The sequence below is a fragment of the Pseudomonas sp. ArH3a genome (genome assembly GCF_022648765.1).
Classification (GTDB): domain Bacteria; phylum Pseudomonadota; class Gammaproteobacteria; order Pseudomonadales; family Pseudomonadaceae; genus Aquipseudomonas.
Genome location: NZ_CP080330.1, coordinates 3,895,444 through 3,953,114, shown reverse-complemented (window position 1 = coordinate 3,953,114; position 57,671 = coordinate 3,895,444). Strand labels below are relative to the sequence as shown.

41 protein-coding genes and 3 pseudogenes (1 of these 44 running past the window's edge) are annotated in these 57,671 nt (G+C 60.8%); 16 read left to right on the top strand and 28 right to left on the bottom strand.

The annotated features are described in order from the left end of the window. The 10 genes from K0P33_RS18085 to K0P33_RS18040 form a co-directional block, all read right to left on the bottom strand. On the bottom strand, positions 1 to 2,444 hold the 5' portion of the coding sequence (locus K0P33_RS18085) for an AAA family ATPase (RefSeq protein WP_242150233.1). The gene continues 1,195 nt to the left of window position 1, outside the view; 2,444 of the gene's 3,639 nt are visible here — the first part of the coding sequence; its start codon is at positions 2,442 to 2,444; its stop codon lies beyond the left edge, outside the window. Beyond that, on the bottom strand, positions 2,441 to 3,682 hold the full coding sequence (locus K0P33_RS18080) for an exonuclease SbcCD subunit D C-terminal domain-containing protein (RefSeq protein WP_094953439.1): 1,242 nt from the start codon (positions 3,680 to 3,682) through the stop codon (positions 2,441 to 2,443). The genes K0P33_RS18085 and K0P33_RS18080 overlap by 4 nt, the downstream gene beginning before the upstream one ends. Positions 3,683 to 3,796: 114 nt before the next feature. Then, positions 3,797 to 4,096 (bottom strand): hypothetical protein, encoded by a 300-nt coding sequence (locus tag K0P33_RS18075; RefSeq protein ID WP_242150229.1) that lies wholly within the window; start codon positions 4,094 to 4,096, stop codon positions 3,797 to 3,799. 896 nt (positions 4,097 to 4,992) lie between these two features. After that, positions 4,993 to 6,633 (bottom strand): BatD family protein, encoded by a 1,641-nt coding sequence (locus K0P33_RS18070; protein WP_242150226.1) that lies wholly within the window; start codon positions 6,631 to 6,633, stop codon positions 4,993 to 4,995. Then, on the bottom strand, positions 6,630 to 8,369 hold the full coding sequence (locus tag K0P33_RS18065; protein ID WP_094952758.1) for a tetratricopeptide repeat protein: 1,740 nt from the start codon (positions 8,367 to 8,369) through the stop codon (positions 6,630 to 6,632). The genes K0P33_RS18070 and K0P33_RS18065 overlap by 4 nt, the downstream gene beginning before the upstream one ends. Further along, entirely contained in the window at positions 8,366 to 9,454 is a 1,089-nt protein-coding gene (locus K0P33_RS18060; RefSeq protein ID WP_094952757.1) for a VWA domain-containing protein, read from the bottom strand. Before K0P33_RS18060 ends, K0P33_RS18065 begins: the two co-directional genes overlap by 4 nt. Beyond that, the gene (locus K0P33_RS18055) at positions 9,447 to 9,941 is read right to left on the bottom strand and encodes a DUF4381 domain-containing protein (RefSeq protein WP_094952756.1); all 495 of its coding nucleotides are present in this window, start codon (positions 9,939 to 9,941) and stop codon (positions 9,447 to 9,449) included. The genes K0P33_RS18060 and K0P33_RS18055 overlap by 8 nt, the downstream gene beginning before the upstream one ends. Continuing rightward, a complete protein-coding gene (locus tag K0P33_RS18050) occupies positions 9,938 to 10,870 on the bottom strand; it encodes a DUF58 domain-containing protein (RefSeq protein ID WP_094952755.1) in 933 nt (310 codons plus the stop codon). Before K0P33_RS18050 ends, K0P33_RS18055 begins: the two co-directional genes overlap by 4 nt. Positions 10,871 to 10,875: 5 nt before the next feature. Continuing rightward, positions 10,876 to 11,835, bottom strand: a complete 960-nt coding sequence (locus K0P33_RS18045; RefSeq protein ID WP_017739127.1) for a MoxR family ATPase — start codon at positions 11,833 to 11,835, stop codon at positions 10,876 to 10,878. Between the two features lie 213 nt (positions 11,836 to 12,048). After that, complete coding sequence (locus K0P33_RS18040) at positions 12,049 to 12,402, bottom strand: hypothetical protein (protein WP_242150206.1); 354 nt, start codon at positions 12,400 to 12,402, stop codon at positions 12,049 to 12,051. 492 nt (positions 12,403 to 12,894) lie between these two features. Here K0P33_RS18040 and K0P33_RS18035 point away from each other — a divergent pair, with 492 nt between their 5' ends. Continuing rightward, positions 12,895 to 17,763, top strand: coding sequence for an NAD-glutamate dehydrogenase (locus K0P33_RS18035; RefSeq protein ID WP_094952753.1), 4,869 nt, complete (start codon positions 12,895 to 12,897; stop codon positions 17,761 to 17,763). Positions 17,764 to 17,890: 127 nt separating this feature from the next. On the opposite strand, the gene K0P33_RS18030 is transcribed toward K0P33_RS18035, so the two are convergent. Continuing rightward, positions 17,891 to 18,715, bottom strand: coding sequence for a hypothetical protein (locus K0P33_RS18030; RefSeq protein ID WP_242150202.1), 825 nt, complete (start codon positions 18,713 to 18,715; stop codon positions 17,891 to 17,893). 21 nt (positions 18,716 to 18,736) lie between these two features. Between K0P33_RS18030 and K0P33_RS18025 the strand changes: the two genes are divergently transcribed. After that, on the top strand, positions 18,737 to 19,315 hold the full coding sequence (locus K0P33_RS18025) for a TIGR00730 family Rossman fold protein (protein WP_242150199.1): 579 nt from the start codon (positions 18,737 to 18,739) through the stop codon (positions 19,313 to 19,315). Between the two features lie 31 nt (positions 19,316 to 19,346). On the opposite strand, the gene K0P33_RS18020 is transcribed toward K0P33_RS18025, so the two are convergent. The 3 genes from K0P33_RS18020 to K0P33_RS18010 all read right to left on the bottom strand — a co-directional run bounded on the left by K0P33_RS18020 (position 19,347) and on the right by K0P33_RS18010 (position 22,247). Further along, positions 19,347 to 20,033 (bottom strand): GntR family transcriptional regulator, encoded by a 687-nt coding sequence (locus tag K0P33_RS18020; RefSeq protein WP_242150196.1) that lies wholly within the window; start codon positions 20,031 to 20,033, stop codon positions 19,347 to 19,349. Between the two features lie 17 nt (positions 20,034 to 20,050). Further along, the gene (locus K0P33_RS18015; RefSeq protein WP_094952749.1) at positions 20,051 to 20,752 is read right to left on the bottom strand and encodes a FadR/GntR family transcriptional regulator; all 702 of its coding nucleotides are present in this window, start codon (positions 20,750 to 20,752) and stop codon (positions 20,051 to 20,053) included. Positions 20,753 to 20,921: 169 nt separating this feature from the next. Then, a complete protein-coding gene (locus K0P33_RS18010; protein WP_176462990.1) occupies positions 20,922 to 22,247 on the bottom strand; it encodes a C4-dicarboxylate transporter DctA in 1,326 nt (441 codons plus the stop codon). A gap of 217 nt (positions 22,248 to 22,464) precedes the next feature. On the opposite strand from K0P33_RS18010, the gene K0P33_RS18005 reads away from it, so the two are divergent. After that, positions 22,465 to 23,091: a DNA-3-methyladenine glycosylase I gene (locus K0P33_RS18005; protein WP_242150193.1), complete on the top strand. Its 627-nt coding sequence runs from the start codon at positions 22,465 to 22,467 to the stop codon at positions 23,089 to 23,091. 412 nt (positions 23,092 to 23,503) lie between these two features. Here the strand turns inward: K0P33_RS18005 and K0P33_RS18000 are convergent, their stop codons facing one another. The 6 genes and pseudogenes from K0P33_RS18000 to K0P33_RS17975 all read right to left on the bottom strand — a co-directional run. After that, entirely contained in the window at positions 23,504 to 24,271 is a 768-nt protein-coding gene (locus K0P33_RS18000) for an SDR family oxidoreductase (protein WP_094952746.1), read from the bottom strand. 37 nt (positions 24,272 to 24,308) lie between these two features. Beyond that, the gene (locus K0P33_RS17995) at positions 24,309 to 25,376 is read right to left on the bottom strand and encodes a phosphotransferase family protein (RefSeq protein WP_242150191.1); all 1,068 of its coding nucleotides are present in this window, start codon (positions 25,374 to 25,376) and stop codon (positions 24,309 to 24,311) included. Positions 25,377 to 25,506: 130 nt separating this feature from the next. Further along, the gene (locus K0P33_RS17990) at positions 25,507 to 27,399 is read right to left on the bottom strand and encodes a pilus assembly protein TadG-related protein (protein WP_242150189.1); all 1,893 of its coding nucleotides are present in this window, start codon (positions 27,397 to 27,399) and stop codon (positions 25,507 to 25,509) included. 88 nt (positions 27,400 to 27,487) lie between these two features. Then, positions 27,488 to 28,441: a 2-hydroxyacid dehydrogenase gene (locus K0P33_RS17985; protein WP_094952743.1), complete on the bottom strand. Its 954-nt coding sequence runs from the start codon at positions 28,439 to 28,441 to the stop codon at positions 27,488 to 27,490. Positions 28,442 to 28,539: 98 nt separating this feature from the next. Then, a complete protein-coding gene (locus K0P33_RS17980) occupies positions 28,540 to 29,064 on the bottom strand; it encodes a cysteine hydrolase family protein (RefSeq protein WP_242150187.1) in 525 nt (174 codons plus the stop codon). Positions 29,065 to 29,364: 300 nt separating this feature from the next. Next, a pseudogene (locus K0P33_RS17975) lies at positions 29,365 to 29,559 on the bottom strand (hypothetical protein); the annotation flags it as partial. A 784-nt stretch (positions 29,560 to 30,343) separates the two neighbouring features. Between K0P33_RS17975 and K0P33_RS31345 the strand changes: the two are divergent. The 4 genes from K0P33_RS31345 (at position 30,344) to K0P33_RS17955 (ending at position 36,171) form a co-directional block, all read left to right on the top strand. Beyond that, positions 30,344 to 32,089 carry a methyl-accepting chemotaxis protein gene (locus tag K0P33_RS31345; protein ID WP_083358639.1) on the top strand — a complete coding sequence of 582 codons (1,746 nt, stop codon included), beginning with the start codon at positions 30,344 to 30,346 and terminating at the stop codon, positions 32,087 to 32,089. 349 nt (positions 32,090 to 32,438) lie between these two features. Further along, positions 32,439 to 33,716: a serine/threonine transporter gene (locus K0P33_RS17965; RefSeq protein ID WP_242150185.1), complete on the top strand. Its 1,278-nt coding sequence runs from the start codon at positions 32,439 to 32,441 to the stop codon at positions 33,714 to 33,716. 201 nt (positions 33,717 to 33,917) lie between these two features. Continuing rightward, positions 33,918 to 34,535: a ParB-like protein gene (locus tag K0P33_RS17960; RefSeq protein WP_242150182.1), complete on the top strand. Its 618-nt coding sequence runs from the start codon at positions 33,918 to 33,920 to the stop codon at positions 34,533 to 34,535. After that, positions 34,525 to 36,171, top strand: a complete 1,647-nt coding sequence (locus tag K0P33_RS17955) for a SulP family inorganic anion transporter (protein WP_242150179.1) — start codon at positions 34,525 to 34,527, stop codon at positions 36,169 to 36,171. The genes K0P33_RS17960 and K0P33_RS17955 overlap by 11 nt, the downstream gene beginning before the upstream one ends. A gap of 150 nt (positions 36,172 to 36,321) precedes the next feature. Here the strand turns inward: K0P33_RS17955 and acnB are convergent, their stop codons facing one another. Then, positions 36,322 to 38,931 (bottom strand): bifunctional aconitate hydratase 2/2-methylisocitrate dehydratase, encoded by a 2,610-nt coding sequence (gene acnB, locus K0P33_RS17950; RefSeq protein ID WP_094953657.1) that lies wholly within the window; start codon positions 38,929 to 38,931, stop codon positions 36,322 to 36,324. 396 nt (positions 38,932 to 39,327) lie between these two features. On the opposite strand from acnB, the gene K0P33_RS17945 reads away from it, so the two are divergent. Further along, on the top strand, positions 39,328 to 39,798 hold the full coding sequence (locus K0P33_RS17945) for a DUF1289 domain-containing protein (RefSeq protein WP_242150176.1): 471 nt from the start codon (positions 39,328 to 39,330) through the stop codon (positions 39,796 to 39,798). Between the two features lie 1,124 nt (positions 39,799 to 40,922). On the opposite strand, the gene K0P33_RS17940 is transcribed toward K0P33_RS17945, so the two are convergent. After that, complete coding sequence (locus K0P33_RS17940) at positions 40,923 to 41,786, bottom strand: universal stress protein (protein ID WP_094953184.1); 864 nt, start codon at positions 41,784 to 41,786, stop codon at positions 40,923 to 40,925. 156 nt (positions 41,787 to 41,942) lie between these two features. Here K0P33_RS17940 and miaE point away from each other — a divergent pair, with 156 nt between their 5' ends. Further along, positions 41,943 to 42,545: a tRNA isopentenyl-2-thiomethyl-A-37 hydroxylase MiaE gene (gene miaE, locus K0P33_RS17935; RefSeq protein ID WP_083358633.1), complete on the top strand. Its 603-nt coding sequence runs from the start codon at positions 41,943 to 41,945 to the stop codon at positions 42,543 to 42,545. Here the strand turns inward: miaE and K0P33_RS17930 are convergent. After that, on the bottom strand, positions 42,501 to 43,700 hold the full coding sequence (locus K0P33_RS17930) for an MFS transporter (RefSeq protein ID WP_242150173.1): 1,200 nt from the start codon (positions 43,698 to 43,700) through the stop codon (positions 42,501 to 42,503). The genes miaE and K0P33_RS17930 overlap by 45 nt on opposite strands. A gap of 157 nt (positions 43,701 to 43,857) precedes the next feature. Between K0P33_RS17930 and K0P33_RS17925 the strand changes: the two genes are divergently transcribed. Both K0P33_RS17925 and K0P33_RS17920 read left to right on the top strand, forming a co-directional pair. Then, the gene (locus tag K0P33_RS17925) at positions 43,858 to 44,565 is read left to right on the top strand and encodes a winged helix-turn-helix domain-containing protein (protein ID WP_094953181.1); all 708 of its coding nucleotides are present in this window, start codon (positions 43,858 to 43,860) and stop codon (positions 44,563 to 44,565) included. Next, positions 44,566 to 45,843, top strand: a complete 1,278-nt coding sequence (locus K0P33_RS17920) for an ATP-binding protein (RefSeq protein ID WP_094953179.1) — start codon at positions 44,566 to 44,568, stop codon at positions 45,841 to 45,843. Between the two features lie 414 nt (positions 45,844 to 46,257). Here the strand turns inward: K0P33_RS17920 and K0P33_RS17915 are convergent, their stop codons facing one another. The 3 genes from K0P33_RS17915 to K0P33_RS17905 form a co-directional block, all read right to left on the bottom strand. Then, positions 46,258 to 47,049 carry a MipA/OmpV family protein gene (locus K0P33_RS17915; RefSeq protein ID WP_242156069.1) on the bottom strand — a complete coding sequence of 264 codons (792 nt, stop codon included), beginning with the start codon at positions 47,047 to 47,049 and terminating at the stop codon, positions 46,258 to 46,260. Positions 47,050 to 47,065: 16 nt separating this feature from the next. After that, complete coding sequence (locus tag K0P33_RS17910) at positions 47,066 to 48,889, bottom strand: serine hydrolase domain-containing protein (protein ID WP_242150169.1); 1,824 nt, start codon at positions 48,887 to 48,889, stop codon at positions 47,066 to 47,068. Between the two features lie 94 nt (positions 48,890 to 48,983). Then, on the bottom strand, positions 48,984 to 49,472 hold the full coding sequence (locus K0P33_RS17905) for a GFA family protein (RefSeq protein WP_242150166.1): 489 nt from the start codon (positions 49,470 to 49,472) through the stop codon (positions 48,984 to 48,986). Between the two features lie 91 nt (positions 49,473 to 49,563). Between K0P33_RS17905 and K0P33_RS17900 the strand changes: the two genes are divergently transcribed. The 4 genes from K0P33_RS17900 to K0P33_RS17885 are packed head-to-tail and all read left to right on the top strand — an operon-like array spanning position 49,564 to position 55,807. Continuing rightward, positions 49,564 to 50,685 carry an AAA family ATPase gene (locus K0P33_RS17900; RefSeq protein WP_242150163.1) on the top strand — a complete coding sequence of 374 codons (1,122 nt, stop codon included), beginning with the start codon at positions 49,564 to 49,566 and terminating at the stop codon, positions 50,683 to 50,685. Further along, positions 50,682 to 51,128 (top strand): hypothetical protein, encoded by a 447-nt coding sequence (locus K0P33_RS17895; RefSeq protein WP_094953171.1) that lies wholly within the window; start codon positions 50,682 to 50,684, stop codon positions 51,126 to 51,128. Before K0P33_RS17900 ends, K0P33_RS17895 begins: the two co-directional genes overlap by 4 nt. Continuing rightward, a complete protein-coding gene (locus tag K0P33_RS17890) occupies positions 51,115 to 52,920 on the top strand; it encodes a hypothetical protein (protein WP_242150159.1) in 1,806 nt (601 codons plus the stop codon). The genes K0P33_RS17895 and K0P33_RS17890 overlap by 14 nt, the downstream gene beginning before the upstream one ends. Then, entirely contained in the window at positions 52,913 to 55,807 is a 2,895-nt protein-coding gene (locus K0P33_RS17885; RefSeq protein WP_242150156.1) for a bpX6 domain-containing protein, read from the top strand. Before K0P33_RS17890 ends, K0P33_RS17885 begins: the two co-directional genes overlap by 8 nt. 6 nt (positions 55,808 to 55,813) lie before the next feature. Here the strand turns inward: K0P33_RS17885 and K0P33_RS17880 are convergent. After that, positions 55,814 to 55,963 (bottom strand): annotated as a pseudogene (locus K0P33_RS17880) (LysR family transcriptional regulator); the annotation flags it as partial. A 12-nt stretch (positions 55,964 to 55,975) separates the two neighbouring features. Between K0P33_RS17880 and K0P33_RS17875 the strand changes: the two are divergent. Next, positions 55,976 to 56,149: pseudogene (locus K0P33_RS17875) on the top strand (hypothetical protein); the annotation flags it as partial. Here K0P33_RS17875 and idi read toward each other — a convergent pair. Then, the gene (idi, locus tag K0P33_RS17870; protein ID WP_242150153.1) at positions 56,119 to 57,666 is read right to left on the bottom strand and encodes an isopentenyl-diphosphate Delta-isomerase; all 1,548 of its coding nucleotides are present in this window, start codon (positions 57,664 to 57,666) and stop codon (positions 56,119 to 56,121) included. The pseudogene K0P33_RS17875 and the gene idi overlap by 31 nt on opposite strands. Between the last annotated feature and the right edge of the window lie 5 nt (positions 57,667 to 57,671).

Here is a 57,671-nt window from a genome sequence, read left to right as displayed (position 1 = left end):
TCGGCCAGTTCATCGCGGTGGTGGCCAAGCTGCTCAAGACGCTGGCTGACGTGCTGGTCCAGCTGCATGAAGGTCGCTGCCGGTTCGCGGCGTAAACCGTCGAGGGTCTCGGCGGGCAGCAGGCCGGCGAAGGCCTTGAGTTCTTCGTCAAGGCGCTCACGGTCGTTGGACAGCTCGCGTTGCTGGTCCGCCAGTAACTGGCGGGCTTGCTGGCTGGCGTCCTGGGCGGCTTGCAGTTGTTGCTGCAAACGCCCGGCATTTTGTTGCAGGTTGAGCAGGGCGCCTTGGCGTTGTTCGTCCTGGGTGATGCTTTGCGTCAACTGCGCCAGTTGCTGGGCCAACCAAGTGCTGCGCTTGGCGGCGTCCTGATTGAACAGTGAGGCGGCCAGCGGGTGGGCATCCAGGCTCGGTTTCAGTGCTTGTTGCTGCGTCGCCAGTTGCTCCTGCTGTTGCAGGAACTCCTTTTGCTGGGCGATCAGGCCGCCCACTTCCCCACGTAACTCGGTGAGTTTTTCCTTGAGGATATCGACGGCTTTCTGCGCCGTGGCTTCTTCGTTTTCGTCATGTCGGCCGAGGCTTTGCAGCAGCGCTTCAGGCTGGTGATACGGATGTTCATGGCTGCCGCACACCGGGCACGGCTGGTCATCCTGCAACTGCTCGCGCAGTTCTTCGACACTGGCACTGCGCGCCAGGCGCTGGCGTTCCAGCAGTTGCTTGGTCACCGTCAGGGTTTGCTCGGCGATGGTCAGCTCGGCCTTGGTTCGCAGGCCGCTCTGGTTCAGTTGTTCGCGCTGCTGCTGCGCGTCCGCGAGTCTTTGTGTGAGGTTGGCGCTCTGTTGATCCAGCTGCTGCTGGCTGTCCCACAGGCGCGTAAGGTCTTCAAACGCGCGCTGCTGTTTGCGGTTGTCCTGCAACAGGCTGGCGAGTAACTGGATCTGCTCGGCGACGGCGTGTGGCTCGGCGCCGGCTTCCTGATACAGCAGGTCCAACGCGTCGCGTTGCTGGGTGAACTGCTCGGCGGCGGTGGTGGCGCGCTGTTCCAGCTGCGGCAATTCAGCCTGGCCCTTATTCAGGCGATTGCCGACCAGCATCAACTGTTGCAGACGATCGCGGTAAGCGCTCCAGGCGTCGCTCAGCGGGGCGAGAGTGGCGCTGCGCTCAAGCTCAGCGGCCAGGCGTTGCAGGCCCTCGGCGACTTGGCTGTGTTTGTCCTGCAACGCTTTGAGTAACGTGTGGCCTTCGGTACAGGCGCTGGTGTGTTGCTGTTTATCCTCGGTGCGTTTGGCCAAGTCCTTGGTCAGGTGGGCGAGGGTGCTTTGTTCCTCAAACGCTTGACGCAGCAATGGCACGGCGTCGGCCTGGGTTTTCAGCGCGTCGGCCAATGTTGCCTGGGCGGCTGCTTGCTGCTGTTGCGCCTGCTCCTGACGTGTGTGCAGCACGGTTTGCTGCTCGATATGCTGCTGAATCTGCGCAGCGAGGGGCGTCAACAATGTGCCCAGTTCAGCTTGCCGAGCAAACTGATGGCGCTGCGGCGCCAAATGCTCCAGGCGGCTCAAGTCCTGGCGTTGTGCGCCTTGGCCGTCCCAGTCCGTCTGAGCCCGTTGCAGTTGCTCCGTCGCACTGTGCTGGCGCTCCTGCCATTCGCGCAGTTCCTTGAGCCAGGTGTGTTGCAGCTCCAACTGCTTGAGCTGGGCCTGCTGGGTCTTGAGCTGTTGCTGGGCCTCGGCCAACTGTTGATCAAGTTCGGCGCGGGCTTCGGGAGCCAGGGGCACCACGCCGGTGGCTTGGTCTTGCAGCTGTTTATGCGCGTCCTTGGCATCCTTGGCCTTATCGAAGGCGCGGCGGCCAAGCTGGGTGTAGAGCGCGGTGTCGGTGAGCTTTTCCAGCAGTTCGCTACGCTCATTGTCGTTGGCCTTCAGAAACGCACTGAACTCGCTTTGCGCCAGCAACACCGCACGGGTGAACTGCTCGAAGTTCAAGCCCAGGGCCAGTTCCAGCTGGGTTTTGTATTCGGTCTTCTGGCTGGCCAGCAGTTGGTCACTGTCGAGGTCGATCAGGCTTTGTCGGCTGTTCTGCAACTTGCCGCTGGCCTTGTCGCGGGCACGGTTGGCTTCCCAGCGAGCGCGGTAGCGACGGCCACTGACGCCGACGAAATCCACCTCGGCATAACCGCCGCCGGTACCGCGACGCAGCAGGGTGCGCGGGTCGCCGATGGAAATATCGCTGTCGGCATCCGGCATCTTGGCCTGGCCGGTATCGCCCAGGCGCGGCACTGCGCCAAACAGCGCCAGGCACAACGCATCGAGCAGCGTACTTTTACCTGCGCCGGTCGGCCCGGTGATGGCGAACAACCCAGCGCTGGCCAGGGGCTCGGCGGTAAAGTCGATTTCAAACGGGCCTGCCAGGGAGGCGAGGTTTTTCAGGCGGATGGCGAGGATCTTCATGGCTGTTCGCCCTCCTGTTGTACTTCCTGGAGCAGCACGGCGAAATCCTTCAAGGTCTGTTCATCCACTTCACTGCCGTAGCTGTCCTGCCAGGCGCGGCTGAACAGCTCCTGGGGCGTGAGCTGGTCGAGTTCGATCAGGCGCTCGTCGTCCGTGTTGTCGCTGCCGCGTTGGCCGGCGTATTCAGCGGCGATGCGCACCAGGCGCACGGCTTTGCCTTGCAGGGCGGTTTCGATTTGCTGGCGCAGGTCCGGTTGCGGCTCGTCGAGGCGCACGCGCACTTCCAGCCACGGGTGGCGTTGGGTTTCGGCGAGCAGGTCGATGTCGGGCAGGTCGGCCAATACCTTGAGGATATCCGCCAGCGGCGCGGCTTCCAGGCGTTGCAGGTTGACCGAGCGCGGAATCAGGCGCGGCTCGACACTCACCAGGCGTTGGCCCTGAAAGGTCACATCGAGAATCTGATGTTTGTAGCCGATTTCGGAAAACGACAAGGGGATTGGCGAGCCACTGTAGCGAATCCTTTCTTCGCCATTCACTTGCTGTGGCTTGTGCAAATGGCCGAGGGCGACATAGGCCACGCTGGCATCGAACAGTTTGGCGGGCAGCGCCTCGGCATTGCCGATGATCAGGCTGCGCTCGGAGTCTTCCGACACCGAGCCACCCGCCATATGCGCATGGCTGATGGCAATCAGCGCCTGGCCTTTTTTGCGTTTGGCGTTGGCGGCGGCGATCAGCCACTCATGTACCTGGCCGATGCCGCGCAGGTAGTCGTCGCCCAAGTGCGCGCCGGTGACTTCCGCCGGGCGCAAAAATGGCAGCGCCAGGCACCAGGCGGCGATCTTGCCTTTGGCGTCAGGCAGCGGGATCAGCAAACGTTCGGCATCGAGTTGGCCGTCATCCAGCCACAGCACGCGGCCCAAGGCATGCGTGCGCAAGCGGCGCATCAGCGGCGCCGGCAATTCGATACGCGAGCCGGAGTCGTGGTTGCCGGCGATCATCACAATCGTGAGTTTCGGGTTTTGTTCATGGGCGCTGATGATGAAGTCATACAGACGCTCTTGGGCCTTGAGGGGCGGGTTGACCGTATCGAAGATATCGCCGGCGATCAGCAGCGCATCTGGCTGCTCGGCGTTTAATTGGCCCAGCAGCCACTCGAGAAAACAGGCGTGTTCGAAGTCGCGTTCCTGGCCATGCAGGTTTTGGCCGAGGTGCCAGTCGGAGGTGTGGAACAGACGCAAGGCGAACTCCGTGGAGAAGATGAAAAGGAGGGGAGTTTACCTGTAAAAGCCCACACAGTGCCTGCGGACGAGCCAGATCGAATGTGGGAGCCGGCAAGCCAGCTCCCACAGGGGTTATGCGGCGTGCAGGCAGTCCAGCGCGCGGTCGGCGAGGGTTCTGGCGCTGTTGATCAGGTGCTCGGTGGCGCCGGCCAGGTGGTGTTGGTCGGCGGACAGCCCTTGGGTGGAGGCCGCTGCGGTGGCGGCTGCGCAGCGCAACAGGTCGCAGAGTTGGGCGAGGGCGTCTTCGAAGCTGAGGTCGTGATGTGCGGAGAAAGCCGGCGGTGAGTCGGGTTGTAGGTAGTGGCTCAGGGCGCGCTCGAAGATTTCGCGGTCGGGGGTGAAGCGGGGTGGGTCTGGGACGATTTTGTTCATGAATGAAACTCCTGAAAGGTCTGGAGCCATTCTTTTGCCGATCTCACTCGTCAAAAGGTGGCAGCTATGTGCGGGGTGAGATTGCCGGTCAGGAGCACCCGGTCAGACCGAAGTCTGCCCGCACACAGCCGCCATAGAGCATGTTGCTCGCGGTTGTGGCACTTGGCACCTAATCACATCACAGGATCTCACCCCTGATCGCTGATATGCAGCGACGGAGCGAAGGCTAGCCAGTGGAGTGAGCAGGCGCAAGGCCGAAGGATTGTCTAGGAAACTTCCCGCAAGTTAAAGAGATATGGATTGCTGGCCTTTAACAATGCATGTCGATCTGGAGTTTAGGTAGATTGAGTACATATCCGTTGCTGCGGTAACGGCTTCGTAGGGTTCCGCCCTTACGGCGGGTCACTTTTGGAAAAGAGCCCCAAAAGTAACCAAAAGGGCTCTTGCCCCACCACTCGGCACCTCGCCTAGGCTCGGTGTGCCCTCACGCAGGCTTTGGAGCGGGGGCCGCCGCCATGGGCCATCCTTGGCCCATCGCGGCTAAACCGGCGTCCTGCCGGTTTACCCCCGCTCCAAAGCCTGCGTTCGGCCAGCGTGGTTTAACGGGGCGCCTAAGATCAAGATCAAAAGCAAGAGCACGGCGGCCTAGTAGCCGACCTGAGTGGTTGAAGCAAAAGCAGGGCAAAAGCACAGCAGCACACTCTCTGTCTGATGTACCGAGATCCAACTGTGGGAGCGAGTTCGGCTGCCAGCACCGCAGTGCTCTGCTTTTCTGTGGGAGCTGGCTTGCCTGCGATAGCATCAACGGGTTATGCCTGACACACCAAGGTGCCTGCATCGCAGCGATCCGACAAGCCAGCTCCCACTTGGATTTTGTGGTGTCAGGTAGCTGAGGTTTACTTGGGATACAGCGGCGGCAAGCTGGTGGTATCGGTCGCCGGGTCGTGTTCGCGCTCGGCTATCGGGATGGCTTTGACCGCACGCCATAAGTCTTCGCCCAGCCAGAAATGGCCGCCTTCGCTGTAGAGCGCGCCGTTCAATCCGTCGAGAGCATCCGACAACGGCACAAACCGCGCCGCCATATCCGCTAGGGTTTCCGGCTGTTGCCGCGCCCAGGCATCCAGTGCCTGGCGTGTGGCTTGCGGGTCGTTGGCCTGGGTGGCGCGCTTGAGGTCGTCGAGCAGCGAGCGCGGGCTCGGGCCGGTTTGCGCGGTGCGCTGCACGGCGGGTTGGCGGCGCGCACGCCACCACAGGCCAAAGCCCAGCAGGGTGGTGCAGATGAAGATCAGTGTACTGAGTTGCCACAGCCACAGGCGGTCATCGTCCGGTGCTGTAATCACGGTCGGCGTGGCAGGCGTGTCCACCACCAGGCTCGGGTTGGTCGCCACTTGCAGGGTGTGGGCGGGCAGGCTGGTGCGTTCGAGGTGGTCTTCGTGGGTGTTCCACCACACCACTTCCACCGCCGGCAGTTCGACGGCGCCAGCGCGGGTCGGCACCAGCGCTTCGCGGTCTTCGCGGCTGCCGGTCAGGCCGTGGTCGTTGTTCTGGTTGGCGAGCACCGGTTGGTCGGGGTAGCGGCGCAGGCCGTTGATGTCGGTGCTGGGCAGGGCCGGCAGTTGCGCGCTGGACAAGCCTTCGGCCTTGACCGTGAGGCTGCGGGTCAGCGAGTCGCCGACTTGTACGTGCTCAGGCTCAGGGTTCCAGGCTTGCGTCAGGGTCAGGCTGCGGGCCGGTATCCAGGGGGCGTCAGCCGGGTACAGCGCCGGCTTGGGCTTGACGTTCAGCGACAGCTCGGCGGAGCTGACGTGAATCAGCTTGCCCGGCTTGGTGCCTTGCAGCGTGTTCTCCTGGGGTGGGCGCGATTCCACCAGCGTGGCGCTGAAGGTCTGCGCCGCAATCACCAAGGCGCCGCTGTGCTGCGGGTAGATCGCGTAGCGGGTCTCGATCACGCCGTGGCGAATGCTGTTGATGACTTTTTCGTAGGTGCGCGACTCGCCCAGTTGCTCGATGCGTGCATCGGGGATCTGCAACGGCGTGAGGCTGCTGTCGTCGTACAGCGACACCGAGTGGTACACGCGCACGGTCAACAAGGCCTGGGCCTGGACGTACACGCTGCTCTGGTCTAGGTTGGCTTCGATGAACACTGGCGCCAGCTCGGCGCTGGTGTTCTGGCTGGCGGTTTCGACCACTTGCAGGCTGATCGGCTGGGTCTTGAGTTCGCCCACTTGCAGCGGCGGAATCACCACCGTGCCGTTTTCCTTGGGCAACAGGGTGATGATCCAGCGCGTGGTGGCGTGGTTATCGCCGCCCAGGGTGGTGAGTTGGTTGATCTGGCGCGTGCCGCTGACTTCGAACTGCGCATCCAGGGGCGACAGGTCGGGTTTGCCGAACTGGGTGACGTCGCTGGATTCCACCGTCAGCTCCACCGTTTCCCCGGAATTGAGGCGGCTGCGGTCGACGCTGGCAACCAGGTTCGCCGCCTGGGCGTGGCCTGCCGTTAACGCGAGCAGGAGCAGAAGGGTGGTGCGGCGGCTCATCGAGTCTTGTCCTGATGTTGTTGCTGTTCGTACCAGAATTTGCGCCGCAGCAGTTCGCCAGGGTTGTCCGGGATCTCCTGCAGCCATTGCTCCAACGCTTGGCGATGCTCGCCGTCAATCCTGGCATCGGCGGGGCGCAGCGGCGGGGTGGTGGTTTGTTCATCACCCAGTTCGCTGCCCGGTACGTCGTTGCCGCCGGCTTTGGGCGTGCCGCCGGTTTGAGTATCGCCCGTGCCGGCCTCGCCCTGGCCTTGGGACGATTGTTCGCCGCCTGAAGCACTTTGCCCGCTTGTGCCCGGTTGCGCAGTTTGGCCGGGTTGGGTGGTTTCGTCATCCTCGTTTTTTTCGGGTTTGGCGGGGTCAGGCTGAGCGTGTTGCTGCATCAGGCTTTCCACCAAGGCTTTGTTTTTCAGCGCCGGTTGCAGGTCGGGCTGGGCTTCCAGCGCCTGTTCGTAGGCGTCGATGGCGGCTTCCAGTTCGCCGGACTTGGCCAGCGCATTGCCTCGATTGTAGTGGGAGTAGGCGTCGTTGCTCAGCGCAAAGCGCTTGATCGCCTCGGCGTAATTGCCCGCCTCATACAGGGCAACGCCTTGCCACTGCGGGTTCTCGAAGCGTTCGGCAGCCTCGGCCGGGCGCTTTTTCTTCAGCAGGTACTGGCCCTGCTGGTCGGGGCGCAGCCACAGGTCTTGAAACTCGAAGGCATAGCTGGGCTGCGGCGCGACCAACAGCAGCAATGGCAGGCAAAACAGCCAGCCGCGGCGCCCGGCGCAGGCGCCAAGCAGCAACAGCGGCAGGAGCAGCCAGTAACCCTGGTCGGCCCAGCTGTCGAGGTGCAACAGTTGGCCGTCGTTGCGCAGGGTTTGCGGGCCATCGAGCAGGTTGAGTTGGCGCAGGTCCTTGTCGTCCAGGCGCGCGGCGCGGTAGTGGCCGCCCATTTCGCTGGCGAAGGCCTTGAGGGTCGGGCTGTCGAGGCGTGGCACCAGGATCGCACCTTGTTCATCCTTGAGGAACTCGCCGCTTTCCTGGGTCACCGGCGTGCCTTCGCGGCTGCCGATGCCGAGGATCGACAAGGTCGGCGCCTGCGCGCCTTGCAACTGCAGGCGGATGCCTTGGCGTTCTTGTTTCGACAGGGACGAGCCGACCAGCAACAAGCGCCCTTGGCCGAGGCCGCCTTGCTTGAGTAAGCCCAGGGCTTTCTCCACGGCGAGGTCGGCGCGATGGCCGGGCACGGGCATGATCGAGGGGCGCAGGGCTTCGAGCAGGTTGCGGCTGGTGGCCAGGTCATCCGACAGCGGCACCAGGGTGTGGGCGCTGCCGGCATACACGACGATGGCGGTCGGTGCGTCGGCGCGCGCTTGCAGCAAGTCATACAGCTTGCGCCGTGCCTGCTCCAGGCGATTGGGCGGGCTGTCGGTGGCGAGCATTTCCGGGGTCAATTCCAGCAGCACCACCAGCGGGTCGGCGGGTTTCTGGCTGGACTGTTCAACCCTTTGCCAGCTTGGGCCCAGCAAGGCCAACACGGCCAGCAGCCAGGCGATGCCGAGCACCACCCACGGCGATTTGCTCTCGCGGCCGTTGCCACCACTGAGCAACACCGCATGAAAGGCGGGCGGCAGGATCATCTGCCAGCGCCCGGCGCGCTTTTGCCGGTGCCACAGCTGCCACAGCAGCCAGCCGAGCAGCGGCAACAGCAACAGCCACCAAGGACGGAACCAGTGCGGCCACAGGTCGATCATCGACGTCTCCGCAAACGCAGGCGTTTGAGGCGCTGGCGCCATTCAGGGTGCTGTTGCAGGAAATTGCCCTGGGTCGAGAGTTTATTAAAGAAGCGCTGCAGCGCGTTGTTGGGCCAGCGTTCCTGGATCACCACCAACATGCTCAGGACCAGCGCGAGGGCCAATGGCGCGCTGTACAGCGCCTGGGCCGGGCGGGCTTGGGTCGGTTGTTGGGCGACGGGCTCAAGCTGGTCGAGGGTTTCCTTGATCTTCTGCAATTCGTCGCCGTCACGGGCACGGAAGTACTGGCCGCCGGTGGCGTCGGCGATGGCTTTCAGCGCGGGCTCGTCCAGGTCCAGGCTCGGGTTGACGCCAAGAATGCCCAGCGAACCGGTTTGCTCTGGATCGGCACCAATGCCGATCGGGTAGATTTTTACCCCTTCTTCAGCGGCCAGGCGTGCGGCAGTCAGCGGGTCGATCTGCCCGGCGTTGTTGGCGCCGTCGGTGACCAGAATCAGCACGCGGCTTTGTGCCGGGCGCTGGCGCAGGCGTTTAAGGGCCAGGCCAATCGCATCGCCGATGGCGGTGTTCTTGCCGGCGATGCCGATGCGCGCTTCATCCAGCCAGGTGCGCACGGTGCGTCGGTCAAAGGTCAGCGGGGCTTGCAGGTAGGCCTGGCTGCCAAACAGGATCAGGCCGACGCGGTCGCCTTCACGGCTTTCCAGGAAGTCGCCGAGCAAGTGTTGCACCAGGCTCAGGCGGCTGACGTCTTCGTCCTGCCAGTGCATGTCGGGGAAGTCCATGGAGCCGGAGACGTCCACGGCGACCAATAAGTCGCGGCCGCTGGCGGCAATCGGTAGGGGTTCGCCGAGCCATTCCGGGCGGGCCGCAGCGGTGAGCAAGAGCAGCCACAGCACCACGAACGGTGCTTGTTGGCGCCAGCCCGGTAGGTTGATCCGCGCACGGCGGCGGGCCAGGCCTTCGAGGTCGGCGAGGTAGCTGACTTTCAGCGCGGGTTCGCCGCTGTCGGCCACCGGCAAGATAAGCCGCATCAACCAGGGCAATGGCAGCAGGGCGAAGATCCACGGCCAGGCGAACTCAAACATGTTTGCGAATCCAGGTGTCGACGGCTTGGGTCAGGCCGGCGATGGCTTTGTCGTCGAGTTTGCATTCGGGTTTGTAAGCGCCTTCTACCAGCACCATCCAGCGTGTGAGGCCGGCGGCCGGGCAGCGGTTGTCGAGGAACGCCAGCCATTTGCGCCCGTTGAGGGTATGGCTCTGGCTGTAGGGGTAGTCGTTGCGGCACAGGCGTTTGAGCAGGCCGTTGAGTTGCTGCAGCCAGGCGCCGGCGGGTGCGCCGTCGTAGGGTTTGGGCATCAAGGCCAGCTCGGCCAGGGCGGTGATGCGCAGCGGGTCCAGCGGTTGTTCGGCGCGAGCCACCGGGCGGCGCGTGGGCAGCAAGCGACGCAAGGACCACAAGCCCCAGCCGAGCAGCGGAACCACCAGCAGCAACAGCCACCAACCCGGCGCAGGCGGCCAGAAGCCGATGGCCGGTGGGGCGATCAGCGGTTGCAGTTGATCGAGGCTGCTCATTGCTTTTTAACCGGGCGTTGCGGGTTGAGGTATTCGCGCAGTTGCTCGACCATTTCGCTCTGAGTGCTTAACGGCATCAGCAGGATTCGCAGCTTCTGCGCGAGTAATTCCCAGCGGGCGATGCGGGCTTCGGCCTGGGCCTTGTAGGCTTGGCGCAAGTCGAAATTCAGTGTGTCCAGTTCCAGCTGCGCGCCGCGCTCGGCAAAACGCAACAGCCCCGCAGCAGGCAGGGCGTGGTCCAGCGGGTCGGAAATCGGCAACAGCAGCAGGTCGCAATGCCGCGACAGCAGGCTCAGCTGTTGCTCGGCACCTTCGGTCAGCGCGCGCTCATCGCAAATCACGATCACCAGGCTGCCAGGGCGCAGCACTTCACGGCCACGGCGCAGGGCCATGCCCAAGGCGTCGGCTTCGGGGCGGCTCTCGGTATTGAGGCTCTGGTTGACGCGCACCAGTCGGTTGAGCAGTTGCAGCAGGCTTTGCTTGCTGCGCCGGGGCTTGATTTCATAGTGCTCGTTGTCGCCAAACACCAGCCCGCCGACGCGGTCGTTGTGGCCCAGCGCCGCCCAACCGATCAGGCTGGCGGCTTGCGCGGCGAGCACCGACTTGAACATCTGGCCGGAGCCGAAAAACAGCCGGCAGCTTTGTTCAACCATGATGAAAATCGGCCGCTCGCGTTCTTCGTGGAACAGCTTGGTGTGCGGCTCCTGGGTGCGCGCCGTCACGCGCCAGTCGATGGTGCGCACGTCGTCCCCAGCCTGGTACACGCGCACCTGGTCAAAGTCGACACCGCGCCCGCGCAGCTTGGAATGGTGCAGGCCGATCAGCGGGCTGCGCTGGCTCGGCGTGGAAAACAGCTGCACTTCGCGCACGCGGTGGCGCATCTCAATCAATTCGCTGAGCGTGACGCGGATCCCATCGCTTGCATTCATGGGGTTCAAGCGACGGCAACGACGTCGAGAATGCGTTGCACCACGCGGTCCTGGTCGATGCCGGCGGCTTCGGCTTCGAACGACAGAATGATGCGATGGCGCAGCACGTCGAACAGCACCGCCTGGATATCTTCCGGGCTCACAAAGTCGCGACCGGCCAGCCAGGCGTGGGCGCGGGCGCAGCGGTCGAGGGCGATGGAACCGCGTGGGCTGGCGCCGTAGGCGATCCACTCGGCCATCTCCGGATCAAACTTGGCCGGGGTGCGCGTGGCCATGACCAGTTGCACGAGGTATTCCTCTACGGCGTCGGCCATGTACAAGCCGAGGATTTCCTTGCGTGCAGCAAAAATTGCCTGCTGGCTGACACGGCGCTCAGGCTTGGTTTCGCCGTTGAGCGCCTCGCCACGGGCTTGTTGCAGGATGCGCCGTTCGACGGCGGCGTCCGGGAAGCCGATTTTGACGTGCATCAGGAAACGGTCGAGCTGGGCTTCGGGCAGTGGGTAGGTGCCTTCCTGCTCGATGGGGTTTTGCGTGGCCATCACCAGAAACAGCGGCGACAACTCGTACGTGCTGCGCCCCACGCTGACCTGGCGCTCGGCCATGGCTTCGAGCAACGCCGACTGCACCTTGGCCGGCGCACGGTTGATTTCGTCCGCGAGCACCAAGTTGTGGAAGATCGGCCCTTGCTGGAACACGAAGCTGCCGGTTTCTGGGCGATAGATCTCGGTGCCGGTGATGTCGGCGGGCAACAGGTCGGGGGTGAACTGGATACGATGGAACTGCGCTTCGATGCCTTCGGCCAACTCTTTGATGGCTTTGGTCTTGGCCAGGCCCGGCGCACCTTCTACCAGCATGTGGCCGTCGGCGAGCAGCGCGATCAGCAGGCGATCGATGAGTTTTTCCTGGCCGAGAATCTGCGTAGAAAGAAAGGTTCGCAGCGCAAGCAGCGCTTCACGATGTTCCATCGATGACGGTTCCTGGAGAGATTGGCCGGGCATTGAGAAAAAAACGCCTGGCCTGGGGGGCTTACTTTAATGCATCGAGGGGTGCGGCGACTAACGGCGCGCGGGGTATTTTTAGGAAAACTTGTAGGAATTTTGTGTGTGCAGCACAAATTGTGCTGAAGGCTTGCCTTGCCCATGTGGGAGCTGGCTCCCACATTTGATCTGTGCGGCAGTTTAGATTCGGGTAAAGGTGCCGGTGCCCTTGAGAATGTTCTGCAAGGTCTCTTCAACTTTAGCCAAATCCGACGCGGCAGTGGCGTGGGTGATCTGCAGCTGATCCTTGCCACCCAACGCGTCGGCGTCCCCGGCGGCCAGTTCAACCAGCAGCGTCGTGTCACTCAGGGTGACCTTCAGCCCATCGAGGGTCGACGGCTCGTAGTCCCAGGTCAGTTCAACCTCATCTTCATCCGGGTAACGGGTGAGCATGAACATCTCGCCGTTTTTACCGTGGCAGCAGAGCATAGCCATGTTGTCTTCTTCGTCGTCGCACGGGGTGGCCATCAGTGCGTCAGTGTTCAGTTGCAGCATGGGAAATCCTGTCAGGGGGAGGGCGCAGCTCGGCAATTGTGCCATTGCGGCGAATTTTGTGCTGCATCATATGTCAGACCCAGTGCATGACCTGACGGGCAATACCAGTCATTTTCGGTACTCCCAGGCTTGAATATAGCCGGATTTTCTTCGGAAAAATCCAGGTTGCCCAAGTCGCAACCTCAAGCCTGCGTACCGATGACCGAATATGTCGCAGCATCGCAAGCAGCTGTCTTCCTACACTCGTTAAGCTGCGCAACGGATGTGCCCTGTGCCGGGAGCCTGACCTGCCCGTCGTACCGTCGCCTGGTAAGGTGCACTTCTTATGGAAGTTGTATGTGACCTGACTGTCTTGTCCAGCTTCACCCACCTGTCACCCTGATTCGTTTATGGTGCTTATTATCCGTACCGACGAACAGCGCTGACGGTCTCCCCGCAAGGGGATAACACGCGACGCTTCCATCAATAACAAGCCCAAGCGGAGTACCACAGATGGCGTTCTTCACCGCAGCCAGCAAGGCCGACTTCCAGCATCAACTGCAAGCGGCACTGGCGCAGCACATCAGTGAACAGGCACTGCCACAAGTGGCGCTGTTCGCTGAGCAATTCTTCGGCATTATTTCCCTGGACGAACTGACCCAACGTCGCCTTTCCGACCTGGCCGGTTGCACCTTGTCTGCTTGGCGCCTGCTTGAGCGCTTTGACCACAGCGCCCCGCAAGTGCGCGTTTACAACCCCGATTACGAACGTCATGGCTGGCAATCGACCCACACAGCGGTCGAAGTGCTGCACCATGACTTGCCCTTCCTGGTGGACTCGGTACGTACCGAGCTGAACCGTCGTGGCTACAGCATCCACACCCTGCAAACCACCGTGCTCAGCGTGCGCCGTGGCAAGAAGGGCGAGTTGCTGGAAATCCTGCCTAAAGGCACCCAGGGCGAAGGCGTCCAGCAAGAATCGCTGATGTACCTGGAAATCGACCGCTGCGCCAATGCCGCCGAACTGAACGTGCTGAGCAAAGAGCTTGAGCAAGTGCTGGGCGAAGTGCGCGTGGCCGTGTCCGATTTTGAACCGATGAAGGCCAAGGTCCAGGAGTTGCTGGACGGTATCGACGCCAGCCAGTTCAGCATCGACGGCGAAGAAAAAGCCGAGATCAAGAACTTCCTGGAGTGGCTGGTGGGCAACCACTTCACCTTCCTCGGCTATGAAGAGTTCGTGGTACGTGACGAGGCGGACGGCGGCCATATCGAATATGACGCCAGCTCCTTCCTCGGCCTGACCAAACTGCTGCGTGCCGGCCTTACCGCCGAAGACCTGCGCATCGAAGACTACGCCGTGGCCTACCTGCGTGAACCGACTGTGCTGTCGTTCGCCAAGGCCGCGCACCCAAGCCGCGTGCACCGCCCGGCTTATCCGGACTATGTGTCGATCCGTGAGATCAGCGCCGACGGCAAGGTCATCAAGGAACACCGCTTCATGGGCCTCTACACCTCCTCGGTGTACGGCGAAAGCGTGCGGGTGATCCCTTATATCCGTCGCAAGGTTGCGGAAATCGAACGCCGTTCGGGCTTCCAGGCCAAGGCTCACCTGGGCAAAGAGCTTGCTCAGGTGGTTGAAGTGCTGCCCCGTGATGACCTGTTCCAGACCCCGGTCGACGAGCTGTTCAGCACTGTGATGTCGATCGTGCAGATCCAGGAGCGCAACAAGATCCGCGTGTTCCTGCGCAAAGACCCGTACGGTCGTTTCTGCTACTGCCTGGCCTACGTGCCGCGCGACATCTATTCCACTGAAGTGCGCCAGAAGATCCAGCAAGTGCTGATGGATCGCCTGAAAGCCTCGGATTGCGAGTTCTGGACCTTCTTCTCTGAATCCGTGTTGGCCCGTGTACAGCTGATTCTGCGGGTTGACCCGAAGAACCGCCTGGACATCGACACGCTGCAACTGGAAAAAGAAGTGGTGCAGGCCTGCCGCAGCTGGCAGGACGACTACTCCAGTCTCGTCGTCGAAAGCTTCGGCGAAGCCCAAGGCACCAATGTGCTGGCAGACTTCCCGAAAGGCTTCCCGGCCGGTTACCGCGAGCGTTTTGCGGCGCATTCGGCTGTGGTCGACATGCAGCACCTCAACAGCCTGACCGAAGCCAACCCGCTGGTGATGAGTTTCTATCAGCCGCTGGGCCAGGTCTCCGGCCAGCGCGAGCTGCATTGCAAGCTCTACCACGCTGACACGCCGCTGGCACTGTCCGACGTGTTGCCGATCCTGGAAAACCTCGGCCTGCGTGTGCTGGGTGAATTCCCGTACCGCCTGCGCCGTGCCAATGGCCGTGAGTTCTGGATTCATGATTTCGCGTTCATCGCCGCCGAAGGCGTGAACCTGGACATCCAACAGCTCAACGACACTCTGCAAGACGCGTTCGTACACATCGTCCACGGCGATGCCGAAAACGATGCGTTCAACCGTTTGGTACTGACTGCCGGCCTGCCATGGCGCGACGTGGCGCTGCTGCGAGCCTACGCGCGTTACTTGAAGCAGATCCGCCTGGGCTTCGACCTCGGTTACATCGCCAGCACCCTGAACAACCACACCGACATCGCTCGCGAGCTGACCCGGTTGTTCAAGACGCGCTTCTACCTGGCGCGCAAGCTCACCGCCGATGACCTGGAAGACAAGCAGCAACGCCTGGAACAAGCGATTCTCACGGCCCTTGACGATGTTCAGGTGCTTAACGAAGACCGCATCCTGCGTCGCTACCTGGACCTGATCAAGGCCACCCTGCGCACCAACTTCTACCAGACCGACGCCAACGGCCAGAACAAGTCGTACTTCAGCTTCAAGTTCGACCCGCGCGCGATTCCTGAGCTGCCTAAGCCGGTGCCGAAGTTTGAAATTTTCGTCTACTCGCCGCGTGTTGAAGGCGTGCACCTGCGCTTTGGCAACGTCGCGCGTGGCGGCCTGCGTTGGTCCGACCGTGAAGAAGACTTCCGTACTGAAGTGCTTGGCTTGGTAAAAGCCCAGCAAGTGAAGAACTCGGTGATCGTGCCGGTGGGCGCCAAAGGCGGCTTCCTGCCGCGTCGCCTGCCATTGGGCGGCAGCCGGGACGAGATCGCGGCCGAGGGCATCGCCTGCTACCGCATCTTCATTTCCGGCCTGTTGGACATCACCGACAACCTCAAAGACGGCGCCCTGGTGCCTCCGGCCAACGTCGTGCGTCATGACGACGATGACCCGTACCTGGTAGTGGCAGCGGACAAGGGCACTGCGACCTTCTCCGACATCGCCAACGGCATCGCCATTGATTACGGCTTCTGGCTGGGCGATGCGTTCGCATCCGGTGGTTCCGCCGGTTACGACCACAAGAAAATGGGCATCACCGCCAAGGGCGCGTGGGTCGGTGTGCAGCGTCACTTCCGTGAGCGCGGCATCAACGTGCAGGAAGACAGCATCACTGTGGTGGGCGTCGGCGATATGGCCGGTGACGTGTTCGGTAACGGCTTGCTCATGTCCGACAAGCTGCAACTGGTCGCGGCCTTCAACCACCTGCACATCTTCATCGACCCGAACCCGAACCCGGCGACCAGCTTCGTTGAGCGTCAGCGCATGTTCGAGTTGCCGCGCTCGGCCTGGACCGACTACGACACCAGCATCATGTCCGAAGGCGGCGGTATCTTCTCGCGCAGCGCGAAGAGCATTGCCATTTCGCCACAAATGAAAGAACGCTTCGACATCCGGGCCGACAAGTTGACCCCGACCGAACTGCTGAACGCCTTGCTCAAGGCGCCGGTGGACCTGTTGTGGAACGGCGGCATCGGTACTTACGTCAAGGCCAGCACTGAAAGCCACGCCGACGTGGGCGACAAGGCCAACGACGCCCTGCGCGTCAACGGCAACGAGTTGCGCTGCAAGGTGGTGGGCGAGGGCGGTAACCTCGGCATGACCCAGCTGGGTCGTGTGGAATTCGGCCTCAATGGTGGCGGTTCCAACACCGACTTCATCGACAACGCCGGTGGTGTGGACTGCTCCGACCACGAAGTGAACATCAAGATCCTGCTCAACGAAGTGGTGCAGGCCGGTGACATGACCGACAAGCAGCGCAACCAGTTGCTGGCGAGCATGACCGATGAAGTCGGCAGCCTGGTGTTGGGCAACAACTACAAGCAGACCCAGGCCCTGTCCCTGGCCGCCCGCAAAGCTTACGAGCGTGCCGCTGAGTACAAGCGCCTGATGAGCGACCTGGAAGGCCGTGGCAAGCTGGACCGTGCCATCGAGTACCTGCCGACCGAGGAGCAGCTCACCGAGCGCGCTTCCACCGGCAAGGGCCTGACGCGTCCGGAGCTGTCGGTGTTGATCTCGTACAGCAAGATCGACCTCAAGGAAGCGCTGCTCAAGTCGCTGGTGCCGGATGATGACTACCTGACCCGTGACATGGAGACCGCGTTCCCACCGAGCCTGGTTGCCAAGTTCGGCGAAGCGATGCGCCGTCACCGCTTGAAGCGTGAGATCGTCAGCACCCAGATCGCCAACGACCTGGTCAACCACATGGGCATCACCTTCGTTCAACGGCTCAAAGAGTCGACCGGCATGAGCCCGGCGAACGTGGCCGGCGCTTATGTGATCGTGCGTGACATCTTCCATCTCCCGCACTGGTTCCGTCAGATCGAAGCCCTGGACCACCAGGTCTGCGCCGACGTGCAACTGGAGCTGATGGACGAGCTGATGCGCCTGGGCCGCCGTGCCACGCGCTGGTTCCTGCGCAGCCGTCGCAACGAGCAGGACGCTGGCCGCGACACCGCACACTTCGGTCCGCACCTGGCGGCGTTGGGCCTCAAGCTCGACGAACTGCTGGAAGGCCCGACCCGTGAAGGTTGGCAGACCCGCTACCTGGCTTACACCGAAGCGGGCGTACCGGAGTTGTTGGCGCGCATGGTTGCAGGCACGACTCACCTGTACACCTTGCTGCCGATCATCGAAGCCGCTGACGTGACCGGGCATGACGCCGCCGAAGTGGCCAAGGCCTACTTCGCCGTCGGCAGCGCCCTGGACTTGCCGTGGTACCTGCAGCAGATCAGCGATCTGCCGGTGGCCAACAACTGGCAAGCCGCGGCCCGCGAAGCCTTCCGCGACGACGTGGACTGGCAGCAACGGGCGATCACCATCTCGGTACTGCAAATGGCCGACGCGCCACAAGACATGGAAGCCCGCGTGGCCCTGTGGCTTGAGCAGCACCAGGACATGGCCGATCGCTGGCGCGCAATGATGGTGGAAATCCGTGCCGCCGTCGGCACGGACTACGCCATGTACGCGGTCGCCAACCGTGAGTTGCTGGACCTGGCGCTGAGTGGTCAGTCGGTGCTGCAACCGGCTTGATCAGGCAGTAAAACAAAAGCCCCCGTATCGTGAGATGCGGGGGCTTTTTGTTGGAACACGATTTATCAAACAACGGGGTCAACGGGGGGAGCAGGCAAGCCAGCTCCCACATTTTGATCTCAACAGGTTAGCGTGTAGCCGCGCCAGCAGGGCCCAGGCAAGGCTGGATGGCTTTCTTCAACCCGTTGTTGTTTGCTGGCAATAAGAACGATGCCGTCAGCGGCTTGCCGCCCTCAGTGGCGGGGGCCAACGAAAGTGTCAGGGTTTGCCCGCGCGAGGCATCGGTGGCCCAGTAGGCTAATTCCTCTCGCGGGACAGAGGTGCTGAGCTCAAAGACCAAACCCATCTGGAACATCCCGCCGTAATTCCAGACGCCACTGACCATGTGTTCGACGGCGGCGCGTGTGCCTGTCGTGATACTCAGTGGCCCATTTGCGCTGGCATCCTTGCCTTCAAATGGGTCGACGTCCCAGCCCAGTAATTGCGGGATGATCTCCAGCGACAGGCCAGCGTTTGGGTTCTGCGGGTGACAGCTGATCACAAGGTTAGCCTTCATATGGTGATCACCGTAAGCGCTGCCACCAAAGGTACGTGCGGCCAACATCGGGCCTTCTGGGTAGGGCCGTTCAAGCAACCACACAGGGTTCGCATCGGTGATGACATGAGTGTCGGTCGCGGCCTTCTCACCTGCTTGTGCAAAGGGAATGAACAAGGCAGCGATTAGCGTAAAGGTCAGGGCATGCATAGAGGTATTCACCGGCGTGTAAGGCTTTCTGGAGTGCCCGCATTGTGCGGATAGTTGGTCATCTGTGCTGTCAGTAAATACGCAAAAAACCTTTCTATCGTATAAACCCTGTTGTGCGATTACGTCATGTATGCGGTAGCCTGCCGTGAGCGGATAGGCCTGGTGCTGATTCATCAGCGTCGTTAAATGAGGGCTGTACTCCAACACAACCAGATCAAGCGAGGCTGTATGCGACTTTGTATTTTCTCAGGTTCAAGCCCGGGCCGGTTGCCGGTGTACTCGGAGATGGCGGCTCAACTGGGCCATGCGCTGGCCAAGGCGGGTATCGGTGTGGTCTACGGTGGTGCCTCGGTTGGCTTGATGGGCGCGGTGGCTGATGCCGCGCTGGCCAGTGGCGGTGAAGTGATCGGTGTGATGCCGGAGTTCCTGGCCGAGAAAGAACTGGCCCACACCGGCCTTCAAGACCTGCGGATCGTCAGCTCCATGCATGAGCGCAAGGCGCTGATGGCTGAGCTGTCCGACGGCTTTATCGCGTTGCCCGGCGGCATCGGTACGTTTGAAGAGTTGTTTGAGGTGTGGACCTGGGCGCAACTCGGGCAGCACGCAAAACCTTGCGCCTTGCTCAACATCAACGGTTTTTACGACGGCTTGGCCACGTTCCTCGACACGGTTGTCAGTGAGGCATTTCTAAAACCCGTGCACCGCGACATGCTCATCGTTGAACCGAACGTGGAGCGTTTGCTGGCCGCGGTGCTGAGTTATCAGGCGCCCAACGTGCCCAAGTGGATCAACCGAGAAGACACCTGAAGGTGCAAAAAAAACGACGCGGTGGTGACCGTCAGTTGAGTTTCAGCAGTTTCGCTTCCAGGTGATCCAGGTGCTGGGTCATCAGGCTGATCGCGCCAGTCACATCACGTTGCTCCAGCGCATCCACAATCGCCACATGCTCCTGCCACGCACAATACGTACAGGCTTGCGCCTCGTATTGGGCAATGATCAGCGAGGTCAGCGGCACCAGGCTGTTGAGGAACTGCGCCAAGGGCGCGTTACGTGCCATCGCGGCCAATTGCAGGTGAAACTCCCCGGACAGCCGAATTGCCGGGCCGCGTTGGTCGCGCTCGATGTACTCACGCTCTCGGGTGATCAGTTCGCGTAACTGGCGGATGTGCGTCGGCGTGGCCTGGGCACAGGCCAGCTGCACCACGGTGATTTCCGTCAGGCGCCGCGCTTCTAGAATCTGCCGTGTTTGCTGGGCATCCGGCGCTGCCACCTGAGCGCGTTGGTTGGGGCGCAGGATGATGACTTGTTGGTGAGACAGTTTTGCCAATACACGGCGAATAACACTGCGGCTGACACCAAAGGTTTCACCCAGGCCTTCTTCGGTAAACCGGCTGGAGGGCGCGATGCGTTGTTCGAGTATGGCGTCGAACAAGCGCGGGTAGATGTCATCCACCGAGGGCTTTTTGCCTGCCACCAGGCGCAGGGCAGGGAGGATGGGGTGGCGTTGCAGGGCGTGGGCGGTCATGGCCTGTCTCCAAAAATTCAGCTGCCCAGATGGTCGTCCGGGATGTTCAAGCGAATGCCCATGCGCAGGCCTTCCTGGAGGATGTGCCGACGCATCTCGGCACTGGCCAGGGCGCTGTTCTTGTTGCGGATAGCGCGCACCACGGCCTCGTTTTCCTGCAGGCGTTCCGCCAGGTGTTCGGGCGAGTTACGCAGCACCTGGGCGCTTTGCTTGAGGGCGTTGCTGGTCTGTTGCACCACGTTCTGGAAGATCGGGTTGGAGGTCAGCGCGAACAGTTCTTCGTGGAAACCGATGTAGGCGTTCATACCCGCTTCGGCGTCACCGGCATCCAGGGCTTCGCGCATGTCCATCAGGGTCAGGCGCAATTGGCCGACTTCCTTGCTGCTGATGGATTGGGCGACCAGGCCGACAATGAACGGCTCGAGGGTGTAGCGCAGTTGCAGGATGTCTTCCAGGCTGGCATCGGCCACGGCGTCACTGGATTGCGGTTCGCTGACGCTGGTTTCCAGCACCACTACACCTTTGCCGGGCATCGAGCGCACAAGGCCCAGGGTTTCCAGCACGATCACCGCTTCACGCAGGCTTGGGCGGCTGATGCCCATTTGTTCGGCCAGTTCACGCTGGCCGGGCAGCATTTCGCCACGCCGCCACTGGCCGCGCTTGAGTGCGGCGCGCAGTTTTTCTACGACTGAATTGACGACGGTTGAGGTGCTGATCACGTCTACGTCTCCTTGATAGTGCAAATACAATGGTGAGTCTTGTGACGATCCAGTGTGAGAGCTGGCTTGTCTGCGATGACTGACGGTCAGTCAACATCTCTATTGCTGACCCACCGTTATCGCAGGTAAGCCAACTCCCACAGTGGATCTGTGTTGTTTATGAAATCGCTTAAAACTCTTGATGCGCCGGCAGCACCGGCTTCTTGGCCTGGAAGGCATAGCCTTGTTGGCCGTCGAGCACCTTGTTGGCGCGCTGGATATCGATGTCTTTTTCCCAACGGGCAATGGCCACGGTGGCAACACAGTTGCCGATCAGGTTGGTCAATGCACGCCCTATACCCATGAACCAGTCCACCGCTAACACCAGCACCAGCCCGACCACCGGAATCGCCGGGATGGCGGTGAGGGTCGCGGCTAGAATCACCAGCGCCGAGCCCGGAATCCCGTGAGCGCCCTTGGAGGTAATCAGCGACACCAGCAGGATGGTCAGCAAGTCGGTCATCGACAGCGGGGTGCCGGTGGCGTTGGCGATAAACACGATGGCCAGGGTCAGGTAGATCGAGAAACCGTCGAGGTTGAATGAATACCCCGTCGGAATCACCAAGCCTACCGTTGAGCTGCCAATACCCAGGTGCTCGAGTTTACGCATGATCTGTGGCAGCACCGCATCGGATGAGGCGGTGCCCATCACGATCAGCAACTCTTCGCGCAGGTACTTGAGCAACGGCAACATGCGCAGGCCGGACAAGCGCATCACCAGGCCCAGCACCAGCCCGACAAAGGCAAAGCAGGTCAGGTAGAACAAGCCTACCAGGCTGCCCAGGTGTTGCAGCGAATCCAGGCCGTAGGTGCTGGTGGTGAAGGCGATGGCGCCGAACACGCCAATCGGCGCCAAGCGCACGATCATGCCCATGATGCGGAAGATCACGTGGCTCAGCTCGTTAATCAACCGCGAGATGCCCGAAGCGGCTTCGCCCACCAAGTTCAGCGCGCTGCCGAACAGCACTGAAAACAGCAGCACTTGCAGCACGTTGTTGTCGGCGAAGGCGCCGATTACCGAGTTGGGGATCAGGTCCATCAGGAACTGGCTGGTGCCACGGATATGTTGGCCCTTGTCAGCCAGTTCATTCAGGCCGGCGGAGGACAATTGCTCCAGGTGGATATTGGCGCCGGTGCCGATGCCGGTGCTGAAGGCCATGATCAGGCCGATCACCAGCGCAACAGTGGTCAGCACTTCAAAGTAGATCACCGACTTGAGGCCGATGCGCCCGACTTTCTTCAAGTCGCCGGCGCCGGAAATACCGCTGACCACCACGCAGAACACGATCAAGCCAATCAGCATCTTGATCAGCTTGATGAAGCCGTCACCCAGGGGTTTGAGTTGCGAGGAGAATTCGGGAAGGGCCAGGCCGCAGGCGATGCCGAGCATCAGGCCAATCACGACTTGCAGGAAAATCGAACGCGAGCACCATCTGAGCATGGGAGGGATCTCTATTCGGTGCCCTGGTGGTTCCAGGGCTTAATTGTTGTGGTCTTACCGGTAAGTCCAGTGCGTGGCCAGTCTACGCTGGGTTTTTTTGAAATCACAAGTAGATATTGAACGGTTGACAGGTTCCGGTCTGACCAGTTGGTCGGTAAGCGTGATGCTTGAGCGGTTGGTGGTTTGGAAATTTTTTCGCTTATCATCCGCGGCAAGATTGGCGAGGTGATCGATGGACAGACCAGGACTGACCACGCACGCAGGGCAGACGCATTGCGCCTGGCGCACAGCGGCGCCGGAATACCCGCGTTACCACGACCACGAGTGGGGCGTGCCGGTGGCGGATGATATCCAGCTGTACGAGAAGATTTGCCTGGAGGGGTTTCAGGCGGGCTTGGCCTGGATCACCATCTTGCGCAAGCGCGAGCAGTTCCGGGTGGCGTTTGAGGGCTTTGATTTTCGTCGTGTGGCGCGGTATGGCGAGGCGGACATTGAGCGGCTGATGCAGGACCCCGGCATCGTGCGCAATCGGGCGAAGATCGTGTCCACCATCAACAATGCGCGCAGGGCGTGTGAGCTGGTGGATGAAACTGGCTCGCTGGCGCGGTGGGTTTGGGCGTTTGAGCCTAGCGAGGAGGAGCGCCCGGCCGTGGTGGACATGGCTTATTGGACGGGTAATCCGACGTCACCGGCTTCGGTGCGTTTGTCGAAGGCCTTGAAGAAACGCGGCTGGACCTTTGTTGGCCCCACCACGATGTATGCGCTGATGCAGGCGATGGGGATGGTCAATGATCACTTGGACGGCTGTGCTTGCCGACCGCTGATCGAGCAACTGCGGCGGGAGTTCAAACGGCCCTGAGCCCTCGTACCCAGCACCATTCAAACGGTGGGAGTTGGCTTGCCTGCGATAGCGGTGGGGCAGCTCATGCATCTGTGTCTGATGTACCGCAATCGCAGGCAAGCCAGCTCCCACATTGACCTTGTGGTGTGGGGGTTACCGCGCAAGCGGCGTCAGCACCTCAGCTTTTTCATAAGACGATTCACCCACCTTGTAGGTTATCGCCTTTTTACCGCGCGGGAGAAGGCCGCATTGGCTTGGAGCGAGTCGGTGGCAACGTTGCCGACGCTCAAGCGTCGGGGATGAACTGTTTACGGCGGTGCGCGTGGAGTTCAGCGAGCAGGAACGGGTGGACCTGATCATGGCGGTGTCCAGCATCAGTGGCTGGAACCGCCTGGCGGTGAGTTTTCGTCGGCAACCGCCGAACGCTTGATCAGGACAGGAAACCGCCGTCCACATTCAGCGACACACCGGTGGTGTAGCTGGAGGCATCGCTGGCCAGGAACAGCACTGCGCCGGCCATTTCGCTGGGATCGGCCACGCGCTTGAGTGGGATCTGCGCCAGGGCCATCTTCAGGATCGAATCGTTCTTCACCAGCGCCGAGGCGAACTTGGTGTCGGTCAGGCCCGGCAGCAGGGCGTTGCAACGAATGCCGAACGCTGCGCATTCCTTGGCAAACACCTTGGTCATGTTGATCACCGCGGCCTTGGTCACCGAGTAGATGCCTTGGAACACGCCCGGGGAAATCCCGTTGATCGACGCCACGTTGATGATGCTGCCGCCGCCGTTCTCGCGCATCAGCTTGCCGGCTTCCACCGACATGAAGAAGTAGCCGCGAATGTTCACGTCCACGGTCTTCTGGAACGCGCCCAGGTCGGTGTCCAGCACGTTGCAAAATTGCGGGTTGGTCGCGGCGTTGTTGACCAGGATATCCAGGCGGCCGAACTGTTCACGGATGCCGGCGAACACCTGGGTGATCTGCTCCATTTCACCAATGTGGCACGCCACGGCGGTGGCTTTGCCGCCGTCGGCGATGATCGCATCCGCCACGTGCTGGCAGCCTTCCAGCTTACGGCTGGAGACGATCACGTGGGCGCCTTGCTGGGCCAGGAGTTTGGCGATGGCTTCACCGATACCGCGGCTGGCGCCGGACACAAAAGCAATCTTGCCGTCGAGGTCGAACAGGTGGGTCTTGGACATGTGGGGTTCCTTGTTCTTCAAGATAGAGTTCTTGCCGTCAGAGTGCGGATTTACCGATGACATTCAGGCTCATTTGCTCCAGCAGCTTGTTCATGTGGATGAACTGTGCAAAGCGTTTGTCCTGGGTCTGGCCGTGGAAGAAGCGGTAGTAGATCTGCTGCACGATGCCGGCCAGACGGAACAGGCCGTAGGTGTAGTAGAAGTCGAAATTGTCGATCTGAATGCCGGAGCGCTCTGCGTAGTAATCGACGAACTGGCGGCGGGTGAGCATGCCGGGGGCGTTGCTCGGCTGGCGGCGCATCAGTTGCACCGGGGCCGGGTCGGCGGCTTCGATCCAGTAGGCGAGGGTGTTGCCCAAATCCATCAGCGGGTCACCCAGGGTGGTCAGTTCCCAGTCCAGCACGCCGATGATCTGCATCGGGTTATTGGGGTCCAGGATCACATTGTCGAAGCGGTAGTCGTTGTGCACGATGCTGGAGGTCGGGTGGTCGGCCGGCATCTTGTCATTGAGCCAGGCGCGCACGGCTTCCCAGCTCGGGGCGTCGGGGGTCAGGGCTTTTTCGTAGCGGTCGCTCCAGCCGCGAATCTGCCGTTCTACGTAGCCTTCGGGCTTGCCCAAGTCGGCCAGGCCGCAGGCCGCGTAATCCACCTGATGCAGCTCGACGAACTTGTCGATAAAGCTTTTGCACAGTGCTTCGGTCTTGGTCGCGTCCAGGCCCAGTTCCGGCGGCAGGTCGGAACGCAGGATGATGCCGTTGACCCGCTCCATCACATAGAACTCGGCACCGATGACCGATTCATCGGTGCAATGCACGTAGGCTTTGGGGCAATAAGGAAAGCCGTCTTTAAGCTGGTTGAGAATGCGGTACTCGCGGCCCATGTCGTGGGCGGACTTGGCTTTGTGGCCAAAGGGCGGGCGGCGCAACACGAATTCCTGGCCCGGGTACTCCAGCAAGTAAGTCAGGTTGGACGCACCGCCAGGGAACTGGCTGATCTTGACCGTGCCATGCAGGCCCGGGATATGGGCCTTGAGGTAGGGATCGATGAGGCTGGCATCAAGTTCTTCGCCTGGGCGAATCTGGGTCGATTGGTCGTTAAGCGCCATGCTTATCCCTTCTGCTTATTCTAAAGGCCTTGGACTATTGGCTAATCTAATGCGCACCGCCGCCCAGCGACAAGGTCGGGGCGGCTTAATAGGTTAGCGTGTTGGATGATGATCAGCGGGCCTGATGTGCTCAAATCACCAGCATCGCCCGGCCACCGGGGTTGCAGGACAGGTTGGCACCGATTTCAACTTTTGCCAGGTCAATGCCAAGGCCGGCGAGCAGGTTGTTGACGATGGGGTCGAGCAGCGGGCCGAGCAGCCCGGCAATCAGCCCGCCCAGGGTCGAGAGCAAGCCGTTGAGCAGGCTTGTGACGATGCCCAGCACGACGCCCAACAGGCTGGCCATTTTCGGCGGGTGGTTGATCAGTTGGATGCCGGTGAGTGTTTCCCTCAGGCTGCTGACCACATTCGAGGCGGCGAACTGATAATACGTCGGTGGCTGATTCACCGCCGGCGGGTGGGTGTAGGTGTGTGCGCGTTGGGTCCGGGCCACACTGCTGTCGACGCGGATGCCCAGCCCGCCGGCCGCGAATGCCTGTCGGTCGCCACAGAGTCCCGTGCCGCGCTTGCAGGTCTTGGTGCCGATATCCACCACCGGGTACTCGTCGACTTGCAGTGTTTGGGTGGACGAGAACAGATTCTTGGGATCAACCTGGCCAATCATCGCGCGTAAGGCCGAGGTTTCACCGAGCACCGACAGTGCCTTGTTATCGCCGTCGCAACTGTAGCCGCTGACCTTGGCGCTGCCACCGGCGGCTTCCAGGGCAATGTCGAGTTTGTCGCCGATTTCAAGGCTGGTGACCAGGCAACAATTGGGGTCAAGCAGCCCCAACAGGCCGCCCAGCACGTCATTCAGCGCTTGCACCACGCCACCCAACACATTGTTGACCAGCGTGACGATGGGTAACTTCACCGAAATCAGGGTGCGCACTTGAGCGGTACGGACAAAGATGGGCTGTGTGGCGATGTTCTTCGGGTCGCCGATGCTTGAGAGCTGCGCCGGCTCGATCACTTTGGTGCTGACGGTGACGCCGATCAGCCCCAGCACATCCACCGGCAGTTCCACGGCGACCGCGCTGGCCTTGTTCGACAGCTGCACGAAGCCCTGAATCAGGTTGAACAGTTGCAGCTTCACATCCAGCGCACTTTTGTCCGTGCCGTTCTGGATGTTGATCAGGTCGCCCAAGTGCAGGATCTGCGTGCCCGGCGCGATCAGTTTGATGGCTTCCAGGTTGTTGATCACCACCTTGACCGCGTCACCGCCCAGCTTGAGTACATCGATGGCGGCCTGGATCAACTGGCCGACGGTGGCGTCGGTCTTGAGCAACTGGTCGTAGTTGCCGGCGCTGACGTTCAAGCGGATGGCCAAGGCATCCAGGTACTTGAGCAAGCTGATATTGGTGTTGATCAAGCCGTTCCAGCCCACCGCGTCGAGTTGCAACGTGCCGCCCAGCAAGCCGCCGATCAGGGCGTTGAGGGCGACGGACTTGGTGCTGTCCACGGTCAGCAAAGTGCTGCGCACGGTGAGTGATGCCACCGTCGGAGTCGGCGCGGCGGCGACCGCCGTGGCGCTCAAGAGCGTCATCATGGTGATGGGTTTAGCCGAGAACAGCATGAGCAAGCCATGGGCGAGGCTGGTGTGCACACGGTGGGTGGCAATCACCCGGATGGCATCGGTTTTGGCGGGGTCGGCGCTGAAGGTGCGCATAAAGTCCGCACCGGTGGCCAGGGTGCCGCAGGCGACAGCCAATGTGCGATTGGCGTCGACCTTGAAGGCGTTGCGCGCTGCGCTTTCAGTCGCAAACTGCGTGGCATTGTTAGTCGGCGCCGCGCACTTGCCGCTGCGGCTCACCGCTTCCAGCGCCGCCGTATCGGCCACGCGCTGCAACTTGCGCTTCTCCAGGTACAAGCGGCCGCTGTCGACCACCAGCAACATAAACAACAGCGCGATCCCAAGGGTAACCGCGCCGATCAAGCCGATGGCCCCGCGTTGGCGGGCCGGGCCGAGTCCATGGCCAAACATTCTGCGTTCCTTCGCCGGTCATGCACCGACGTCCTGAGCATACCCGCAGAGCAGTGTAGTCAGGTTTCGCGTCGGTGCTGGCTAAACGCTATTGTTTGCGTGGCGGCAGGTTTACGGGTGTAAGCACGGGCCGACCGGCGAAATACTCCACCAAGTTGTCAGCCACGCGCTGCACGGTGTCGTGGGCGGCTTCCGGCGACAGGCCGGCGACATGCGAGGTGAGCACGGTATTGCTCAGGCGCTTGAGGGCGTCGGGCACTTTGGGTTCGTCGTCGAACACGTCCAGCGCTGCACCGCCGATACGCCGTTGCTCAAGAGCTGCCACCAGATCGTCGGTCACCACCACACTGCCGCGCCCTATGTTCACCAGGTAGCCGTTCGGCCCCAGCGCGTCCAAGGCGTGGCGATCAATCAGGTGACGGGTGCTCGCACCGCCGGGCGTGGCCAGTATCAGAAAATCCGAGGTGCGCGCCAATTCCACGGCGGTGGCGCAGTAGGTGTAGTCCACATCATCGCGGGGCTGGCGGTTGTGATAACTCACCTCCATGCCGAAGCCCAGGGCCGCACGCTTGGCGATCTCGATGCCCACCGCGCCGAGCCCCAGAATGCCCAGTTGCTTGCCGCCCAGGGAAGGGCGCATCACCTTTGGCCACTCGCTGCGCCGCACGGCCGCGTCGTTCTGGGGAATACCGCGCACCAGTGACAGCAGCAACGCCATGGCGTGGTCGGCCACCGACGGCGCATTCACCCCGGCGCCGTTGGTCACCACGATCCCACGGTTGCTCGCCGCCTGCAGGTCCACATGCTCGTAGCCGGCACCGATCACGCAGATGATCTCCAGCAGCGGCAGTGCGGCGATTTCCTCGGCATACAGCCCCAGCGGGCCACGGGTCAGCACCGCCTTGATCTGCCCACCGTGGGCCTTGATCGCCTGGGCGCGTTCCGCCGGCGTCGGCGCCAGAATCACATGAAAATCATTGCTCTCGATGATTTGCAGGTATTCGTTGATGGTTTCAACCAGGACCAGAACAGTGGTGGTCATCGGAAGGCTCTTCCTGAAGGGTTTGAGAGGATGAGTATGCGGGATTTGTAAGACGGAACGTTTTGTTCAGTCGTAAAAATCCCGCAGAGGGTCGTTAGTTAGAACTCAATACTTCGCGCTGTCACCCGCTTCGCAAACGCCCCCGCCAGGGTCGCATTGTGATGCGCGATGATTGCCTCGGCCGACAGCAGCGGGGTGTCCATGCAGGTATGGCCATCCTCCGGCAATATGACCGAAAACCCAAGTTCCACGGCTACTCGGCAAGTGGTGTCGACACAGAACTGCGTTTTCATCCCCACAATCACCAATTCATCGACCTGCTTCGCCGCCAATTGCTGCGCCAAATCAGTGCCCCAAAAGCAGCTGGGGCGGGTTTTATTGAACAGATGGTCGCGTGCCGCGTCGACATTCAGCCCCGGCCACAGCTGCCAGAGAGGGCTGCCAGCTTCAATCGGTGAACCTGCCGGGCCGGTGTGGCGGGCCACGAAGATCGGCGCGTTGGCTGTGCGGGCGCGCTGGATCAGTTGGTTGATGGTACCCAGCACGCGCTCGCGTTCGAAGGGTTTGTCCGGCCCATCGTATAAACCGTTTTGCATATCGATGATCAGCAGGGCGTTTGCCATGGTCTTGCTCCTTGCAGTGGCCAGGTGGCGGGGCAATAAAAAGGCCCCGTCCATTGCTGGCGGGGCCTTGGGTTGTATCCGGGATGTTTCTAGCTCAAGCACCCACAGCAACCGCACGACCCGCCATAAGCGGTCGTGGTGGTGGTGCGAGTGAGGCACAGCTGAATAAGGTTCATGGCCCGATCATGCTGGCGTGGTCGCACGGCTGTCAACGGTCGCTTCCGAATTCTTCACGGGCAGCAGCTTGGTTCGTGTGGCTTCCAGGAATTCGTCTGACGGGCCACTGCCGCGTGCCGCACGCGCCAGGGTGACTTCTGCCAGGCGCGGGACGATGACCTGCCCGATGCCCATGGTTATATTCCAACTGACGACTTCCACTCCGGCAGGAGGAAATACTGTGTGAAACTCCTGCTTGGCCAGTTGTGCTTTCAGTGCGCTTAACGGCCGTGACTGATCATGTTTAAGAAACACCGTTAACATGACCGCGTTATCAGACTTTGGTGGTCAACCACTAAGGGGAAGAGGCCAGCGTATAGACGTCTGATCCTGGCTCCCCTTGTTTTGCGTAAATTTCGGGTGAGCTAAATATTCCAGCAAGAAACAGTCCGGCAAAAACCGTAGTGAGTCTTTGTATTGTTAGAACGCCTAAAAGTGTTAAATAAGAATCATTTTTTTGCACTCGGTGAGGGTTGGGGAGTAGTTAGGAACTCAGACGCTGCTCAACAGGTATGTGTATTTCCGTAACATGTATATACAGCTGTTGTTGCGGATTCTTGGTTTGGAAAAGTATGTCTGAATTTTTTATTTGGCTCTTTTTGAAAGTTTGGAGTTATAAGGGGGGCTCCGATAAACGTGTCGCACCGCGTCGGCAGGTGGAAAACGCGGCCGATGCGCCATGTATTAAGGGCGTTTTCGCCAGGCCTTCCGTGTTAAGTGCGCAACTCGCCCATACCCAGCAGCTGTTTTCCAGCCCTCCACCGGTTTGACAGGCCGAACAGCGTGGTCAACCCAACAGTGGGATCACATCGAAGCGTGCTGAAAATACCTACTCAGCAATCGCTATGTCTTCAATAGGCGCCTAATACCTCACTATTAATCTTTTCGCGTCCTAGTGCTGCGTTGTCAAGTGATGGTTGCAACTATTCATGAATTAAAAATTACCTGAGCACCCGACTTGCGCCTAGACTCCGACATGTCACTGCATAGCTTCTGCTAATGATCCGAGAATTGCCGCCGTTGTGTGGCTTGGTTTTGTCCCCTCCCTAGGACTCATAGCGCTATGAACGCAGCTAAAACATCGCGGACGCTTTACGGCTTGTTGATTCTGATCGCCATAACATTCGTGGCTTTGGTTTATACGTTTTACTCGATAAAGCTCTCCTCCAAGGACTTATTGGTCTCCAGCGAAAAGCGCTACCACTCTTACTTACTGGCAGATGAGTTGCGGCAGAGTTCTGATGACCTGACGCGGCTGGCCCGAACTTATGCCGTCACGGCCGATCCTGAGTACGAACGCGAATACCTGCAGGTTCTGCAGATCCGCAACGGTAAAGCCCCTAGACCTGAGGGATACCATCGAATCTACTGGGATTTTGTTGCTGCCGGTAATCTGAAACCAAGGCCAGATGGTGAAACAGTTGCATTGAATGAGCTCATGCGTCGTGCGGGCTTCAACGATGCCGAGTTTGCGAGGCTTAAAGAGGCTCAGGATAAATCCGACGGTTTGGTCCAGCTTGAAACCAAGGCAATGAATGCCGTCAAAGGTAAATTCATTGACCCTCAGGGCACTTACTCAATCAACGCTGCACCTGATTTGGCGTTGGCGCGTGACCTGTTGCACGGCCGCGAATATCACCAGTTCAAAGGGCAAATCATGAAGCCCGTTGACGAGTTTTTCGGCTTGGTGGAGGAACGTACCGATCAACAGGTCACCGTCGCGGATAATACGCTGTCTCTGTTCCAGAACCTGTTTATTGCCGTGCTCCTGGCGTTGATCCTGGAAATTGCTCTGTTGGTTATGCTCGGGCGAAAGCAAATGCTAGCGCAACTGGGTGGTACACCCGCTGTGCTGGATAAGATTTTGAGCGAAATCGCCAATGGCAACCTCGGGGTCCTGATTCCCGACGCGCCCGCCAATAGCGCGATGTCTAGTGTCCGGGTGATGAGTACAAAGCTCAGGGAGCTGATCGGCCAAGCACTGGTAACCAGCGCACAACTCAATGTCGCGGTTGGCCAAGTCACGCAGGTTGTTGAAGGGACGGCCGAGAGAGCGGTGCAGCAAAATGAGATGACCGATATGGTCGCCACGGCGGTGCATGAAATGGGCCTGACGGTGCAAGAGATTGCACGTAATGCCAGCAGCGCAGCGGAGGCCTCAAACAGCGCTCGCTCCGAAGCTCAACAGGCCAGCCAAATGGTTGGCAGTTCGACGGTGCATATCGAGCAAATGGCCGACGGCATTGGCCATGCAGCAAAATCGGTCAGTGCGTTGGCCGAACAAATAGCGACGATTGATCAGGTGCTGGCCGTTATTCGTGGGATATCGCAGCAGACCAATCTGTTGGCCCTGAACGCTGCTATTGAGGCTGCCAGGGCAGGGGAGATGGGCCGAGGTTTTGCGGTTGTTGCTGACGAGGTGCGCACGCTTGCTGGACGTACTCAGGGTTCTACTGACGAAATTCAGGGGATCATCCAGAACCTCAAGCAAGGCGCGGAGGCCGCAGTCAGCTCAATGAGTTCTGGCCAAGCAGCCACCGGTACCGGCGTTGAGGCGAGCGAAAGTACCAACCGCTTGCTGCAAACTATCTCCAGCCAGATTGAGCACATCAGCGATATGAACCGCCAAGTGGCGACTGCCACGGAAGAGCAATCGTCAGTAACAGAGGAGATCAATCGTAATGTACAGGGGATCGCCGACCTTGCAACCACCACCAATAGCGAGGTGCAACGCTGTCGCGAAGATTGTCGTACGCTGCGTGGGCTATCCGAAAACCTGACGAAGCAGATGGGTAGTTTTCGGCTCTAAATGTCGGCTCTTTTTTGAACGCCGTTTTGCTGAAGGTGTTTAAAAGGGAAGCTTCAATTTCACCGATTCGCAAGGGTTCATCTCCCCCTCCATACGGCAGAAAGTCCAAGATTTCTGTCGTTGCGAGGCCAGCTAACCTAGGATCGTGAAGATAGTCCAAAAATCCTGAAACCGTGTGAAACCGTCGCCTGCGGCCGCCCTTGAGCGGCCGCACCGCATAACCACTCCTCAGCTAAGTCTTTGCTTATTCACGAGAATCCCGGACAATCGCGCGCTTGTTATGGCTGGGGCGCTGCCTGTCAGGTTTTTCTGACTCGTCCCGGCTGTGGAAATGCGGAGATCCGACCGGATGAATGATCAGGCCAATAGCGTCGACGAACGCTATGCAACGACACCTGCAACCCTCACAAGCTGGAGCCGCCAGGACACTACCTGGATGCTCGGGCTGTTCGGCACCGCCATCGGCGCCGGCACTTTGTTCTTGCCTATCAACGCGGGCCTCGGGGGCTTCTGGCCGCTGGTGATCCTGGCATTGCTGGCCTTCCCGATGACGTTCTTTGCCCACCGCGGCCTGACCCGTTTCGTCCTGTCCGGCCGTGAAGGCTCCGACATTACCGACGTGGTTGAAGAACATTTCGGCGTTAAGGCCGGTGCGCTGATCACCTTGCTGTACTTCTTCGCGATCTTCCCGATCCTGCTGATCTACAGCGTGGCGCTGACCAACACGGTCAGCAGCTTTATGGAACACCAACTGCACATCATGCCGCCGCCACGCGCGATCCTGGCGTTTGTGCTGATCCTCGGCCTGTTGGCCGTGGTGCGTTGTGGCGAGCAAGTGATCGTTAAGGCCATGAGCCTGATGGTGTATCCGTTTATCGTCGCCTTGCTGTTCCTGGCGGTGTACCTCATCCCGCATTGGACCGGTGGCATCCTCAGTACCGCCAATCAAGTCCCGGCCCCCTCGGCGTTGCTCAACACGCTGTGGCTGGCGATTCCGGTGATGGTGTTCTCGTTCAACCATTCGCCGATCATCTCAGCCTTCGCGGTGGACCAGAAGCGCCAGTACGGCGCCAACGCTGATGAGCGCAGCTCGCAGATCCTGTGCCGCGCGCACCTGTTGATGGTGGTGATGGTGCTGTTCTTCGTGTTCAGCTGCGTGCTGACCTTGTCGCCGGCGCAGTTGGCCGAAGCGAAAGCGCAGAACCTGTCGATCCTGTCGTACCTGGCCAACCACTTCGACAACCCGACCATCGCCTTCGCCGCGCCGTTGATTGCGTTCGTAGCGATTGCCAAGTCGTTCCTGGGCCACTACATCGGCGCCAGTGAAGGCCTCAAGGGCCTGGTGCTCAAGACCGGTCGCCGCCCGGCGGCCAAATCCCTGGACCGCATGACCGCTGCCTTCATGCTGGTGGTGTGCTGGATCGTCGCCACGCTCAACCCAAGCATTCTCCGCATGATCGAGACCCTGGGCGGCCCAATCATCGCGTCGATCCTGTTCCTGATGCCGATGTACGCGATCCGCAAGGTGCCGGCCATGGCCAAGTACCGTGGGCAGGCGTCCAACGTGTTTGTCACCGCCGTAGGCCTGGTCGCGATTACTGCGTTGATCTATTCGCTGCTGTCCTGAAGGCAGCATGGGCTGCTTGTGAGCGCTGTTGTGGCGAGCGGGCCGGCAAGCCCGCTCGCCACAAAGGATCTGTTGTAGCGGGTTGCACACAACAAGGTCGATTCGCGTACTGCGCGAATCGGCTTTTTTTTGCGTACGAAAAAATCGGCCCGGCAATGCGGGCTAAGCTGTCGGCTTATTGGTTCCCTTTTGGAGACACTCATGGCCCGGCCCCGTCCGCAACTGGTCACAAGCAAGCTGGAAAAGTTGCACCCCACTCAATTGACGGTGGGCATGGCTGAAGTCGCCAGCAAACGTGAAGCCTGGACCAAGCTCAAGCGCAAGGAGCGCGCCGCTGCGCTCGACAAGCACTGGTTTCCTTGTGTACTGGGGCCGGACGGGCGCTATTACATCACCGACCATCACCATTTCGGCCTGGCGCTGTTGCTGGAAGACGTCAAAAGCGTGTCGCTGCTGATGCTCAAGGACTTATCGTTCGTGGAGCGCAGCACGTTCTGGAATGTCATGGCGTTCAATCAATGGGTGCACCCCTATGATGCGCGCGGCCTGCGGCGTACCTATGAAGCCATTCCGCGCAAGATTACTGACCTGCAGGACGACCCTTACCGCAGCCTCGCGGGCCTGTTGCGCACGGCCGGTGGTTACGCCAAGGACGCGACACCGTTCAGCGAGTTTCTGTGGGCGGATTTCTTCCGTAGCCGTATTGGCAGCGATGTGGTCAGCCAGTTAAACGCCAAGCTGCTGGGTAAGGCCATGACCCTGGCGCGCAGCCAGGAAGCACGCTATTTGCCAGGATGGGTTGGTTCGATTGAAAACTGAAAGCATTCCGCCGGCTGTTGCACCGAACAATCGTACACAAGACATCCTCGCCGGTTTATCCATTGCCGGTTTGCTGCTGCCCGAAGCCGTGGCGTATTCCAGCATCGCTGCGCTGCCGCCCCAGGCGGGTGTTATCGCTTTGTTTGCCGGGCTGGTGTGTTACGGCCTGTTCGGCACCAGCCGTTTTGCAATTGTCTCGGCCACCTCGTCCTCGGCGGCGGTATTGGCGGCAGCCACTTCAAGTCTGGCGGGTGATGATCCCGCGCTGAGGCTGTCCCTGGCATTCGGGCTGGTGCTGATCACTGGGGTACTCTTCTTGCTGGCCGGGCTGTTCAAGCTCGGCGGCGTGACGTCGTTTATCGCTAAACCCGTACTGCGCGGGTTTGCCTTCGGCCTGGCGCTGACCATCATCCTCAAGCAGCTGGCCAGCGTGGTCGGTGTGCACCTGAGCGACAACAACCTGATCCGTTTTCTGCCGCAGCTGATGGAGCAGCTACCGCGTTGGAACTGGGCGGCGGCGCTGGTCGCGGCGGCGGCATTGGTGGTGTTGTGGCTGTGCGCGCGTATTCCGCGCCTGCCGGGCGGGCTGCTGGTGGTGATCCTGGGAATCATCGCCGGGCAGTACCTGGATCTGCAGGCCCACGGTGTGGGCTTGATCGGCATGATCGACCTGCGTTTGGAGTTGGGGCATTTGCCGGTTCTGCCATTCGCCGATTGGCTGCGCCTGGGCGAGTTGGCGTTTGCCTTGGTCATGATCTTGTATGCGGAGTCCTACGGCTCCATCAGTTCGTTCGCGCTTAAACATGGCGACCGGGTGTCATCCAATCGTGACTTACTGGCGCTGGGTGCGGCGAACCTGATATCCGGGTTGTTTCACGGCATGCCGGCCGGCGCGGGCTATTCGGCAACCTCGGCCAATGAGGCGGCCGGCGCGGGCTCGCGTTTTGCCGGCATCGTTGCGGCGTTGGTGGTGTTGGTGATCGTGTTGACGGTGTTGCCGTATGTCGCGTTGACGCCGGAGCCGGTGCTTGCGGCTATCGTCATCTACGCGTTGGGCCGTGGTTTGAGCCTGCAGCCCCTGGGGCGCTACTTTGTGTGGCGGCGCGACCGGTTGCTGGTGATCTGTGCGGTGGCGGCGGTGTTGGTGCTGGGCGTGCTGGATGGCTTGCTGGTGTCGGTCGCGATCAGCGTGGTGCTGATGCTACGCCAGATGTCGGCGGCCGAAATCCAGGTGCTTGGGCGCCTGGGCGACAGTCATGATTTTGTTGATTGTCAGCATCATGCCGATGCAGTGGCGGTGCCCGGCCTGTTGATCGTGCGGCCCAGCGAGGCGCTGTTCTTTGCGAATGCCGAGCGCATCCTGGGTGCGGCGTTGCGCCTGATGCGTCAGTCAAAAGTCGAGACGGTGGTGCTGAGCCTGGAGGAGTCGCCCGACCTGGACGGCACCAGTATCGAAGCGCTGGCGGCGTTTTTTGCGCAGGTGCGCGGGGAGGGCAAGCGCTTGGTGCTGGCGCGCGTACGGCATGAGGCGCTGGAAGTGCTGCAAGCCTTGCCGGAAGCGGTTGCGCCACAGGTCCTGCTCAGTGGGTTGAGCGTTGACGGCGCTGTGCAGTTGGCGCTGCAGACCCGGCCCTGAGTGTGCTGAGCGTGACGCAGAGCGTCACATCCCTCTGTGGCGAGCCGACAAGCCCGCTCCCACAGGTGTTTTGGGGTGGAGGCTGTATTCCAGGCATAAAAAAACGCCGCGTACCTTGCGATACGCGGCGTCTTTTACATCAACACACCCTTAGGCTTGAAGCACCGGGATGTTTGCGCTTGCTGCGATTTTACGGAACTCGGCGATCTGGTCGAAGTTCAGGTAGCGATAAACTTCGCCGGACATGGTGTCCAGCTTGGCCGCGTAGCCCATGTACTCTTCGACGGTCGGCAGGCGACCCAGGGTGGAGGAGACTGCCGCCAGCTCAGCCGAAGCCAAGTAAACGTTAGCGCCATCACCCAGACGGTTCGGGAAGTTACGGGTCGAGGTCGACACAACGGTCGAGTTCGGCTCTACCCGTGCCTGGTTACCCATGCACAGCGAGCAGCCCGGCATTTCCATGCGCGCGCCAGCTTTGCCGTAAATGCCGTAGTAGCCTTCTTCGGTCAGTTGGTGAGCGTCCATCTTGGTCGGCGGCGACAGCCACAGACGGGTTGGCAGCTGACCCTTGACCTGTTCCAGCAACTTACCGGCCGCGCGGAAGTGACCGATGTTGGTCATGCACGAACCGATGAACACTTCGTCGATCTTCTCGCCGGCAACACTGGACAACAGACGGGCATCGTCCGGGTCGTTTGGTGCGCAGAGGATTGGCTCGTTGATTTCAGCCAGGTCGATCTCGATGATTTCAGCGTATTCCGCGTCGGCATCGGCTTCCAGCAAGTCAGGGTTGGCAACCCAGGCTTCCATCGCTTGGGCACGACGTTCCAGGGTACGTGCATCGCCGTAGCCTTCGCCGATCATCCAGCGCAGCAGGGTGATGTTGGAGTTCAGGTACTCGGTAACCGAATCTTTCGACAGCTTGATGGTGCAACCGGCAGCCGAACGTTCAGCCGAGGCGTCGGACAGCTCGAAAGCTTGTTCCAGCGTCAAGTCGTTCAGGCCTTCGATCTCCAGGATGCGGCCGGAGAAGGCGTTCTTCTTGCCTTTCTTCTCTACAGTCAGCAGGCCAGCCTGGATCGCGTAGTAAGGAATGGCGTGAACCAGGTCACGCAGGGTGATGCCAGGTTGCATTTTGCCTTTGAAGCGCACCAGGATCGATTCCGGCATGTCCAGTGGCATAACGCCAGTGGCTGCGGCAAATGCGACCAGGCCAGAACCGGCCGGGAACGAGATGCCCATCGGGAAACGGGTGTGGGAGTCACCACCGGTACCGACGGTGTCCGGCAGCAGCATGCGGTTCAGCCAGCTGTGGATGATGCCGTCGCCTGGACGCAGCGATACACCGCCACGGGTCATGATGAAGTCAGGCAGGGTGTGGTGGGTGGTCACGTCGATCGGCTTAGGGTAAGCCGCGGTGTGGCAGAACGACTGCATCACCAGATCGGTCGAGAAGCCCAGGCACGCCAGGTCTTTCAGTTCGTCACGGGTCATAGGACCGGTGGTGTCCTGGGAGCCCACGGTGGTCATCTTCGGCTCGCAGTAGGTGCCAGGACGAACGCCTTTGCCTTCTGCCAGACCGCATGCGCGACCCACCATTTTCTGCGCCAGGGTAAAGCCCTTGTCGCTCTCAGCCGGAGCTTCCGGCAGCTTGAACAGGGTCGAAGGCGGCAGGCCGAGTTCAGTACGTGCCTTCTCGGTCAGGCCACGGCCGATGATCAGCGGGATACGGCCGCCGGCACGGACTTCGTCCAACAGTACCGGGGTCTTCATTTCGAAGGTGGTCAGGACTTCATCGGTGCCGTGTTTGCAGACTTTGCCAGCATGCGGGTACAGGTCGATCACGTCGCCCATGTTCATGTTGGTAACGTCGAACTCGATTGGCAGTGCGCCGGCATCTTCCATGGTGTTGTAGAAGATTGGAGCGATCTTGCTGCCGAAGCAGAAACCGCCAGCACGCTTGTTCGGCACGTAAGGAACGTCGTCGCCGAAGAACCACAGTACCGAGTTGGTTGCCGATTTACGCGAGGAGCCAGTACCGACCACGTCACCGACGTAGGCGATTGGGAAACCTTGGCCGCGCATCTCTTCGATCTGCTTCATCGGGCCGGTCTTGCCTTGCTCGTCCGGCACGATGCCTTCGCGCGCCATTTTCAGCATGGCCAGGGCGTGCAACGGGATGTCAGGGCGGGACCAGGCGTCCGGGGCAGGGGACAGGTCGTCGGTGTTGGTTTCGCCGGTGACCTTGAACACGCGCAGGCTGATCTTGTCGGCCAGGGTCGGGCGGTTCTTGAACCACTCGCCGTCAGCCCAGGACTGCAGCACGGCTTTAGCGTGTTCGTTGCCGTTCTTGGCTTTTTCGGCCACGTCGTGGAACGCATCGAACATCAGCAGGGTGTGCTTGAGTTGGGCAGCAGCGACAGGCGCCAGCGTGGCGTCGTCCAGCAGCTCGACCAACGTCACGATGTTGTAGCCGCCTTGCATGGTGCCGAGCAGTTCAACAGCGCGTTTTTTGTCGATCAGGGGGGAAGTGGCTTCGCCCTTGGCCAGGGCAGACAGGAAACCGGCCTTGACGTAGGCAGCTTCGTCAACGCCTGGTGGAATGCGGTTGGTGATCAGGTCAACGAGGAATTCTTCTTCGCCAGCCGGGGGATTTTTCAGCAGCTCGACCAGGCCTGCGGTTTGTTCGGCGTTAAGCGGCTGGGGAACGATACCCAGTGCTGCACGCTCTTCGATATGTTTGCGGTAGGCTTCAAGCACAGTTATTACCCTCATCAGTGGTCCCACGGGACGCTCATCCAGAAATGAACGGCACGCATGCGCTCGGGGGCTTTTTGGGCCGCAAAGCCAGCGCTGCCGGCATTCCTCACAGAAGCTGCTTTCAAAGTTTTACGCCTGCAGAACGGAGCTGATGAGGGTTGGCGCTGGCATTTACCTACCGGGTAATAACCATCGCCAACACCGTTCTGAAGGAACGACTGTGCTCGTGACGCTTTGAAAACAGCTTCCAGCGGATTATTGGCGCCTTACAAGGCCGGATGATTCTACGGCAAAAAAAATCTAAAGGTAAGTTGCCTAACCAAGTTTGCTGGGTGATCAACCTTAGACAAAGGGCTAACATGACGCATCGTTTCGCTGAGTTGTGTGCCGCTGCCCATGTCCAACCAAACCATCAAGACCCCCTGCGTCGGCCTGTGCTCCACGGTCTACGGCGATCTGGTATGCCGAGGCTGCAAGCGCTTCCACCACGAAGTGATCCAGTGGAACGGCTATAACGAAGAGGAAAAACGTGCGGTATGGCTGCGGCTTGAGCAGCTGTTGGTGCAGGTGATGGCCGGCAAACTGGAGGTTTTCGACCCCAAGATGCTGCGCGGGCAGTTGGAGCAGCGCAAGATTCGCTTTGTGCCGCACCAGTCCGAATACTGCTGGGCCTACCAGTTGATCGCCCGCGGTGCGCGGGAGATTTCCAACCTGGAGGCCTATGGCATGGTGCTGATGCCGGAGTTTCGCGATTGGGCGTTGCCGGAACTGCGCGATGCGATTGATCGGGAGTTTTTTATCCTGTCGGAGGCGCATTACCAGCGCTATATCGCCCCGGGCTTTTTGAAAGACGCGCTGGGACGCTGACTGAGGCGGTCAATGTGGGGGCTGGCTTGTTGGATCGCCGCATTAGGTATCTACACATCTTTTTATGGGTTGAATTCTTTGGTTGTCGCGGGGGGCGCTGGGTACATATCCGTTGCTGCGGTAACGGCTTCGTATGGTTCCGCCCTTACGGCGGGTCACTTTTGGAAAAGAGCCCCAAAAGTAACCAAAAGGGCTCTTGCCCCACCACTCGGCACCTCGCCTAGGCTCGGTGTGCCCTCACGCAGGCTTTGGAGCGGGGGCCGCCGCCATGGGCCATCCTTGGCCCATCGCGGCTAAACCGGCGTCCTGCCGGTTTACCCCCGCTCCAAAGCCTGCGTTCGGCCAGCGTGGTTTAACGGGGCGCCTAAGATCAAGATCAAGAGCAAGAGCACGGCGGCCTAGTAGCCGACCTGAGTGGTTAAATCAAAAGCAAAACCGAGGCGGCCTGCTAGCCGACCTGATCTTAGTGGCTGAACTCAATCTAATGTGGGAGCTGGCTTGCCTGCGATGGCATCAACTGGTTATGCCTGATACACCGAGGTGTCTGCATCGCAGGCAAGCCAGCTCCCACAGAAAAACAGAGTGCCACGGTGCAGGCAGCTAAACTCGCTCCCACATTGGGATCTCATTACATCAGTTAGATAGGGTGGTGCTCTGCTTCTGCTCTGTTTTTGCCCTGCTTTTGCTTCAACCACTCAGGTCGGCTACTAGGCCGCCGTGCTCTTGCTTTTGATCTTGATCTTAGGCGCCCCGTTAAACCACGATGGCCGAACGCAGGCTTGAATCCGTGGGTAACCCGGCAGGACGCCGGGTTAGCCGCGATGGGCCAAGGATGGCCCATGGCGGCGGCCCACGGATTCAAGCCGGAGTGAGGGCATGCCGAGCCTAGGCGAGGCACCGAGTGGTGGGGCAAGAGCCCTTTTGGTTACTTTTGGGGCTCTTTTCCAAAAGTGACCCGCCGTAAGGGCGGAACCCTACGAAGCCGTTACCGCAGCAACGGATATGTACTCAATCTACCTAAACCCGCCAAAAACTTAACGCAACACAAAAAATTGCGTAGATACCAATGGCTATCGCAGGCAAGCCAGCTCCCACAATGATCTTCACTGTATGAAGGGTTTGGGTCAGGCCTTGGTCGCCAGCTCTTGCAGGTGATCCATCAGTTCCTGCGGCTTGAGCACCAGCACATCGCTGTCCACCGCATCCAGCACCACTTCCGCCGTATTCCCAATCAACGCCCCGGAAATCCCGGTGCGCGCCACGGTGCCGATGATGGTCACCGCCGCCTGCCATTTATGCGCCGCGTGGGGGATCAAGACGTCTGCTGGGCCTTCTTCGATGTGCAGGTGCGCGTCATCCACGTCAAATTCGACCTGGAACGCCTTGCACTGCTCGCGATAGCGCGCCTCGATGGTTTCTTTGAGCTGGAAGGTCGGGTCTGCCGCCGACAGCATGGGCGACGGATGGGCGCTGATCACGTGCAATTGCGCCTTGGCCAGGCTCGCTATTTGGAACCCGTGGTCAATGATGGTGTTGTGCAGTGCCTGGTGTTCACTGTCGTTGTTGCCCACGTCAATCGCCGCCAGCACAACCTTGCCAGCCCACGGCGTGGAGGTTTTCACCAGCAGCACGGGCGTCGGGCAGTAGCGCAACAGTTTCCAGTCCGCCGGCGTCAGCAGCGCCTTCTTCAGCGGGCTGTCGGCAAAGTGCTGCTTGATCACCAGGCCGCAGCCCTCGGCTTGCTGCACCTCAATGATGGTTTCATGCAGGCTGTCGTTCCACGCTTGCTCGGTGCTCACGTTGTAGCCGTCTTCCTGCAAGCCGGACTTGAGCAGGCTCAGCAATGCCGAATGCTCGTGTTTCTTGTCGCAGACCAGCAAATGCAGGTGCGCGCCGGTAACGCCGGCGATTAGCTTGGCGCGCTTGAGGGCCAGGCTTTCCGAGTGCTCGGGGTCGATGACCACCAGGATGCTGCGAATGGCTTGCATGGACGGATCTCCAGAGACGGGAAAAAGGGGCCTTGGACAACTATAGTTGCTGCTCGCCAGGCGTCATGTTGATGCACATCAAAGCCGGCGGCTGGTGGTCTGCGACGGGGTCGGTATAATCGGCGCCCTTTTGTGATCCTTTTGCCCGTGAGCCCGATGAACCTGCCCGAAATCCACGAATTCCTCGGCTGCCGCACCCCCGACGCCTGGGTCCAGGCTGCGTTGGCCGATCAGGAAACCCTGCTGATCGACCACAAGAACTGCGAATTCAAAGCCGCCAGCACCGCACTGAGCCTGATCGCCAAGTACCACGCCCATGTTGACCTGATCAGCATGATGTCGCGCCTGGCCCGCGAAGAGCTGGTGCACCACGAGCAAGTCATGCGCTTGATCAAAAAGCGCAAAGTCGAGCTGCGCCAACTGCACGCCGGCCGTTATGCGTCAGGTTTGCGCAAAGTGGTGCGCAGCCACGAGCCGGTCAAACTGGTGGATACGCTGGTGGTCGGCGCCTTTATCGAAGCGCGCAGTTGCGAGCGTTTCGAAGCACTGGTGCCGCATTTGGACGAAGAACTCGGCAAGTTCTACTTCGGTTTGCTTAAAAGCGAGGCCCGGCACTTTCAGGGTTACTTGAAACTGGCCTACCAGTACGGCGACGCCAAAGACGTCGCCCAGGTGATCGAGCGGGTGAGGGCGGCCGAGCAGGAACTGATCGAATCACCCGACATCGAGTTCCGCTTTCACAGTGGCGTGCCAGCCTGAAGCGACGGCCACGCCGAGCAGTGCGGTGATCCCGGCCAGCAGCAGGATCACCGTTTGTGTACCCAGTGGCGCTGCCAGCACGGCAATCGCCAGGCCTGCCAATGGCTGGGCCAAGTTGTTGAATAGCGTGATAACGCCCACGGTCTTGCCAAAGTCCTGCACCGGAATCACCCGTTGACGCGTGCTGCGCATGTACACATTGAACATCTTGTCGAAGCCGGTGATCAGCAGGAAGCCCAGGGTATACGCCCAGAGGTTGGGGCTGATCGCCATGATCAGTGCGCCTGCCGCAATCATTGCATAGGAGAGCCCTCCCAGCATTTTCAAGGGCAGGGTTGCGCGCGCCAAGTAAAACAGAATGACGATAGTCACCACCGCGCCGGCAGCCTGCAGCAGGGCGTAGGCATCCTTGCCGGCAGCGTAGAGGCCAGTGACCATGGCGGCGGACGTTGCCAGCGTCACGCCGATGATCAAATTAACGCCCACGGCCAGGGTAATGACCCGCTTCAACTCCGTCAGGTTGCGGATATGCCCAAAGGCGATGCGCAGCGGTTGCAGCCAGATATCCTGGTGCTGCTCAAAACTTTCCAGGCTGACCGTGGTGTTGCGCTGCCACACCAGCATCGCCAAGTCCGCCAGCACAAACAGCCCGGCAATCCCAATGACCACCCAATGCCAGGCCCAGACCTGCAGCATCAACGCCGCCACCAACGGCCCCAGTACCAGGCCGCTCTGGTCGGCGATTTGTGAGTAGGACAAGGTTTTGGCATAGGTGTAATGCTTGAAGATATGCGGCATGACCACTTCGCGCGCCATGATGCCTTGGGTCGTCAACACCCCGCACAGCGCCGATAGGATTACCAGCCAATAGATACCGTCGAACACGCCGTACAACGCCACCGCCACCACACACGCCAGCGCCCGGTAAACCTGGCTGATATGCAGGATGCGCACCGGCGAGAACTTGTCGCACAATGCGCCGCACACCGGGAAGGCCAGGTAACGCGGCAGCGACTCGATAAAGAACGCCAGCCCCGCCCAGGAAACGCTGTTGGTGGTCTGGAACACGATCAGCGGCACGATAAACAGCAGGATCTGGTCCGCCAGCCGCGACAGGAACAGTGAAACAAAGAACGCCAGATAATCCTTGCGCATACAACTCCCTGTGAATGGCGTTAAAGATTGCAGGCAATTTGTTAAAAACTCTTAAAAGTATGAAGCTTCGTCAGGCAAAACCGGTCAACCGCTTCTGCCGGACAGCTTGCCACCTATAATGGCCGCACTTCAATCCGCGCGCGCGCACTGAGAACTTATGGAAAACCTGGGTCTGGGCAAGGTCCTGCTCGTTGAGGACGATGAAAAGCTGGCGGGGCTGATCGCACATTTTCTGTCGCAACACGGTTTCGAGGTGCGGGTGGTGCACCGGGGCGATAAGGCCTTGGCCGCGTTCCTCGATTTCAAGCCGAAGATCGTCGTACTCGACCTGATGCTGCCGGGCCAGAGCGGCCTGCACGTGTGTCGCGAGATTCGGAACGTGTCCGACACACCGATCGTGATCCTGACGGCCAAGGAAGACGATCTTGACCACATCCTCGGCCTTGAGTCGGGTGCCGACGACTATGTGATCAAACCCATCAAACCACCGGTGCTGCTCGCCCGTTTGCGCGCGTTGCAACGTCGCCAGGTGCCCGAGCCGACGGTGCGCGGCGCTCTGGAGTTCGGTCAACTGGCGATTGACCGCAGTTGCCGGCTGGTCAGCCTGGGCGGCGACAAGATTGACCTCACCACCATGGAATTCGAGCTGCTGTGGCTGCTGGCCAGCAGCGCCGGCAAGATCCTCTCGCGTGACGACATCCTCAACCGCATGCGCGGCATTGCTTTTGATGGCCTGAACCGCAGCGTCGATGTGTACATCAGCAAGTTGCGCAGCAAACTCAATGACAACCCGCGTGAGCCGGTGTGCATCAAGACCATTTGGGGCAAGGGTTACCTGTTCAACCCGTTTGCGTGGGAGGTCTAGATGCTGCGGCTGTTTCTGCGCCTGTATGTGATCCTGGCGCTCGGTTTAGCGGGGGCGATCTGGCTGGTCAACTACACCTTCGACGAGTTATTGCCCGAAGCCAACGAAGTCTATAATCGTGAAGCTTTGCGCGGGCCGGCTTACGGCGTGGTGGAACAATTGCGCCCGGTGCAGGGGGCGGCCCGCGACGCTCGCCTGGCTGAGCTTCAGCCCCATTACGGGCTGCACCTGAAGTTGGTGCCGCGCGATACCTTGGCGCTGAACGAACGCGAGCAAAAACTGCTGGCTGACGGCCAACTGGTCGTGCGTGGGGACTTTATGGAGTTCTTGACCACGATTGACGACGGCCCGCAATTACTCCAAATCAAACTGCCGGAGGAACCCAAGTGGCTCTACCTGTGGGCCTATGGGTTTCTGGGCGTGAGCCTGGCCATCGTGCTGTATTTTTGGGTACGCCCGCACTGGCGTGACTTGGAGCATATCCGCCTGGCCGCGCAACGCTTTGGTGATAACGATTTGGCGTCGCGCATCCTGCTGCCGCGCCGCTCCACCGTGCGTGAGCTGGCTGGGCACTTTAATCAGATGGCCGAACGCATCGAAAGCCTGATCGCCAACCAGCGCGAACTGACCAACGCGGTCTCCCACGAACTGCGCACGCCGATAGCGCGCTTGTCATTTGAACTCGACCAGCTCAAGCAACAGTCCGACCCGCGCCAGAGCCGTGCGCTGATCGCTGACATGTATGCCGACCTGGGTGAGCTGGAAGAAATGGTCTCCGAGCTGCTCACCTACGCCAGCCTGGAGCGCGGCGCCACTCAGGTTACTCGGGAAAACATTGAGGCCCACAGCTGGCTCGACAGTGTGATCGGCAGTGTGGCCTTGGAAGCCGAGGCGGCGGGGGTGCAGTTGTCGTTGCGTACCTGTGAGGTCGACTTTATCCAGATTGAACCGCGCTTTATGGCCCGTGCGGTCATCAACTTGCTGCGCAATGCCATTCGCTATGCCGAGCGGCGGGTGGAGGTGTCGTTGGTCAAGTTTGGCAGTGGCTACGAAGTGCGGGTTAACGACGATGGCCCGGGTGTGCCGCTGGAGGGCCGGGCGAAGATCTTCGAGCCCTTCTTGCGGCTGGACACCAGCCGTGACCGGCGCACCGGTGGGTTTGGTTTGGGGTTGGCGTTGGTGAAGCGGGTTAGCCAGTGGCATGGTGGGCAGGTGGAAGTGCTGGATTCGGAGTGGGGCGGGGCGTCGTTTCGGATGACTTGGGCTTATGCTGAGTAGGGCTGGCAGCTATGACCATTTTTGTTTCGGTCGATGGAGTACATAGCCGTTGCTGCGGCCAGCGTGGTTTAACGGGGCGCCTCAGATCAAGATCACAAGCAAGAGCACGGCGGCCTAGTGGTAGAAGCACAGCAGAGCAGAAGCAGAGCACCCCATCTAGCTGATGTAATGAGATCCCAATGTGGGAGCGGGCTTGCTCGCGAAGGCGGTGGTTCAGTTACAAATAAGCTGACTGAAACACAGCATTCGCGAGCAAGTCGCACGGCCGCTCCCACAATTTTGACCGAGTTCGACTGCCAGCCCCGCAGTGCTCTGCTTTTCTGTGGGAGCTGGCTTGCCTGCGATGGCATCAACTGGTTATGCCTGATACACCGAAGTGTCTGCATCACAGGCAAGCCAGCCCTCACTCCCAAGTCAGAAGGTGTACTCAAGCACCCCCATCACCGATGTCTGCAACCGGCGCTCCACAATCGGGCTCTTGCCCGCTTCATCCGCCAAATACTGCACATCCAGCAAGGTCGAGAATTGGGTGTGCTCGCTGATCGGCATGCTCCACACCAGGTTCATGCCGTTGCTGATATTGCCTGCACCGGCCTTGTACTCCTTGAAGCGGCTTCGCGCGGCTTGGCCGGTGGTCACGCCGTACCAGGTCATCAGGTATTCGCGGTCACCGAAGTGGCTGCTGAGGCTGGCGTCCACGGAACCGTAGCGGCCTTCATACAAATTGGTGCCCAGGCTCAACTCAAGGTGGTTGTAGGCCTTGCCGGTGTCCTTGTGGTCATCTTCCTTGAGCGCGTGTTCCAACGTCGCGCCGACGATCACGCCGCCCAGGTTGTAGGCGGCGCTGACGCCCAGTTGCGGGCGCGACTTGATCTCGCCCATACCCTTGAGGCGCTTGGAACCGGCATGCAAGCTTTCGTTTTTATCCTTGCGCGCGCTGCTGGCGCCGAGGTAGGCGCTGAAGCTCAGGGCATTGCCTTCGTAGCCCCAGCCCAGCCCCTTGCCGGTGTCGAGCAAAATCCCCCAGGGGCTGACGATTTTGCCGCCCAGCAATGGCGCGGTCATGCGTTCGTCGCTGCCGCTGTAGCGCGGCGCGTTGGCCACGCCGGCCTTGAGGCTGTATTGCCAGTCTTCGGCAATCGCGGTGTCGGCAGCGGCGAGCAGGCATAGCGAGGTGAACGACAGGCAGAGGTTTTTTGAGCGCATCAGGGGTTCGTCCATGTTAGAAATCCAGGCGGTTGTGGGGCGAGTGGGTACGTTTGAAGGAATAGCCCGAAGCGCTCAGGCCATTGACCTGGCGGCTTACGGTGTCGCCCAGGCCGTAGCCGTTGCCGGCCAGGACTGCGTGGGCGTTGTCGACGGGGAGCAGGATGTAGTCGGTCAGCGGCTCGTCGTGCAAGTGGCCGCGAATCACCAGGAAGCCTTCTTCGAGGCGCACGCTGATGCCGCTCAAAGGCGCGTCGGGCTCGTGGGTGTTGAGCACTTGATACGTGCCGATGGTGTCGGCCCAGGCCAGGGGCAGCGGCGGCGGGTCAATACGCTCGCCAATAGCAATGCGCTGGCCGTGGCTGCGGGCGGTGAGCATCTGGCGACCCTGCACCGTGACCACATCGAGTTGCACGCGGCCCAGGTCGCCGAGGTCCTTGAACCACAAGCCGAGGACCTTTTTCTGCGCCCGCAGCCAGCCGGAATCGTCGCGCAATAACTCGAAGTCGAACCCGGCCAACTCGCCGGCCAGCCGGTTGTTCTCATCCTTGATGCGGAACACGCCCCAGGCCGTGGCATAAAACCCGGCCAGGCGCTTGCGGTCGACGGCCGCCGGCACGTGGCGCAACTTGAGCCCATGGCTGGGTACCTGGCAGTCGTCGGCGCACACCGCTTCGCCGGTTTGCGCCTGCAGCAACAGGCGCAGCGCGTCGGTGGCGAGGCGGGCGACCAGTTCTTCGGCGTTACTGTCATTGGCCATGATGATCACGGCCAGTTGCTGGTCCGGCAGCACGCTCAACTGCGCGGCAAAATCGTCGCCACCGCCGCTGTGCTGATAAGTGCGCACACCGGAGCCCACCGGCTCATCGCCGCACGGCGCGAGGAACCAGCCCAGGCCCATCTGGCAGTCGAAATCCAGTGCGTTGCCGGTATTTTGTTGGGTGAACATCGCCTCAATCGACGCGTTGCCCAACACCCGGTTGCCTTTGTAGAGGCCTTGGGCGAACAGCATCTGCACGTAGTGGCTCAGGTCTTTCGGGCTGGCCCACAAACCAGCGGCGGCGAGGTCACGCACCTGGGCGTCGGTGCTCGCCACGCCGTCCTCGTAGCCCAAGGCGCGGAAGCTCAGCTGTGTACCGGTGCCGACAAAACTCGACTGGCTCATCTCCAGCGGCTTGAGCAGGCTGGTTTGCATCTGCGCTTCAAAGCTTTTGTTGCTGACCCGCTCAATGGCCGCGCCCACCAGCGAATAACCGAGGTTGGAATACGCCACTTGCGAACCGGGTTGGCTGCTCAGCCAGACGCCGGACACGCGCATCGGCATCTGGCCCATGGCGAAGGTGCTGCGCAGGTCACGCAGGTGTTCACTGGGCAGGCCGGACTGATGGCTGAGCAAGCGGCGCAGGGTGATATCACGGTCGGCGGCGTCTTGGTCGCTGTGAAAGCGCGAACGCACGTAGAACTCGCGCAAGGTCTGCTGGATCGGCGCATCCAGCGCCAGACGCTGCTGCTCAACCAACTGCAACGCCGCCGTGGCGGTGAGCAGTTTGGAAATGCCGCCGGCACGGAACGCCGTGTTCGGCGTCACCGGCACACCCTGGGCCTTGTCGGCCATGCCGAAACCGCGCGCCCAGATCAGCTCCTGGCCATTGACCAGCGCAATCGACAGCCCGGGCACATTTTCCCGCGCCATCTCCTGTGGAATACGCGCTTGCAGGTAACGAATGATCGCACCGTAATCACCCTTGGGAATCGGCGGCGGGGCAGGCGGTTGCCCATGGCAACCGAGACTGCCCAGCAGGCAACCCAACAGCGGAATACCGCGCAATGTGCGAAACATGAAGAGCACCCGGATGGTGATTTGGATGCTCGAATGCTAGGGCGCAGCTGACCAACAATCTTTGAGAGCTTTGTCGAGAAACTGTCAAAGACTGTTAACGCGCCAGCCCTAAGCGTTCATGCCAGTGGGCGATGGACGCTTCGGGGTATTCATCGAACTGCAAGTCGCCTTTGCACACGCTGACCTCGACCCACGGCGCCTTGGAACCGAGCATCAGGTGCGTGTGTTCCGGCGGCACCGGCAAGGGTGTGTCGATGGCTGAGGCAAACGGGTGAATCAGCTCCGGCCACTGCGGGCTGAACAGCCACAAGGCGCTGCCGCACTGCGAGCAGAAATGCCGTTCGGCGGTGCTCGCATGCGCGCGGCTGGCGCCCTCGGGCTTGAGCCTGGCGTGGTAGATCGAGATCTGCCTGCGACCTTGTACCTTCAGGGTTTGCGTATCACCGGCAAGGTTGATCGCATAACCGCCGCCGCCTTGGGTCTTGCGGCAGATCGAGCAGTAGCAACGTTGGTAGGGATAGGGATGCTGGCTGTTTAGGCTGAATGTGACGGCGCCGCAATGGCAGGATCCTTCGAGTTGCATGAGCTGACTCCTCAAGGCAGGTTGTAACAACGCTTTGCTAATACCTTAGCCTCAGGCAAGATTCTCCGCTTTGGTTTCAGGGAAGACACCCATGATTGCTCACTTGCAAAGCGCTGCCACGCAAATCCGCCACGCTGTGCGTATGGCGACCGAGGGGTTGGTCGGGCGCGAGCAATTGGCCGAGCTGATTGTGCTGGCAGCGGTCGCCCAGGAGCACATTCTGGTGATCGGTCCGCCCGGCACGGCCAAGAGCGCCGTAGTACGCCGTGTGGCGCAGTCCATGGGTGGGCGCTACTTTGAGTACTTGCTGGGGCGCTTCACTGAACCGTCGGAGCTTTTCGGTGCCGTGGACCTGAAAAAACTGCGTGAAGGCACGGTCGAAACCGATGTCAGCGGCATGCTTCCGGAGGCCGATATCGTGTTTCTCGATGAGGTCTTCCTGGGCTCGACCGCCATTCTCAATACCTTGCTGGGCGTTCTCAACGAGCGCCGCTTTCGCCGTGGCCATACCCAAATCCAATGCCCTTTGCGGGTGTGCGTCGGGGCTGCCAACGGCTTGCCGGACGATGAAGCACTGGCGGCATTTGGCGACCGCTTCCTGTTGCACTTGTTTGTTGAGTCGGTGCCGGACAATCAACTGGAAGCGATGCTCGCGGGCGGTTGGCAGTCGGAGCAGCGGCCGGTGCAACAGTTGCTGGGGTTGGCCCAGTTGGACACGCTGAGCCAAGCCTTGAAAAACGTCGACCTGGGCGCCGTACGTCCGGCCCTGGCCCAGGCGATTCGTCGTCTGCGCGAAGCCGGCATCCAGCTGTCGGACCGCCGCATCGTCAAGTCCCAACGGCTGATCGCGGCCGCTGCGTTGCTGGGCGGGCGGCTGCAAGCCAGCGACGCTGATCTCTGGCCACTGCTGTATGTGCTACCGACCAAGGAAACCCAGCAACATGGCCGCGAGGTGCTGCGGGACCTGTTTGCCGCGTCCAGCAACAGCCATTTGTTCAGCGCGGTCGAAGAGGCCACCCTGCAACCGATGGCGCGTTTGAATCGCTTGCTTGAAACCGCACAAGACTACCTGGCACGTAGCGAGCCGCCAGCCAGCCCGGCGCTGGAAAGCCTGTTGCGCGAAATCGATGCCAACTTCAATAGCCAGACCCTGCCGGAACCCTTGCAGCACGTACGCGGCCAACTGGCCCGATTGCTGACGCCGACGCCATGATTGCTGGCACGCAGACCTGGGCCTGGCGCCCGCGGCAGCTGCCCGCGGACCCTCAGGCGGCGGTGGCCTGGGGCGATGCCGCACGCCGCTTGCAGGCGCGCTTGCTGTTGCTTGCCGATGAACAGGCTTCGCGCTTGCACGCCACCGCCAGCGGCGACGTATTGGTGGTGACCGGGGCGGCGGTTGATTTGCCTTGGGTCGATGGCGTGGAATACGCCGCAGCGCACCCCGGCGCGCCTGGCGTGTGGCTGCCCACCAGTTGGGAACCGACAGTACCGGTGGACCTGCTCGGCCAGACGCTGTCGGCGCGTTTCAAGCGCTCGCCCTTGCTGTTGTGGCGCGAACCGCCAGCGGTGGTGCCGCTGGATCGCCTGTTGCCGGTGTCTGTCGAGCATCTTCAGCGGATAGCGACTTACTGGGGAGCAAGCGATGCAACTGCCTGAAGCCCTGCAACCCTGGCGCCAATGGCTGGTGTGGTTCGCGCCGCAACATCTGCCGTTGTTCGCCGACCTGCTGGGGCGCCTCAACCCGGTACTTGGGCCACTGCGCGGCATGCAGCAGGGCGGTGTGCCAGAGCCTGACGGCCTGGGTGATCTGCAACGGCGTGGTCCTTATGAACGCCTGCTCTCCAGCGAATGGCTGTTGGCTGACGAAGTGCCCGATGAGTTCATGCGTCGGGCCGTCGGCGGCGAACATATGTTCCTGGCACCGCAGTACCGCGCCCGCGAAGCTAATCGCCTGATTGTCGTGCTGTTCGACGCAGGCCCGTCGCAATTGGGCGCCGCGCGGTTGGTGCATATCGCCTTGCTGATGCTGTTGGCCCGGCGTGCCGAGGAGTCGGGGGCGCAGTTGCGCTGGGGCATCCTGCAAGGCACGCCGGTGTTGCATGAATTCGATAGCCCGGCGCAGCTCAAACGGTTGCTCAAGGCGCGCACCTATGAAAGTGTCGCCCCGGCGCACTGGCACGCCTGGCATGAATGGCTGGCCGCGCAGGGCGAGACGCTGGGTGAGTGCTGGACAGTCGGGCATCGATTGCCCAAGGACGCAAGCCAGACCTGTACGCATCGGGTGCAGGTGCAGCGCAGCCTGGATGGGCGCAGCCTGTCTTTTGAGTTGCAGGCCGGGTCGGTACGGCGCGTGCTGCTGCCCATGCCGGATGAAGGGCGCGCGGCGCAACTGCTCACAGGTCAGTTCGACGATGAACTCCAGGCACCGCCGTCGAAGCTCGCACGTGCGGTGCCACGGGTAGCGTTGACCTTGCCGCCCGTGATCTCCAGCGCCGGTAACCATGTGGCGCTGCGCCTGCTCGATGAGCCGGGCATGGTGGTGATCAAGCTGCCGCACAAGAACCAGAAAAAGTCCCTGGAGGTTCGACGCCGTCTGTGGGGCAAGCATCAGCGCGTGTTGAGCACCACCTTTCACCATCGCAGCCTCGGTGCCGTGTTGAGCGATAACGACAGCCTGACGTTCTGGAACATCCCCGGTATGGCCACCGTCGACAAGCCCGCCCGTGAACAGCTGCAACTGCCACCGGGCACCGCGACGTTCCTGCCGAGTGTCTGGCTGCACAGCCAGAACTCAGTGCGTGTCTACCTGCTCGATAGCCAGGGACGGCTTGCCTACTGGAAGTCGCGTCAACTCTGCCAAGTGGCGGACGACGTGCTGAGCTTGGTGCAGGTCGACCCCATGACCATCGCCTATGCGCGCAGCGAAGGCGGGCAGATCGTCGCGTATTCGGGGTCTGCCGACGGTTTACGCGCCAATGGTCATGCTGTCGGCTCGGCAGCGGGCGTCAGCCAAGTGCTGTTGGCCGCCAACTTTTACTGGCGGCAGTACTGCGGCGGTTGCGCGCTGCTGACCACCCAGGACGGTAATCAAAGTTGGCGCCTGGTCACCCATGAAAGCTTTCCGGCCAAGCACGAACAGATCGACTTGGCGCCGGGCTGGAAAGCCATCGGCCTGCACCATGCGTTCGGCCAACGGCAGCTCTACTCACTGGTGCTGCTGGGGCCGAACCAGCACAGCGTCGGGCTGTACATCGAGGGGCAACAGCGCAATTTGTTTACCACCTCGGCGCCGATTGCCCGCGCGAGCTTTTGCCCTATGAGCGGCTTGATCGCCGTATTGACCACTGACCGGGAATTACTGGTTTACTCGCTTGCCGAGCGCGCCATGCGCCTGCAAGTGATGTGCAACCAGGCACCGCAGCTCACTCAGGAAGGTGCCAATGCTTGAGCCAGAACGGATGCTGATTCGCCGCCCGCTACTGACCGGGCACCAACAGATTGATGGCCTATGGTTTGCCGGCGAACGCTTTGATGAAGGCGAGCGCCGGCGCTTGATCCTCGACTATTGGCAAACCGACGCGCGTGCCTATCGCTTTGCCGACGGCGACTTGCTGCAGTTCCACACACCGTGCCCGGTGCACTGCGAAAGCCTGCATGGCTGGCCGCTGATCCGCCAGGGCCGGGGCTTGTCGTCTGCCGCGTTGCACCCCGATGAACTGCAAGGGCTGGCCGCTGCCGACCTGTGGCTGGTACGCGGCAGTCAAGTCGACGGCCTGCAATTGCGCGATGCTCACGTGCTGACGCCTGGGCTGTGGCTCGACATCAGCACCTACACGCTGCTCGATACGTTTGACTGCCATACCCCGTTGCCTGCCACGGTGCCGGACGCGGTGGTCACCGACCTGCGCGAAATCCTTGGTGGGCCACTGGAGCCCGTCAGCCCGGAGCGTGAAGCGGTGATGCAAGCGCTGCTGGAGCGCCAGCGTCACACGTCGAGTACAGGGGCTGGCGCCAGCTCGTCGTCTGCGCAAAACAACGCGACTCCCGCCCGCGAAGTCTCATCCCCGGTGCTGAAAATCGTGATTGGCTTGGTGCTGGTGGGAGGGTTGATCCGCCTCTTCGGCCACAGCGCGCCCGCAGCCGCGCTGGCCGCGCGCGCACAGTCGTTCAGCGGTATGCTCCTGAGTGCCATGATCTGGATGGTTGTGATCACCGCGTTACTGTACGGGTTGAACCGCTTCCTGCATCGTGGCGCGTCGGCACCCGCCAAAGCCGCGCCTAGGCCGGTTGCCCCTGCATCTGCTAGCCCAGGCATCGCTGCGCGTGCCACCCCGCGCAGGCACAAACCTGCCGCGTGGCGCCGGCTGTTGACTCGGCTGACCCAGCATTCCCAGCTCTCCAAACTGTATGGCAAACGCCAGGCCGCCTACATGCAGCGCATGTTGGAGATGTTCGAAGAGGGCAACTTCGAAGAAGCCTTGCGCCACGCGATCCCCTTGAACAGTGGGGCGTCCAGCGGTGAACAGAGCTTTGGTACACCCCAGCGCCGCGAGGACCTGAACCTCAGTCAGCAGGACGGCCCGGCGCGTTCGATGCTGTTCGAAGAAGACTTGGCTGAGCACTTGCGGCAGGTGTATCGCCAGACCTTTGAACGCTTGGACCGTGCCGGTCGTATAGAAGAAGCGGTGTTTGTCCTCGCCGAATTGCTCAAGGAGCGTCAGCAAGCCCTCGATTATCTGGAGAAACATGCACGCTATCAGCAGGCCGCTGACCTGGCCCTTGCATGGGACATGCCGCCTGCGGTGATCGTGCGTCTGCTGTGCCTGGCCGAGCAGTGGCAGCGCGCCGTGCTGGTGGCGCGGCGCGACAATGCTTTCGCCGATGCCGTGGTGATGCTCCAAGCCAAGTCGCCGCAAATCGCCGACCGCCTGCGTCTGGAGTGGGCTGAGTCATTGATCGCCAAAGGCTTGTGGCTGCAAGCGGTCGACGTGATTTGGAGCCTTCCCGCAGAACGCCCACGTGCCGCGCAATGGTTGCTGAATGCCGAGGCCGCCGGCGGGCGCCTGGCCATTGGCGCACTGGTCAAACGCGCCATCCTGTTGCCCGAGACCCTGCATGCTTACGGGCCATGGGTGGAGCAATTGCGTGACGACCCCGAGCGTGCCGGCGAGCGAGCCGCTTTGGCGCAGGCCTTGTTGCTGCACAAGTCGAACACTACCGCCCTGGCCTGGCTGGCAGGTGCCACCGTGCACGCGATTCTTGCCGATCAATTCAGCGCTCAAGGGCAGCTGACGCACAATCAGCTACAGGCGCTGGTCAAGATGAGTCAGGACAAACTGCTTCAGGCGGACTTGCCTGGCCACGCCCTGAAGCGTGCAGCGGTGGTCTCCCTGGACCGCTTGGCCGACACCCGCGAGTGGTCAGCGCCCGCCGCAGGCAATCGGCCCCTATTCGACGCGGTACCCTTGGACGATGAGCGTTACCTGGTGGCGCTGGGCGAGGCGGGAGTCATGGTGCTGGATGCAACGGGCGCGACGCTGTTTCACTTTGCGGTGCCGGCGCAGAAGATCGTCATTGCCCATAGTCGCCAGGTGGCCTTGGTGCTGATCCGGCGCGGATCGGTATGGCGTATCAGCAAACTGGACCTGGTGAACCGCGTCGCCAAAGACCTCGGTGTACTGGCCATGGATGTATTTTCAAACGAGTTTGATGGCTGCAACTGGACCATCGGCAAAGGCCAGCAGTTACGCGTGGTGGATGTTGACCGTGGCCTTGAAACGCTCTGGCATGTGAGTGACCTACCGGAGTCGGTACGTGCCATCAACGTGGATGAATACAACGAATACCTGTGGTTGTCAGCACCGGGCGGGTGCCTGATGCTTTGGCATTATCGTCTGCCGGAGCGGCGCCTGGTCAGCCGCGAAAGCGCGTTTGACATCGTGCAGACGGACTTCCAGGTTCCCAGTGCCACCGCTGAATCGGCGCAGTATCGGATCAAGCACGACGATGGAATACCCACGCTGGTACTTAAGCAGCACGGGGTTCGAAAGCGCTACAGGCTGCCCGGCAACTTGCCGGACGAAGAATGGGATGAGTCTGTCAACCCGTTCCTATTTGAGGACTGGTTGCTGATCAGTTATCGGGTTGAGGAGCAGGACACGTGCTGGCACGTTATTCACCGTGCCAGCGATCGGCTTTGCGTCACTTTGCACTGGCCGCAATCACCGGCCCAGCTTCGCCGCCTGGGAGCTGATCTGTTGCTGTTCGATGGGCAGGGACGGCTGAGCCATATCAATATCGATAACGCCAGCCAGCGCAACATCAGCCTGCACTGAGTGTGTCGGCATCAAGGTGGCGATCAACGCCCGAAGGGTGCCGGGCAGTGCTTCCAGTTCGCGCACCAGGATACTGCGCTCGCGAATCGCCCAGGGCTCATCGCGTTTTACCGCCACCCGTTGCAGGGTGCGGTTGTGCCGCACGGCGGCGGACTCGGCATTCGTGGCGTTGGCCAGACCATCCGTGCGGCGTTGCCGTGGCTGATGATCTTGCGGGTATTCCTGATTATGGTGACCTGCCTGCCGTTTATTTCGCTGGCCTTGCCGCACTGGCTGGGGATGTACATGCAGACACTTTGTGGGCGCAGTGGTTACTGGCCCTTGAAGCGTATTTCTCGATAGCGTGGCACTGTCAGGTGCCAGGCGATGTTGCCGCGCCATTGATTATGCAGCGCTTGGGCGCAAATCATCGCTTGCTCCTGAGCCCGCACTTCATAGCCCAACGCTGCCAGGCGCTCGGGTAGCACAGCCTGAGCCCGCGTGAACTGCGTGGCCCACTGTTCAATGCGTTGCGACACCTCGTTCGCGGCTTGCGTCGCGCTAAGACCTTGGGTGTGCCTCAGGTGAGTGAGCAGGTTGTAGATGTCTTCATCAGGGTTTTCCATGATCCGAAACGACAGCAAGTCGTTAACGGCCTTCAGTAAGTTCAAGGTCAGGCTGCGCAGTTCCTGCCAGGGTTGGCTGTAGTAAAGCGCTGACGATAACTGAATGTTTTGCACCAGGTAGGTGAACTCAAGGCAGACTTGAAAACCGCCGGCGGTTTGCCAAAGCGTTTCATAACCTTCCACACCCGGCTGTGTGTGGTTGATGCGGTGCATCAACGCGGTGGTGGAGGGCGCCAGGTACGATGAGTATTGCTCGGCAACGCGCTGTTTCCACAATGGAGGCATCAGGCGTGACGCGCGCCGGATGATATCTGCCAGCGCACGACCCAAGGGCTCTCGGTTCGTGGTGTCGCGTGTGAAGGCAGTGGTGTAAGTGCCGCGAATCAAGCGTTCGAGGGCTTCAGGCTCATGACGGTCCTCGTCGGCAAGGTTGCCCTGGCAGCAGAACCACCCCAAAAGGTCAGAAAGAATGATCAGTATTTCAAAGGGGGCATCACTCCACATGTAACCGGCATATTTGCTGGGAGCGTATATATCCAATCGGCGGGTAGTTTCGGGGGTGTCTTCCAACCCCATGGACTTGAGCCATTGACGAGTGTGCTGTTGGACCTGATCCGTAAAGGGGCTCAGGGGGTAAGTGGCTGTCTCAAGCCAGAGGGGTAAATGGAAGGGAGCAACCGACGGCGGGGTGTTAATCGGCGATGAGGGTGAGGGAGCGTGTTCTGATGAATCTGCCCACTTGGCTATCTCATTTAACCCGTAATGCTCAACCAGCGTGCGAAACCAAATCGTGAAGGTATCGGGTGCGTTATCCAGCTCATCCTGCAACGCGAGAGGGTGTACCCAACGCCAAGCCTTGGCTTCATCAGGGGCTGGAATGGGGGTCGCCTCACTGAAACCCACTAATACATGATCATATTCGTACTCCATCAACGCTCCCGGCACCTGTGCTTGATAGGTGAACGTGAAGCGCTCAGTCAATTCACAGGCCAGTCCCATCTCTTCCATCAGGCGACGTTTTGCGGCATCTAGTGTCTTTTCACCCAGCCGTGGGTGTCCGCAGCAGGTATTACTCCACAAACCAGGGGAGTGGTACTTGCCGTCTGCTCGTTGTTGCAGGAGTACGCGAGACTGTCGGTCGAATAGGAAGATCGAGAACGCACGGTGCAGCAAGCCTTCTTGATGCGCGCGCAGTTTTCCGGCAGTTCCTATTTGCTGATTGTTGAGGTCAACGAGTATCAGTAGATCTTCCATTGGGC

Bases quoted from the DNA above. Each gene is read 5' to 3' on its own strand.
- K0P33_RS18075 (WP_242150229.1), bottom strand. From the start codon at position 4,096: ATGAACAAAATCGTCCCAGACCCACCCCGCTTCACCCCCGACCGCGAA.
- K0P33_RS18070 (WP_242150226.1), bottom strand. From the start codon at position 6,633: ATGAGCCGCCGCACCACCCTTCTGCTCCTGCTCGCGTTAACGGCAGGC.
- K0P33_RS18065 (WP_094952758.1), bottom strand. From the start codon at position 8,369: ATGATCGACCTGTGGCCGCACTGGTTCCGTCCTTGGTGGCTGTTGCTG.
- K0P33_RS18060 (WP_094952757.1), bottom strand. From the start codon at position 9,454: ATGTTTGAGTTCGCCTGGCCGTGGATCTTCGCCCTGCTGCCATTGCCC.
- K0P33_RS18055 (WP_094952756.1), bottom strand. From the start codon at position 9,941: ATGAGCAGCCTCGATCAACTGCAACCGCTGATCGCCCCACCGGCCATC.
- K0P33_RS18050 (WP_094952755.1), bottom strand. From the start codon at position 10,870: ATGAATGCAAGCGATGGGATCCGCGTCACGCTCAGCGAATTGATTGAG.
- K0P33_RS18045 (WP_017739127.1), bottom strand. From the start codon at position 11,835: ATGGAACATCGTGAAGCGCTGCTTGCGCTGCGAACCTTTCTTTCTACG.
- K0P33_RS18040 (WP_242150206.1), bottom strand. From the start codon at position 12,402: ATGCTGCAACTGAACACTGACGCACTGATGGCCACCCCGTGCGACGAC.
- K0P33_RS18035 (WP_094952753.1), top strand. From the start codon at position 12,895: ATGGCGTTCTTCACCGCAGCCAGCAAGGCCGACTTCCAGCATCAACTG.
- K0P33_RS18025 (WP_242150199.1), top strand. From the start codon at position 18,737: ATGCGACTTTGTATTTTCTCAGGTTCAAGCCCGGGCCGGTTGCCGGTG.
- K0P33_RS18020 (WP_242150196.1), bottom strand. From the start codon at position 20,033: ATGACCGCCCACGCCCTGCAACGCCACCCCATCCTCCCTGCCCTGCGC.
- K0P33_RS18005 (WP_242150193.1), top strand. From the start codon at position 22,465: ATGGACAGACCAGGACTGACCACGCACGCAGGGCAGACGCATTGCGCC.
- K0P33_RS18000 (WP_094952746.1), bottom strand. From the start codon at position 24,271: ATGTCCAAGACCCACCTGTTCGACCTCGACGGCAAGATTGCTTTTGTG.
- K0P33_RS17995 (WP_242150191.1), bottom strand. From the start codon at position 25,376: ATGGCGCTTAACGACCAATCGACCCAGATTCGCCCAGGCGAAGAACTT.
- K0P33_RS17990 (WP_242150189.1), bottom strand. From the start codon at position 27,399: ATGTTTGGCCATGGACTCGGCCCGGCCCGCCAACGCGGGGCCATCGGC.
- K0P33_RS17985 (WP_094952743.1), bottom strand. From the start codon at position 28,441: ATGACCACCACTGTTCTGGTCCTGGTTGAAACCATCAACGAATACCTG.
- K0P33_RS17980 (WP_242150187.1), bottom strand. From the start codon at position 29,064: ATGGCAAACGCCCTGCTGATCATCGATATGCAAAACGGTTTATACGAT.
- K0P33_RS31345 (WP_083358639.1), top strand. From the start codon at position 30,344: ATGAACGCAGCTAAAACATCGCGGACGCTTTACGGCTTGTTGATTCTG.
- K0P33_RS17965 (WP_242150185.1), top strand. From the start codon at position 32,439: ATGAATGATCAGGCCAATAGCGTCGACGAACGCTATGCAACGACACCT.
- K0P33_RS17960 (WP_242150182.1), top strand. From the start codon at position 33,918: ATGGCCCGGCCCCGTCCGCAACTGGTCACAAGCAAGCTGGAAAAGTTG.
- K0P33_RS17945 (WP_242150176.1), top strand. From the start codon at position 39,328: ATGTCCAACCAAACCATCAAGACCCCCTGCGTCGGCCTGTGCTCCACG.
- K0P33_RS17940 (WP_094953184.1), bottom strand. From the start codon at position 41,786: ATGCAAGCCATTCGCAGCATCCTGGTGGTCATCGACCCCGAGCACTCG.
- miaE (WP_083358633.1), top strand. From the start codon at position 41,943: ATGAACCTGCCCGAAATCCACGAATTCCTCGGCTGCCGCACCCCCGAC.
- K0P33_RS17930 (WP_242150173.1), bottom strand. From the start codon at position 43,700: ATGCGCAAGGATTATCTGGCGTTCTTTGTTTCACTGTTCCTGTCGCGG.
- K0P33_RS17925 (WP_094953181.1), top strand. From the start codon at position 43,858: ATGGAAAACCTGGGTCTGGGCAAGGTCCTGCTCGTTGAGGACGATGAA.
- K0P33_RS17920 (WP_094953179.1), top strand. From the start codon at position 44,566: ATGCTGCGGCTGTTTCTGCGCCTGTATGTGATCCTGGCGCTCGGTTTA.
- K0P33_RS17915 (WP_242156069.1), bottom strand. From the start codon at position 47,049: ATGCGCTCAAAAAACCTCTGCCTGTCGTTCACCTCGCTATGCCTGCTC.
- K0P33_RS17910 (WP_242150169.1), bottom strand. From the start codon at position 48,889: ATGTTTCGCACATTGCGCGGTATTCCGCTGTTGGGTTGCCTGCTGGGC.
- K0P33_RS17905 (WP_242150166.1), bottom strand. From the start codon at position 49,472: ATGCAACTCGAAGGATCCTGCCATTGCGGCGCCGTCACATTCAGCCTA.
- K0P33_RS17900 (WP_242150163.1), top strand. From the start codon at position 49,564: ATGATTGCTCACTTGCAAAGCGCTGCCACGCAAATCCGCCACGCTGTG.
- K0P33_RS17895 (WP_094953171.1), top strand. From the start codon at position 50,682: ATGATTGCTGGCACGCAGACCTGGGCCTGGCGCCCGCGGCAGCTGCCC.
- K0P33_RS17890 (WP_242150159.1), top strand. From the start codon at position 51,115: ATGCAACTGCCTGAAGCCCTGCAACCCTGGCGCCAATGGCTGGTGTGG.
- K0P33_RS17885 (WP_242150156.1), top strand. From the start codon at position 52,913: ATGCTTGAGCCAGAACGGATGCTGATTCGCCGCCCGCTACTGACCGGG.
- idi (WP_242150153.1), bottom strand. From the start codon at position 57,666: ATGGAAGATCTACTGATACTCGTTGACCTCAACAATCAGCAAATAGGA.